Annotated in this window: 56 protein-coding genes and 3 pseudogenes (1 of these 59 only partly in view); 30 read left to right on the plus strand and 29 right to left on the minus strand. The window is 69.4% G+C overall.

Annotated features, from left to right (window positions below; translation table 11 throughout):
- Positions 1 to 113: pseudogene (locus NCC78_RS32315) on the plus strand (zinc ribbon domain-containing protein); the annotation flags it as partial.
- Between the two features lie 265 nt (positions 114 to 378).
- Here the strand turns inward: NCC78_RS32315 and NCC78_RS00785 are convergent.
- Positions 379 to 1824, minus strand: a complete 1446-nt coding sequence (locus tag NCC78_RS00785) for a protein kinase domain-containing protein (protein ID WP_250791102.1) — start codon at positions 1822 to 1824, stop codon at positions 379 to 381.
- Between NCC78_RS00785 and NCC78_RS00790 the strand changes: the two genes are divergently transcribed.
- The 3 genes from NCC78_RS00790 to NCC78_RS00800 all read left to right on the plus strand — a co-directional run bounded on the left by NCC78_RS00790 (position 1823) and on the right by NCC78_RS00800 (position 4565).
- On the plus strand, positions 1823 to 2056 hold the full coding sequence (locus NCC78_RS00790) for a hypothetical protein (protein WP_250791103.1): 234 nt from the start codon (positions 1823 to 1825) through the stop codon (positions 2054 to 2056). The genes NCC78_RS00785 and NCC78_RS00790 overlap by 2 nt on opposite strands.
- Before the next feature lie 37 nt (positions 2057 to 2093).
- The gene (locus NCC78_RS00795) at positions 2094 to 2720 is read left to right on the plus strand and encodes a hypothetical protein (RefSeq protein WP_250791104.1); all 627 of its coding nucleotides are present in this window, start codon (positions 2094 to 2096) and stop codon (positions 2718 to 2720) included.
- Positions 2721 to 3335: 615 nt separating this feature from the next.
- Entirely contained in the window at positions 3336 to 4565 is a 1230-nt protein-coding gene (locus NCC78_RS00800; protein WP_250791105.1) for a trypsin-like serine peptidase, read from the plus strand.
- Positions 4566 to 4651: 86 nt separating this feature from the next.
- Here the strand turns inward: NCC78_RS00800 and rox are convergent, their stop codons facing one another.
- The gene (gene rox, locus NCC78_RS00805) at positions 4652 to 6079 is read right to left on the minus strand and encodes a rifampin monooxygenase (RefSeq protein WP_250791106.1); all 1428 of its coding nucleotides are present in this window, start codon (positions 6077 to 6079) and stop codon (positions 4652 to 4654) included.
- Positions 6080 to 6270: 191 nt separating this feature from the next.
- Between rox and NCC78_RS00810 the strand changes: the two genes are divergently transcribed.
- Positions 6271 to 7050: a hypothetical protein gene (locus tag NCC78_RS00810; protein ID WP_250791107.1), complete on the plus strand. Its 780-nt coding sequence runs from the start codon at positions 6271 to 6273 to the stop codon at positions 7048 to 7050.
- On the opposite strand, the gene map is transcribed toward NCC78_RS00810, so the two are convergent.
- Positions 6999 to 7817 (minus strand): type I methionyl aminopeptidase, encoded by an 819-nt coding sequence (map, locus tag NCC78_RS00815; protein ID WP_250791108.1) that lies wholly within the window; start codon positions 7815 to 7817, stop codon positions 6999 to 7001. The genes NCC78_RS00810 and map overlap by 52 nt on opposite strands.
- Before the next feature lie 76 nt (positions 7818 to 7893).
- On the opposite strand from map, the gene NCC78_RS00820 reads away from it, so the two are divergent.
- Entirely contained in the window at positions 7894 to 8187 is a 294-nt protein-coding gene (locus NCC78_RS00820) for a helix-turn-helix domain-containing protein (protein WP_250791109.1), read from the plus strand.
- A 215-nt stretch (positions 8188 to 8402) separates the two neighbouring features.
- Here NCC78_RS00820 and katG read toward each other — a convergent pair whose 3' ends face one another.
- The 3 genes from katG to NCC78_RS00835 form a co-directional block, all read right to left on the minus strand.
- Positions 8403 to 10679: a catalase/peroxidase HPI gene (katG, locus tag NCC78_RS00825; protein ID WP_250791110.1), complete on the minus strand. Its 2277-nt coding sequence runs from the start codon at positions 10677 to 10679 to the stop codon at positions 8403 to 8405.
- A 23-nt stretch (positions 10680 to 10702) separates the two neighbouring features.
- Positions 10703 to 11131, minus strand: a complete 429-nt coding sequence (locus tag NCC78_RS00830; protein ID WP_250791180.1) for a Fur family transcriptional regulator — start codon at positions 11129 to 11131, stop codon at positions 10703 to 10705.
- Between the two features lie 181 nt (positions 11132 to 11312).
- Complete coding sequence (locus tag NCC78_RS00835; RefSeq protein WP_250791111.1) at positions 11313 to 12050, minus strand: SDR family oxidoreductase; 738 nt, start codon at positions 12048 to 12050, stop codon at positions 11313 to 11315.
- A 176-nt stretch (positions 12051 to 12226) separates the two neighbouring features.
- Here NCC78_RS00835 and NCC78_RS00840 point away from each other — a divergent pair, with 176 nt between their 5' ends.
- Both NCC78_RS00840 and NCC78_RS00845 read left to right on the plus strand, forming a co-directional pair.
- On the plus strand, positions 12227 to 12835 hold the full coding sequence (locus NCC78_RS00840; protein ID WP_250791112.1) for a TetR/AcrR family transcriptional regulator: 609 nt from the start codon (positions 12227 to 12229) through the stop codon (positions 12833 to 12835).
- Between the two features lie 283 nt (positions 12836 to 13118).
- A complete protein-coding gene (locus NCC78_RS00845; protein WP_250791113.1) occupies positions 13119 to 15389 on the plus strand; it encodes a hypothetical protein in 2271 nt (756 codons plus the stop codon).
- A 154-nt stretch (positions 15390 to 15543) separates the two neighbouring features.
- On the opposite strand, the gene NCC78_RS00850 is transcribed toward NCC78_RS00845, so the two are convergent.
- The 4 genes from NCC78_RS00850 to NCC78_RS00865 all read right to left on the minus strand — a co-directional run bounded on the left by NCC78_RS00850 (position 15544) and on the right by NCC78_RS00865 (position 19713).
- Entirely contained in the window at positions 15544 to 16824 is a 1281-nt protein-coding gene (locus NCC78_RS00850) for an FUSC family protein (RefSeq protein ID WP_250791114.1), read from the minus strand.
- A gap of 229 nt (positions 16825 to 17053) precedes the next feature.
- The gene (locus NCC78_RS00855) at positions 17054 to 17998 is read right to left on the minus strand and encodes a hypothetical protein (RefSeq protein ID WP_250791115.1); all 945 of its coding nucleotides are present in this window, start codon (positions 17996 to 17998) and stop codon (positions 17054 to 17056) included.
- Complete coding sequence (locus NCC78_RS00860) at positions 17995 to 18486, minus strand: hypothetical protein (protein ID WP_250791116.1); 492 nt, start codon at positions 18484 to 18486, stop codon at positions 17995 to 17997. Before NCC78_RS00860 ends, NCC78_RS00855 begins: the two co-directional genes overlap by 4 nt.
- Before the next feature lie 3 nt (positions 18487 to 18489).
- A complete protein-coding gene (locus tag NCC78_RS00865; protein ID WP_250791117.1) occupies positions 18490 to 19713 on the minus strand; it encodes a macrolide family glycosyltransferase in 1224 nt (407 codons plus the stop codon).
- A 358-nt stretch (positions 19714 to 20071) separates the two neighbouring features.
- Between NCC78_RS00865 and NCC78_RS00870 the strand changes: the two genes are divergently transcribed.
- The 7 genes from NCC78_RS00870 to NCC78_RS00900 all read left to right on the plus strand — a co-directional run bounded on the left by NCC78_RS00870 (position 20072) and on the right by NCC78_RS00900 (position 25404).
- Positions 20072 to 20479, plus strand: coding sequence for a YciI family protein (locus tag NCC78_RS00870; protein ID WP_250791118.1), 408 nt, complete (start codon positions 20072 to 20074; stop codon positions 20477 to 20479).
- Positions 20480 to 20483: 4 nt separating this feature from the next.
- Positions 20484 to 21629, plus strand: coding sequence for an RNA polymerase sigma factor (locus tag NCC78_RS00875; RefSeq protein WP_250791119.1), 1146 nt, complete (start codon positions 20484 to 20486; stop codon positions 21627 to 21629).
- A 218-nt stretch (positions 21630 to 21847) separates the two neighbouring features.
- Positions 21848 to 22492 (plus strand): DNA alkylation repair protein, encoded by a 645-nt coding sequence (locus NCC78_RS00880; protein ID WP_308220843.1) that lies wholly within the window; start codon positions 21848 to 21850, stop codon positions 22490 to 22492.
- Between the two features lie 40 nt (positions 22493 to 22532).
- Complete coding sequence (locus NCC78_RS00885) at positions 22533 to 23096, plus strand: AMP-binding protein (RefSeq protein ID WP_250791121.1); 564 nt, start codon at positions 22533 to 22535, stop codon at positions 23094 to 23096.
- Positions 23093 to 23446 carry a DoxX family protein gene (locus NCC78_RS00890; RefSeq protein ID WP_250791122.1) on the plus strand — a complete coding sequence of 118 codons (354 nt, stop codon included), beginning with the start codon at positions 23093 to 23095 and terminating at the stop codon, positions 23444 to 23446. Before NCC78_RS00885 ends, NCC78_RS00890 begins: the two co-directional genes overlap by 4 nt.
- Positions 23443 to 24981: a bifunctional 3-(3-hydroxy-phenyl)propionate/3-hydroxycinnamic acid hydroxylase MhpA gene (gene mhpA / locus NCC78_RS00895; RefSeq protein WP_284706193.1), complete on the plus strand. Its 1539-nt coding sequence runs from the start codon at positions 23443 to 23445 to the stop codon at positions 24979 to 24981. Before NCC78_RS00890 ends, mhpA begins: the two co-directional genes overlap by 4 nt.
- A gap of 120 nt (positions 24982 to 25101) precedes the next feature.
- Positions 25102 to 25404, plus strand: coding sequence for a muconolactone Delta-isomerase family protein (locus tag NCC78_RS00900; protein WP_250791124.1), 303 nt, complete (start codon positions 25102 to 25104; stop codon positions 25402 to 25404).
- A gap of 103 nt (positions 25405 to 25507) precedes the next feature.
- On the opposite strand, the gene NCC78_RS00905 is transcribed toward NCC78_RS00900, so the two are convergent.
- Positions 25508 to 25861, minus strand: a complete 354-nt coding sequence (locus tag NCC78_RS00905) for a YybH family protein (protein WP_250791125.1) — start codon at positions 25859 to 25861, stop codon at positions 25508 to 25510.
- Between the two features lie 622 nt (positions 25862 to 26483).
- Here NCC78_RS00905 and wrbA point away from each other — a divergent pair.
- The gene (gene wrbA / locus NCC78_RS00910; RefSeq protein WP_250791126.1) at positions 26484 to 27083 is read left to right on the plus strand and encodes an NAD(P)H:quinone oxidoreductase type IV; all 600 of its coding nucleotides are present in this window, start codon (positions 26484 to 26486) and stop codon (positions 27081 to 27083) included.
- Positions 27084 to 27753: 670 nt separating this feature from the next.
- On the opposite strand, the gene NCC78_RS00915 is transcribed toward wrbA, so the two are convergent.
- The gene (locus tag NCC78_RS00915) at positions 27754 to 28317 is read right to left on the minus strand and encodes a PadR family transcriptional regulator (RefSeq protein ID WP_250791127.1); all 564 of its coding nucleotides are present in this window, start codon (positions 28315 to 28317) and stop codon (positions 27754 to 27756) included.
- Between the two features lie 77 nt (positions 28318 to 28394).
- Between NCC78_RS00915 and NCC78_RS00920 the strand changes: the two genes are divergently transcribed.
- The 10 genes from NCC78_RS00920 (at position 28395) to NCC78_RS00960 (ending at position 36949) form a co-directional block, all read left to right on the plus strand.
- Positions 28395 to 28811, plus strand: coding sequence for a nuclear transport factor 2 family protein (locus tag NCC78_RS00920; RefSeq protein ID WP_250791128.1), 417 nt, complete (start codon positions 28395 to 28397; stop codon positions 28809 to 28811).
- A 16-nt stretch (positions 28812 to 28827) separates the two neighbouring features.
- The gene (locus NCC78_RS00925; RefSeq protein ID WP_250791129.1) at positions 28828 to 29853 is read left to right on the plus strand and encodes an LLM class F420-dependent oxidoreductase; all 1026 of its coding nucleotides are present in this window, start codon (positions 28828 to 28830) and stop codon (positions 29851 to 29853) included.
- A gap of 121 nt (positions 29854 to 29974) precedes the next feature.
- Entirely contained in the window at positions 29975 to 30127 is a 153-nt protein-coding gene (locus NCC78_RS00930) for a hypothetical protein (protein ID WP_250791130.1), read from the plus strand.
- Positions 30124 to 31590 (plus strand): carboxyl transferase domain-containing protein, encoded by a 1467-nt coding sequence (locus tag NCC78_RS00935; RefSeq protein ID WP_250791131.1) that lies wholly within the window; start codon positions 30124 to 30126, stop codon positions 31588 to 31590. The genes NCC78_RS00930 and NCC78_RS00935 overlap by 4 nt, the downstream gene beginning before the upstream one ends.
- 190 nt (positions 31591 to 31780) lie before the next feature.
- Positions 31781 to 32152 (plus strand): ArsR/SmtB family transcription factor, encoded by a 372-nt coding sequence (locus NCC78_RS00940; RefSeq protein WP_250791181.1) that lies wholly within the window; start codon positions 31781 to 31783, stop codon positions 32150 to 32152.
- 453 nt (positions 32153 to 32605) lie between these two features.
- On the plus strand, positions 32606 to 33889 hold the full coding sequence (locus NCC78_RS00945; protein ID WP_250791132.1) for a vWA domain-containing protein: 1284 nt from the start codon (positions 32606 to 32608) through the stop codon (positions 33887 to 33889).
- A gap of 560 nt (positions 33890 to 34449) precedes the next feature.
- On the plus strand, positions 34450 to 35454 hold the full coding sequence (locus NCC78_RS00950) for a hypothetical protein (RefSeq protein WP_250791133.1): 1005 nt from the start codon (positions 34450 to 34452) through the stop codon (positions 35452 to 35454).
- Positions 35455 to 35629: 175 nt separating this feature from the next.
- Complete coding sequence (locus NCC78_RS31910; RefSeq protein ID WP_284706194.1) at positions 35630 to 35761, plus strand: hypothetical protein; 132 nt, start codon at positions 35630 to 35632, stop codon at positions 35759 to 35761.
- 345 nt (positions 35762 to 36106) lie between these two features.
- A complete protein-coding gene (locus NCC78_RS00955; protein ID WP_250791134.1) occupies positions 36107 to 36346 on the plus strand; it encodes a zinc-binding dehydrogenase in 240 nt (79 codons plus the stop codon).
- A gap of 147 nt (positions 36347 to 36493) precedes the next feature.
- A complete protein-coding gene (locus NCC78_RS00960; RefSeq protein ID WP_250791135.1) occupies positions 36494 to 36949 on the plus strand; it encodes an ATP-binding protein in 456 nt (151 codons plus the stop codon).
- Positions 36950 to 37404: 455 nt separating this feature from the next.
- Here NCC78_RS00960 and NCC78_RS00965 read toward each other — a convergent pair whose 3' ends face one another.
- From NCC78_RS00965 to NCC78_RS00990, 6 genes are read right to left on the minus strand one after another with little or no spacing between them, the layout of a single operon-like run.
- Positions 37405 to 38565, minus strand: coding sequence for a DmpA family aminopeptidase (locus NCC78_RS00965; protein WP_250791136.1), 1161 nt, complete (start codon positions 38563 to 38565; stop codon positions 37405 to 37407).
- Positions 38562 to 39386, minus strand: coding sequence for an ABC transporter ATP-binding protein (locus tag NCC78_RS00970; protein ID WP_250791137.1), 825 nt, complete (start codon positions 39384 to 39386; stop codon positions 38562 to 38564). The genes NCC78_RS00965 and NCC78_RS00970 overlap by 4 nt, the downstream gene beginning before the upstream one ends.
- On the minus strand, positions 39383 to 40375 hold the full coding sequence (locus tag NCC78_RS00975) for an ABC transporter ATP-binding protein (RefSeq protein WP_250791138.1): 993 nt from the start codon (positions 40373 to 40375) through the stop codon (positions 39383 to 39385). The genes NCC78_RS00970 and NCC78_RS00975 overlap by 4 nt, the downstream gene beginning before the upstream one ends.
- A complete protein-coding gene (locus NCC78_RS00980) occupies positions 40372 to 41247 on the minus strand; it encodes an ABC transporter permease (RefSeq protein WP_250791139.1) in 876 nt (291 codons plus the stop codon). Before NCC78_RS00980 ends, NCC78_RS00975 begins: the two co-directional genes overlap by 4 nt.
- Positions 41244 to 42242 carry an ABC transporter permease gene (locus NCC78_RS00985; protein WP_250791140.1) on the minus strand — a complete coding sequence of 333 codons (999 nt, stop codon included), beginning with the start codon at positions 42240 to 42242 and terminating at the stop codon, positions 41244 to 41246. The genes NCC78_RS00980 and NCC78_RS00985 overlap by 4 nt, the downstream gene beginning before the upstream one ends.
- Positions 42212 to 43852: an ABC transporter substrate-binding protein gene (locus NCC78_RS00990; RefSeq protein WP_250791141.1), complete on the minus strand. Its 1641-nt coding sequence runs from the start codon at positions 43850 to 43852 to the stop codon at positions 42212 to 42214. Before NCC78_RS00990 ends, NCC78_RS00985 begins: the two co-directional genes overlap by 31 nt.
- A gap of 154 nt (positions 43853 to 44006) precedes the next feature.
- Between NCC78_RS00990 and NCC78_RS00995 the strand changes: the two genes are divergently transcribed.
- Positions 44007 to 44621, plus strand: a complete 615-nt coding sequence (locus NCC78_RS00995; protein WP_250791142.1) for a TetR/AcrR family transcriptional regulator — start codon at positions 44007 to 44009, stop codon at positions 44619 to 44621.
- Here the strand turns inward: NCC78_RS00995 and NCC78_RS32320 are convergent.
- Positions 44563 to 45466 (minus strand): annotated as a pseudogene (locus tag NCC78_RS32320) (IS701 family transposase). The gene NCC78_RS00995 and the pseudogene NCC78_RS32320 overlap by 59 nt on opposite strands.
- Before the next feature lie 194 nt (positions 45467 to 45660).
- On the opposite strand from NCC78_RS32320, the pseudogene NCC78_RS01010 reads away from it, so the two are divergent.
- Together NCC78_RS01010 and NCC78_RS01015 are read left to right on the plus strand one after the other, a co-directional pair.
- Positions 45661 to 46313, plus strand: a pseudogene (locus NCC78_RS01010) (IS701 family transposase).
- A gap of 26 nt (positions 46314 to 46339) precedes the next feature.
- A complete protein-coding gene (locus tag NCC78_RS01015; RefSeq protein ID WP_250791145.1) occupies positions 46340 to 46483 on the plus strand; it encodes a hypothetical protein in 144 nt (47 codons plus the stop codon).
- 83 nt (positions 46484 to 46566) lie between these two features.
- On the opposite strand, the gene NCC78_RS01020 is transcribed toward NCC78_RS01015, so the two are convergent.
- From NCC78_RS01020 to NCC78_RS01050, 7 genes are all read right to left on the minus strand, one after another.
- Positions 46567 to 47358, minus strand: a complete 792-nt coding sequence (locus tag NCC78_RS01020; protein WP_250791146.1) for a metallophosphoesterase — start codon at positions 47356 to 47358, stop codon at positions 46567 to 46569.
- Positions 47355 to 47879, minus strand: coding sequence for a DinB family protein (locus NCC78_RS01025; protein ID WP_250791147.1), 525 nt, complete (start codon positions 47877 to 47879; stop codon positions 47355 to 47357). Before NCC78_RS01025 ends, NCC78_RS01020 begins: the two co-directional genes overlap by 4 nt.
- 62 nt (positions 47880 to 47941) lie before the next feature.
- Positions 47942 to 49012, minus strand: a complete 1071-nt coding sequence (locus NCC78_RS01030; protein ID WP_250791148.1) for an ArsR/SmtB family transcription factor — start codon at positions 49010 to 49012, stop codon at positions 47942 to 47944.
- Entirely contained in the window at positions 48967 to 49566 is a 600-nt protein-coding gene (locus NCC78_RS01035) for a chitosanase (protein ID WP_284706196.1), read from the minus strand. Before NCC78_RS01035 ends, NCC78_RS01030 begins: the two co-directional genes overlap by 46 nt.
- Before the next feature lie 15 nt (positions 49567 to 49581).
- Positions 49582 to 50175: a hypothetical protein gene (locus tag NCC78_RS01040; protein WP_250791149.1), complete on the minus strand. Its 594-nt coding sequence runs from the start codon at positions 50173 to 50175 to the stop codon at positions 49582 to 49584.
- 331 nt (positions 50176 to 50506) lie between these two features.
- Entirely contained in the window at positions 50507 to 50899 is a 393-nt protein-coding gene (locus NCC78_RS01045; protein ID WP_250791150.1) for a YybH family protein, read from the minus strand.
- A 292-nt stretch (positions 50900 to 51191) separates the two neighbouring features.
- Entirely contained in the window at positions 51192 to 52160 is a 969-nt protein-coding gene (locus tag NCC78_RS01050) for an NADP-dependent oxidoreductase (RefSeq protein ID WP_250791151.1), read from the minus strand.
- Between the two features lie 60 nt (positions 52161 to 52220).
- Here NCC78_RS01050 and NCC78_RS01055 point away from each other — a divergent pair, with 60 nt between their 5' ends.
- On the plus strand, positions 52221 to 52619 hold the full coding sequence (locus tag NCC78_RS01055; RefSeq protein ID WP_250791152.1) for a winged helix-turn-helix transcriptional regulator: 399 nt from the start codon (positions 52221 to 52223) through the stop codon (positions 52617 to 52619).
- 286 nt (positions 52620 to 52905) lie between these two features.
- Here NCC78_RS01055 and NCC78_RS01060 read toward each other — a convergent pair whose 3' ends face one another.
- The 3 genes from NCC78_RS01060 to NCC78_RS01070 form a co-directional block, all read right to left on the minus strand.
- The gene (locus NCC78_RS01060; protein WP_284706195.1) at positions 52906 to 53652 is read right to left on the minus strand and encodes an SDR family NAD(P)-dependent oxidoreductase; all 747 of its coding nucleotides are present in this window, start codon (positions 53650 to 53652) and stop codon (positions 52906 to 52908) included.
- 365 nt (positions 53653 to 54017) lie between these two features.
- The gene (locus tag NCC78_RS01065) at positions 54018 to 54404 is read right to left on the minus strand and encodes a RidA family protein (protein ID WP_250791154.1); all 387 of its coding nucleotides are present in this window, start codon (positions 54402 to 54404) and stop codon (positions 54018 to 54020) included.
- Positions 54391 to 55413 carry the 3' portion of a leucyl aminopeptidase gene (locus tag NCC78_RS01070; RefSeq protein WP_250791155.1) on the minus strand. The gene runs 489 nt beyond the window's last position, so only the last 1023 of its 1512 coding nucleotides appear in the window; its start codon lies off the right edge, out of view — the gene reads right to left on this strand; it ends in the stop codon at positions 54391 to 54393. Before NCC78_RS01070 ends, NCC78_RS01065 begins: the two co-directional genes overlap by 14 nt.

Raw genomic sequence — 55413 nt, forward strand, 5'->3', positions numbered from 1 at the left:
AACGCGGCACCTCGTCCACCTGCCCCGCCTGCGCAAAGCGGGTGCCGAAACCTCGGGGGCGGACCCTGTCCTGCCCGCACTGCGCATTCTCCGGCCACCGTGACCTGGTCGCGGCGGCCAGCATCGCCACCCGCACCCCCGGTGGCGGATCCACCACCCCGGCAGCTGTTGTGCTGCCGGAGGTGATCACGCACCGTCGAGCCGGCCGGCACCTCCCCGGTGCCGGACGGTCCCGGCGTGACCCCCGCCGCCCACCCGGGCGGCGCGAGGATCAGTTGGCCCGCGCAGGCCCGCCCCACCAACCGGTGGGGAGTCGCTCGCCACAAGGCGAGGATCCACAACACCCACCGCACCCGGTGAACGTTAATGGACACCGCACTAGACCCGCGGCACTGCGCTCCCTCCGGCCGCCGATTCCTCCGCCGTTGGTTCCTCCGTTGGGTCCGCTGCTGGTTCGTCGGTTGGGTCCGCCGTTGGTTCCTCCGTCGGCTCCACGCTCGGCGCTGCCGTCGTTCCGCCCGTCGGCGCTGCCGTCGGTCCCTGGGTGGCGCTGTCGGACGTGGTGGGGCGGGGTGCACCCACACTGCTCCCGCCTGAAGGCGTAGATCCGCCCGCCGTCCTGTCGCCTGCTGGACGGGTCGCCGTCTGGCCAGGGGATCCGGGCGCTCGAACCGGCATACCGGCAGAACTGCGGGTGGCCGGTTCGCCGCCCCCGGCGCCAGGGCTGGGTCCCCCCTGCGGTGGCGGCACCGATGTCGGCACCGCGGGGGGCACCGACGGTCGCCCGGTCGGGCCCGGCATCATCCCGGTGGGGTCAGCGAGCACCAGGACGGCAGCCACGGCGGCCAGCGATCCGAGAAGCACCGCGAGCGTGGTGTTTCCACGACTGACGGCCCGGCTCGACGCGCCGCCGAGGGCCGGCTGCAGGGCGGCCAGGTGCACGGTTTGCGGCTCGGTCGAGGCCGCCCCGGTAGCTGCCCTCACCTGCCGGTCGGCCGAATCCGCGAGGGCCTGCGCCCCGGTGGCCATGGCCGCCGCCGTCGGGAACCGGTGAGTCGGCTCCTTGGCCATCGCGGTGGCCACCAGCTGCCGAACCTCCGCCGGGACGTCCTCGGGCAGCGGCGGCGGTTCCTCTTCCAGGTGCCGCAGCGCCACCGCGACGGCGTTGTCACCCTGGTACGGGGGCTTACCGGCGAGGCAGTGGTAGACGACGGCACCCAGCGCGTAGATGTCGATCGCAGGTGTGGTCTCGTTCTTGGACACCTGCTCGGGCGCCATGTACCGGGCGGTGCCAACGACCTGGTTCGCTCCGGTCAGGCTCGCCGCTTCCTGCGTGACGGCAACGCCGAAGTCAACGAGTACGACGTGCCCGTCGGGCTCGATGATCAGATTGCTGGGCTTGACGTCACGGTGGACGAGGCCGGCGTCGTGCGCGGCCTGCAGGGCGCGGGCGGTCTGCGCGGCGACCGACATCGTCTCGGCCGTGTCCAGCCGGCCGGCCTCGGCGATCCGCTCCGCCAAGGGCTGTCCCTGCACACACTCCATCACGATGTAGGCGAGGACCGGCGCTCCGGGCCGGGACATTTCGCCGTAGTCGTAGACCTGGGCGACACCCGGGTGACGCAGGGCCGCCATCGCGCGTGCCTCGCGGCGGAACCGTTCGCCGAAGCCGGCGTCGGTGACCAGGCCGGGATGCAGCATCTTGACCGCCACGCAGCGGTCCAGGGTCTCGTCAACGGCCCGCCACACCTCGCCCATACCGCCGCTGGCGATCCTTTCGACCAGGCGGTAACGGTCTCCGACGAGCTGCCCCACACTCGGCATGAGCTTCCGGTACCCCGGACTCGCCGATCTCAAGCACCGCAGCACCGCCCACAACCGCCGCGCCGGCGACACGGTGCTGCTGCGCCCCAACCAGAGCGACGACGTGGTGGTGCTGGCCACCGACCGGCCGGTCATCGCGAGCCGGGGCGCGGTCATGGTGGGGGCGGCCGAGTGCCCGTGCGGCTGCCCCGGCATGCCCGACGACCAGCCGGCGCGGATCAGCCTGTGCTGACCACGGCCGGTGGCGCGTCAGACCTACCCTGTGCGGTATGGCACAGGCCGTACTCGCGATGGTGGCGGCCGTGGTCGGAGCGGCGATCACCGCATTCGCCACGATCTACGGGCCGCTCAAGAGCATGCGGCGCCTCAACGTGGCTGAAACCGAGCGGGCGCGGCTAGTGCGGCGCGACGAGGCGGTGGAGTGCTTCATCGCGCTCCGTTCGACCACCCGACGGTGGCTGGACGAACTTGAGAGGATCCACGAGGAACTGCAGAGCGGCAGACGCCTCACGGTGGAGGATTTTGACAACCGCTCGGTGTCCTTGAAGAGCGACTGCCTCGGTCTGCGTGACGAGTTGGCCAAGTACTGGAAGCCGGTTGATTCCAACGAGGGCTCCCACCGTTTGACCATCAACTTCCTGCTACTCGCGACCAAACGGCTACGTCAGGTCGTGCTTGGCGCTGGCTCCGGGGATGGCGATGCCAGCCTGAATCGGATCGGCGAGCACCTCATGCTGATTCGCCTCAATCGCGTGCAGCTGAACGAGTTCCTGTTCCGCCGCATTGAAGAGTTGCACGGGGCGCCCACCGGCGAGTACCACGACCAGGCGTACCTGAGGGAAATCCGCATGGCTGTGAGGCAGTACGAGTCGCTGAACTGGAAGGGCGACGCCTGAGAGGGCGATCGGCCGCGACCCGGACATGGACATGGCCTGGGTCAAGGCGGAGGCGAGACGGGCACCGGTGCCGACTGTCGCCGACGGCCGGGTGGGCTCGCCCGGTTGGCGGTACGGATGGCTGCACCGGTTGAAGGGAAGCAGCGTCGGCTAGCTGCGGTAGTCCTTGGGCTTGGTCACTGTCTGTCCGTACCTCAGCCCGAACGAGTGCTGCTGGCCGTGGTCGTTGAGACCGACGAGCTTCATGCCGTGTACCCGGTGTTGCACGGCGGTCAATCTAACTTGCAAGCTGCTTCCGTTCGGCCAGGTGTGCCGGACAACGTCACCGACTCTCAGGCTCTCGGCCGGAACATCCTGGTCCATGACTGCATCCTGCCGTCGTCACGGCTTCCGGGCTAGCCGGTTACGAGCTGGAAGCGGAGCAATGGGCAGAGATCAGCCGGGGTTCGGAGGCTGTTGGTCAGCACGGCCGTCGCCACAACTTGACTGCTCCGGGTAGCTGCCGGGCGCCTGGACAACCAGGTCGCCATACATTGATAAGCTTGCATGTTTCGATTGCTTTCGTGTATGAAGGCTGAAGGCACGCCTGGTGCTGGTTCCTGGGGAGGAGCGACGATGAAACATGCCCTACGCCGCCTACGAACGGCGGCGGTCGCGCTCGGCGCCTGCACACTTGGGCTGAGCCTGCTGTCGGTACCCGCCGCCGAGGCGTACTCGGTGCGACCTCTCGCACCACACTCCGAGCGGGCACCTGAATCGGATCAGTTCTCGGCCGAGGGCGTCACCACGGTCGGTGAACTGCGCACCGTGGAGGGTTCGCTGTCCTACGCTCGGGAGGGCCGGACACAGGTCATTCGGCATCCCGGCGCGTCGTACGTCAAGGTGCACTTCAGCTCACTGCGACTGGCCCACGGCGACTACGTGACGGTGTCGAGCCCCGACGGCCGGGAGAGCTACCGGTACGACCGCTACCTGAACCGGGCGACCGGCTCGGACTACACCACCGACGGGCAGCCGGGCTTCTGGGCGATGTCGGTGGAGGGCGACACCGCGGTGGTGACGCTGCACAGCAGCCGCTCCTCCCGTGGCGGCGCCGCAACCATCGACCGGTTTTGGCGCGGCTACGACCGCACGGAGATCACGCAGTACAACCTCTCCACGCAGTCGGTCTGCAGCACCGACGCTCGCCGCGACGTGGTCTGCTACCAGAACAGTCACCCCAGCGAGTACGCCCGCGGCAGGGCGGTGGCGCGGCTGCTGATCAGCGGCGGTGGGATGTGCACCACCTGGCGGGTCGGCAACACCAACCGCATGCTGACCAACAAGCACTGCTTCTCGACGCAGTCCGCCGTCAGCGGCAGCGAGATGCAGTTCAACTACCAGTGCGCCACCTGCGGCGGCGCGAACCCCGGCCCCGGCACCAAGGTGAGCGGCGCCACCCTCTACAAGGTGAGCAGCGGTGGGTCCGGCGAACTGGACTACACCCTGTATTCGGTGAACAACTTCACCAGCATCCAGAGCTTCGGCACGCTGTACCTGGCGACGACCGCCACCAGCACCGGCACGCGGATGTACATCCCGGGGCACGGCGACGGCAGGCCGAAGCGACTGTCGATCTACGAGGACACCCAGAACGGTGCGACGTGCACCGTACGGAACGCGAACTACAACACCTGGAACATCAGCTACAGCTGTGACACCTCCGGCGGCAACTCGGGCTCGCCGGTGCTGAACGCCAGCCACCGGGTGATCGCCCTGCACCACCTCGGCGGTTGCCCGTCGAACCAGGGCGCAAAGGCACACCTGATCTACAACCAGATCGCCAGCCTGATCGACAACGGCTGACGACGGCTGACAACGACGGGTCCGGGGACTCGGCCGGTGCGGTACGCACCGGCCGAGTCACACCCCTTCCAGCCACATTTGCGAACTCAGCCGTCGGCGGCGCCGAACCACCGGGGCAGCTGGTTGAGCAGATCCTGCTGATCGTCACCGACCCACGCCACGTGACCGTCCGGCCGCAGCAGCAGGGCGGGCACGTCCAGTTCCTCGCTGACGTCGACGACGTGGTCGACCCGATCAGCCCAGCCCGCCACCGAGAGGCGGCCGGTCTGGTCGAGCAGCAGTCCGCGGCCGCCGCGCATCAGCTCGTAGAGGCGCCCCCGTTTCAGCCCCACGTCGCGCATGTGCCGGCCGAGCAGTTCGTGGCCCTCGCCGAAGTCGTAGCGGACCCCGATCGCGGTGATCTTCTCGATGAGGTACCGGTTCACGTCCTCGAAGTCCATCAGTTCCGCCACCAGCCGGCGCACTGACTGGGGACCCGGCTCGGGGGACAGCAGCTGCATCTGCGCGCGGGTGTTGTCCAGCACGTCGGCGGCCACCGGGTGCCGTTCGGTGTGGTAGCTGTCCAGCAGTCCCTCCGGTGCCCAGCCGTTGACCTCGGCGGCCAGCTTCCAGCCGAGGTTGAACGCGTCCTGGATGCCGAGGTTGAGTCCCTGCCCGCCGGTGGGCGAGTGGATGTGCGCCGCGTCGCCGGCCAGCAGTACCCGGCCGGTCCGGTACCGCTCGGCCAGTCGGGTGGCGTCGCCGAAGCGGGAGAGCCAGCGCGGTGAGTGCACGCCGAAGTCGGTGCCGGCGTACACCCGCAGCTGCTGTTTGAACTCCTCGAGGGTCGGCGGGACCGAGCGGTCCTCGGCCACTCCCTCGGCGGGCACGACGACGCGGTACACCCCGTCGGCGAGGGGGCCGACGCCGAACCGAAGTTGGGTCCTGCGGACTTCGGCCACCACGGCGCCCACCGTCTCCGGCGGCACGGCCACCTCCATCTCGCCCAGCAGCGTCTCGACGGTGGTGGGCTCGCCGAGGAAGCCGACGCCGAGCAGCTTGCGCACCGTGCTGCGGCCGCCGTCGCAGCCGACGAGGTAGCGCGTGCGCAGCTTCGTGCCGTCGGCAAGCTCGACGGTCACCCCGTGGTCGTCCTGACTTAGCCCGACCAGCTCGCTGCCGCGCCGGATCTCGACGCCGACCTCGATGGCGCGCTCGGCCAGCAGGCGGTCGGTGGTGGTCTGCGGGATGCCCAGGACGTAGGGATGCGCGGTGTCCAGCCGGTCGGGCGAGGGCTTGCTGATGCCGGCGAAGAAACCACCGACCGGGTACTGCTGGCCGAGCGCGAGGAACCGCTCCAGCAGACCGCGCTGGTCCATCACCTCGATGCTGCGCGCGTGCAGGCCGAGCGCGCGGACATACCTGGTCGGCTCCGTCTCCTTCTCCAGCACGAGCGCGTGCACGCCGTGCAGTCGCAACTCGCTGGCCAGCATCAAGCCGGTCGGTCCGCCGCCGGCAACGATCACGTCAATCATGAGAACCCCCCATTGCATTTCGGCCAGCGGCTCCGCGCAGCCCGGCGGAGCGCACACCCGCAACCTCCGCGCCGAGTGCCCGCAACCGCACCGCGAGTCCCACCGGCGGTTCAACGTCCCCGGGGACCCACACGTCGACGAAAGCACACGTACTTCGTGAATCCCTGATTTCCGCAGGTTTCTGGCTTCGGTTGGAGATTCTGCGGCACGAGGCGGGTCTTGCCGCAAGGCCCCCGGTGCGTTATACGTTGAGAGTGGCAGGGAGTGCGCACTCTCCTTGCCCTTTGCGTCCGCTGTGGACGGTCAAGGTCGTCTCGAAGCGGTGGCGCGCCACGCACGGCGATGCCGGCGGAAACGGCCCGGGCGGGGAACCGGCGAAGCACGTCCGGCAGGGCAACCGCAAGCCGTACGTCTTCCGCGGCCTGATCCACTGCGCCGGTGACGCCTACTCACGCTGCCGCTTCCTTCAGAAGTACGCCCTCGCCAACCAGGTCGAACACCCGGGCAACGTCTGTCTGCGCGAGGACGCCCTCACCGATCCGCTCGACACCTGGCTGGCCTCCGCCTTCGCACCCCACCGCATCGAACCGGTGATCACCGCGATGGTCGACGCCCAGCCCTTGGAGCAGCCACCCGCAGCGGCCACGGCAGCCCGAACGATCATCACCCGATGCGACATCAAGCCGCAGCGCAACCGCGCCCATGACGCCGGAGCGGACCCGGCGGTGGTCACCGGCTGCATCGCCCGGACAGAACGCGCCCGCGCCGAGGCCGACCTCCCCCACCAGCGGGCAACAGCCCTCGCCGGGATGAGCCGAGCAGAGAACACGAGCCCGATCGAGGCACGCTGCTCGCCCCAGATGCGAAAGATCGAATGGTCAGCGGAATGCCTGCGTCACGCCCCAAGGCGGGCAGTGGGTCAGGAGGCTGTGGCGGGCTTCTTGGTGGGGTCGGTCGAGGTGGCGCCGTGAGTGGGGCGGCGGGTCAGGACCTGGGGGCCGGAAGCCGTGATGGCGACTGTGTGTTCGGAGTGGGCGGTGCGGGAGCCGTCGGCGGAGCGGATCGTCCAGCCGTCGTTGTCGAACGTGATTTTGTCGGTGGAGCGGCAGAACCAGGGCTCGATGGCGATGGTGAGGCCGGGGTCGAGTTTCATGCCGCGGCGGGCACGGCCGTTGTTGGGGACGTGCGGGGCCTCGTGCATGGTGCGGCCGATGCCGTGGCCGCCGAACTCGGCGTTGACGCCGTAGCCGTAGGAGTGGGCGACCTCGCCGATCGCGGCGGAGATGTCGCCGAGGCGGCCGCCGGGCTGGGCGGCGGTGATGCCGGCCTCCAGGGCGACCTCGGTGGCCTCGATCAGCCTCAGGTCGGCCGGGTCGGGGGTGCCGACGATGACGGAGAGCGCGGAGTCGGCGACCCAGCCGTCGATGCCGGCCGCCATGTCGATGCTGAGCAGGTCACCGTCGCGCAAAACATAGTCGTGCGGCAGGCCGTGCAGCACCGCGTCGTTGACCGACAGGCACAGCACGTTGCGGAACGGGCCGCGGCCGAACGAAGGGGCGTAGTCCCAGTAGCAGGAATCGGCGCCGCGTTCGGTGATCCGGCGGCGGGCGTGGTGTTCGAGGTCCATCAGGTTGACGCCGACTGCGGCGACACCGCTCAGCTCGGCGAGCAGCTCGCCGACGAACTGGCCGGTCACCGCCATCCGGCCGATCTCCTCGGCGGACTTGAGCTCGATCACGACAGCCTCCCTCTCCGGATGCGGTATTTTTATACCACGCCAGGTCGGGGATGCTCCGGAGGGATATCCTGCTGGCATGGTTCGCCAACCACTCACCGCCGAACAGATCGCAGCGGGCCAGCGCCTCGGAGCCGCCCTGCGGGCCGCGCGGGCCGGCCGCAGCCTCGTCGAGGTGGCCCTGGCAGCCGGCATCTCCCCCGAGACGCTGCGCAAGATCGAGGCGGGCCGCCTTCCCGCACCGGCGTTCGGCACCGTGGTCTGCCTCAGCCAGGCCCTCGACGTCCCCCTCAGCGACCTGGCCAACGTCTGGCTGGCCGACATGCCCACCCGCCAGGCGTCCCAGAGACCAGCCGCCCAAGTACTTCTCTAGGAGATCCGTTTCAGGGTTCCGTGAGGGCTTGCCGGGTGTAATGGCTGGTCTTGGTGCCCGAGGACTGACGTCGGCCACACATCCATGATCGCCATTCAGGCCAACTACGACTGGCACCCGGCTAGCTGTGCCCGGCCCGGATGGGCGAATCCGATGGCGGACGAGCCCCGGTCGATCGCTGGTGGATCGACCGGGGCTCGCCGGTTGGAGCCGGGTCAGACCAGGTCGAACCGGTCGAGTTCCATGACCTTGGTCCAGGCTGCGACGAAGTCGGAGACGAACTTGTCGCGGGCATCCTGGCTGGCGTAGACCTCCGCGAGGGCCCGTAGCTGGGAGTTGGAGCCGAAGATGAGGTCGACGGCAGTGGCGGTCCACCTCACCTCATCGGTGGCCAGGTCCCGGATCTCGTACACGTGCTCGTCTGACTCCGACGCCTTCCACCGGGTGCCCGGGGAGAGCAGGTTGGCGAAGAAGTCGTTGGTGAGCACGCCGGGCCGGTCGGTGAGGACGCCGTGCTGCGTGCCGCCGACGTTGGCCCCGAGGGAGCGCAGGCCGCCGATGAGGACGGTCATCTCGGGCGCGGTCAGGTTGAGCATGTAGGCACGGTCGAGAAGCAGCACCTCCGGCTGGGTCTTCTCGCCGGGGCGCAGGTAGTTGCGGAACCCGTCGGCGCGCGGCTCGAGGACCCGGAAGGACTCGACGTCGGTCTGCTCCGCAGTGGCGTCGGTGCGGCCCGGGCGGAACGGCACGGTCACCGCGACGCCGGCGTCGTTCGCCGCCTTCTCGACGGCGGCCGAGCCGGCCAGCACGATCAGGTCCGCGAGCGAGATCTTCGCGCCGCCGGCGGAGTTGAACTCCCGCTGGATGCCCTCGAGGGTCTCCAGGACCGTCGCGAGCTGCTCGGGCTGGTTGACCTCCCAGCTGCGCTGCGGCTCGAGGCGGATCCGGGCGCCGTTGGCGCCGCCGCGCTTGTCGGTGGACCGGAAGCTGGCGGCGGAGGCCCAGGCGGTGGAGACCAGCTGGGCGGTCGTGAGGCCGGATTCCAGGACCTTCGCCTTGAGGGCGGCGACGTCGGCGTCACCCACGAGCTCGTGGTCGACGGCCGGCACCGGGTCCTGCCACAGCTGGGGCTGCGGGACCCACGGGCCGAGGAAGCGGCTGACCGGACCCATGTCGCGGTGCAGCAGCTTGTACCACGCCTTGGCGAACGCCAGCGCGAACTCGTCGGGGTTCTCCAGGAAGCGGCGCGAGATCTTCTCGTACGCCGGGTCGACGCGCAGCGCCAGGTCGGTCGTGAGCATCGTCGGCTTGTGCTTCTTCGACGGGTCGTGGGCGTCCGGGATGATCGCCTCGGCGTCCTTGGCGACCCACTGCTTCGCACCGCCGGGGCTCGTGGTGAGTTCCCACTCGTGGGCGAAGAGGATCTCGAAGAAGCGGTTGCTCCACTGCGTCGGCCGGTCGGTCCACGTCACCTCGAGACCGCTGGTGATCGTGTCCCCGCCCTTGCCGCTGCCGTAGGTGCTCAGCCAGCCCAGGCCCTGCGCCTCCAGCGGGGCGGCCTCGGGCTCGGGGCCCACGTGGTCGTCGGCGACGCCGGCGCCGTGGGTCTTGCCGAAGGTGTGGCCACCGGCGATGAGGGCGACGGTCTCCTCGTCGTTCATCGCCATCCGGGCGAAGGTCTCGCGGATGAAGTGCGCCGCCGCGGCCGGGTCCGCGTTTCCGCGAGGGCCCTCCGGGTTGACGTAGATGAGACCCATCTCGGTCGCCCCGACGTCGGCCGCCATCTGCTTCTCGGAGACGTAGCGCTCGTCGCCGAGCCAGGCGTCCTCCGGACCCCAGAAGATCTCCTCGGGCTCCCAGACGTCCTCGCGGCCGAAGCCGAAGCCGAAGGTCTTGAAGCCCATCGACTCCAGGGAGACGTTGCCGGCGAGCACGAGCAGGTCGGCCCACGAGATCTTCTGGCCGTACTTCTGCTTGACCGGCCACAGCAGCCGGCGGGCCTTGTCAAGGTTGGCGTTGTCCGGCCAGCTGTTGAGCGGGGCGAACCGCTGACCACCGTCGCCGGCGCCGCCGCGACCGTCGTGGATGCGGTAGGTGCCCGCGGCGTGCCAGCTCATCCGGATCATCAGGCCGCCGTAGTGGCCGAAGTCGGCCGGCCACCAGTCCTGCGAGGTGGTGAGGACCTTGATGATGTCCTGCTTGAGGGCCTCGACGTCGAGCTTGGCGAACTCCCTGGCGTAGCTGAAGCTCTCCCCCAGCGGGTTGCCCTTGGACGAATGGGCATGCAGCACCGAGAGGTCGAGCTGGTTGGGCCACCAGTCCCGGTTGGTGCGCGGACGACCTCCGGTCTTCGGCGTCGGCGAGTCGATCGCCGGGTTCTCGCTCTCGCTGCCGTGCGCGGTCACGGAGTCGTGCGCGACCGGGCAGCCGGCCGCCGCCTTCTTGTCCACGCCCTGCGCGCTGGAGGGAGTGTTGTCCTGGGTGTCGCTCATTTACTTCCTTCCGAACTGGTGGATCACTGGGAGGTGCGTTCGGTCGCACAGTCGGGGCAGGTGCCCCAATAGACGACCTCCGCCTCGTCGACCACGAAACCGTGGTCGTCCGAGGCGGTGAGACAGGGAGCGTGGCCGACAGCGCAATCGACGTCGGCGATCGCGCCGCAGGAGCGGCACACGACATGGTGGTGGTTGTCCCCCACCCGCGACTCGTAGCGGGCGGTCGCACCGGCAGGCTGGATGCGCCGCACCAGACCGGCGTCGGTGAGCGCACGAAGCACGTCGTACACCGCCTGGTGGGAGACCGTGGGCTGATCCGCCCGCACCAGCGCGATCACCGTGTCGGTGTCGACGTGCGGATGGTCGCGCAGAGCTGCGAGCACCGCCAACCGGGGCCGGGTCACGCGCAACGAGACCGCCCGCAGCTGGGTCTCGAAGTCGGACGACATGTAATGAACATAGTCCGATTTTCTGGAATGAATCAAGTTTTTCGTCGTCTCAACCCGCACACTTTCCACGCAGACCCGACCACCCGGGCCAACGTCCGCCCGTCTCCCCGTCGACGGCACCGTTCACGTCCTGCCTGAATCGGCCCCCGCGCTGAGCCGCGGACGGGGAGTGCGTGGCGGGTCAGAACATGCCGCCGCCAGCTCCGATCGTCTGGCCGGTGATCCAACCGCCCTGCTCGGAGACCAGGAAGCGGACGATGTCGGCGATGTCCTCCGGCTGGCCGACCCGGCCGAGCGGCGTCTTCGCGACCTCGGCGTCGATGACGGCCTGCCCTGCCTTGATTAGCGCCGGGGTCAGCACCGCGCCGGGCAGCACACTGTTGACCGTGATGCCACGGGCGCCCACCTCGTTGGCCAGCACCCGCACCAGGTGGTCGACGGCGGCCTTGCTCGCCGCGTAGACGCCCGTTCCGGGGCGCGGCATCAGGGTCAGCCCGGCGGAGATCGCGACAATCCGCCCGCCGTCGGGTAGCCGGATCGCGGCCTCGCGCAGCGCGATGAACCCCGACCGCACGTTCGTGGCGAAGATCGCGTCGAACTGCTCGTCGGACGTGTCGGCGATCGTGCCGTGGGTCGTGTTGGAGGCGTTGAGCACCACGGTGTCGAGGTGGCCGAACTCCCTCTCCGCGACGTCGAACAACCCGCGCAGCTGCGCGGCGTCGGCGATGTCGGCCGGCGCGGCGACCGCGATGCCGCCGACCGCCTGGATGCCGCGTACGACGTCCTCGGCGTCCTGTCGAGACGACGGGTAGTAGTTGACGACCACGCTGGCCCCGTCGCCGGCGAGGCGTTCGGCGATCGCCCTGCCGATACCCTGCGACGCTCCCGTTACCAGCGCGACCCTGCCTTGCAGTGTCATCTGAAAGACCTTCCCTCGTGCAACCGGGATCTTTTCGGAGTAGGTTCTGACAGTTGTCAGACTAGCTCGGGTCTGACAAGCGTCAAGCAGACGTGATGGGCCACACCGCGATGTCCGCAGACCCCAACTAAACGGGTGAAAGGAGTCAAATGGAACCGCGACGGAAGAACGCTCCCGTGCAGCTCGACGAGCACGAGATCCTTCACCGAGGACTCGACACATTCGCCGAACTCGGCTACGACGCCACCACCGTGCGGGAGCTGGCACGCCGGCTCGGCGTCAGCCACAACTTCATCAATGACCGCTACGGGTCGAAGGCGAGCTTCTGGCGCGCCGTGGTGGATTTCGCGCTCTCCGACGTTCAAGCCGAGCGCGACGCGCTGCTGTCCCGGTACCGCGACGACGACGAACGGCTGAGAGAAGCCGTCGGCCACCTCTACCGCATGGCGGCCAACGAGTCGCAGCTGAGCCGGTTGATCGCCGACGAATCCACTCGCGATTCCGACCGCCTGGACTACCTGTACCAGCGGTTCATCCGGCCGTTCTGGGACAGCATCACACCGACGGTCACGGCTCTCGTCGAGATCGGGCGCATCCCGCGCGTGGCCCCACACATCCTCTACTTCGCGATCGTCGGCCCGGCGCTGGCCCTGACGCAGAACCCGGTCGCCGACCGGCTCGACCCCACCGCCGCACCGACCGCCTCGCGCGACCGGGACCACACAGCGGACGCGCTGTCGGCCTTGGTCCTGCACGGACTGCTACCGCCGGCTCCGGGGACATGATCCGGTCAACCCAGGCTGCCGTACGAGGTGATCATCTCCCTGTCGCCGGTCGCCCGGGTGCCTCTGGCGTGGTGGCTGCGCGGCGCGGGCGAGGCAGGCGCCGGGGTTGCCCGTCGCTGATCGCGCGGGTTCGGCGGGCATGGTGGTCGTGCCGGCGGCACTGGTCCCGCGTCCGGAGGGTTAGAGCCGGCCGGGGTGGGGTAGACCCGCCTTCCACTCGGCTGGCGGGACCATCCTCAGCCCGCCACCTGCGGTGGGGCTGCCGAGATGTCTCGGAGGGTCGATGTCAGATGAACCAGCGGGAGTGAGCGGGCCGGCGACGCCGAACGACGTGGTGGAGTTGCGGGTGCACGGAATCGCCGCCGCAGATGCCGCCGAGGTGTTGGACCGACCAAATGTGCAGCAGGTCGCCGGGGATCGCAGCGCGGGCTTCCACCGGCCACGACCCGGCTGCTCGAAGGTCAACGGCCCGGGCGGGACGACCCTGGAGGCGTACCGATGGAGTGACCTGCCCTCCGGCACCGCGGTTCGGACCCTCTCTCTGCTGTTCCTGCTGCCGTTCATGCTGCTCAACGTGGCGATCTGGATGCGCCCGGGAAACCCGGCCTCCGACGCGGTGGTCAGATCTCTGTGCCGGGTGCTGGGCCTCACCCTGACCGCGCTCTACGTGCTTGCCGCCGTCGGCGTCGCGCTGGACCTCGTCGCCTGGCAGTGCATGTCCTCCTCGGCCTGTCTGTCTGGTCGTAGCTGGCTGTCCTGGCTGGGTGAACGCCCCACCGGGTTGCGGCTGGCGGTGCTCGCGCTGGTGCCGGCCGCCGCCATCGGCCTGATCTGGTGGGCCAGCACGCGCCCGGGACGCTCGTTCAAGGCGTTCCGCCCGCCGGACAGTACGGTTTCCGGGCATCCGCTCACCACCGTCGGCCAGTGGGGCGCCGAGCCACTGGTGGGACGGCTGCGCTCGATCCACGTCGCTGCGGCGTTCGCGACACTGGGCGGCAGCCTGCTCGCCGCCCGGGCCGCACAGGGCGCCTCAGCCATCACCATCGTGTTGGCGGCGGCAACGGGAGGCGTCCTGGCCACCTGTGTGGCCCTGCTCTGCACCCCCCCGCTGATCGACCGGGCCCCCGCGAACCGGCGGCTCGACGGTGCCGCCCGCCTGCTGCGGACGATCGCCGTCGGTCTCACCATCGCGGTCTGCGCCCACGTCCTGGCCAGCCCCGCGCGCTGGCAGGAGGGGGGTGGCCTGCCCGGCTACGGCTCGACCCTCACCTGGCTGTTCGTCGCTCATGCCGGGCTGCTGGCCGCCCTGGCCGCCGCGCTGCTATGGCGCCCGGAGCGACAGCCGGGTCACCCGCCGCTACTCGGGCTGGGCGCGCTGGCGACCGCGAGCGCGGCCGCAGGTCTCGCGGTGGCGTTCTCCGCCGAACTCGTGCACCGGCTGGCCGACTACCTGGACCGCACCGCGTCGACCCCACAAGACCTGCTCCCCCGCCCGGCAGCTGCGTATACCTGGGCGATCTACGGCTTTTTCCGGGCGGCGCTGATCACGCTGGTTTTCGTCGGCCTGGTGACCCTGATCTCCCGACGCGACCGCTCCCGCGCGGCGGCCGCGATCGTCGCACGCGACTTCCCGGACCCGCCGACGGAGGCCGCGCCCCGGTTGCGGCAGGTGCAGCAGGCGATCGTCCGGGCCCGGTTCACCGAATGGCTGCTACCGCTGGCCGTGGTCTACGCCGGCCTCGCCGGACTCAGCGCGGCAACCACAGCACTGGAACTACTCGGGCTGTATCCAGGCGACGCAATCGAGCGGTATGCGGGGGTGCCGGCCGACCTGGTCAACTTCGGCATCGGGATGGGCGGCTACCTGATCGCGGCGACCATGCTCAGTCTGGTCATCGGCGGAATCTTCGCCTACCGGACCGCCGGCTTCCGGCGCCACGTGGGCGTGCTCTGGGACCTGGCCACCTTCTGGCCTCGCGCCGCCCACCCCTTCGCGCCGCCCTGCTACGCCGAACGGGCCGTGCCGGAGCTGGTACGACGCATCACGTATCTGGTCGAGAGCGGCAACGCCGTCCTGATCGCCGGGTTCAGCCACGGCTCCGTACTGGTCACCGCAGCGGTCCTTCAACTGCCGCCCCAGGTCAGCAGCCGGGTCGCCCTACTCACCTATGGCTCACCACTGCGCCGTCTCTACGCTCGGCTCTACCCCGCCTACATCGACGACGACATGCTGCACGATCTGGGTGGTCGAGTCGGCTGGCGATGGTTGAACCTGTGGCGCGACACCGACGCGATCGGCGGATGGATCTTCTCCGCGCACCGGCCAGACGAGCCGCTCACCGTCACCGGCCCGGCGGCAACGGTGGACCGCCGCCTCCGAGACCCAAGCGACGTGGTCGTCCCACCCAGCGACAGCGTCCCACCACCGATTAAGGGACACAGGCCCCGTGAGTCCGACGAGTCGTACATCGAGGCGGCGCGCGATCTGGTCGAGCGCCTCCGCAAGCCGGTGGCCCCAGGGCCTCATCCGGCCGACCCGCTGGCCGGACAATGAATTCGACGCCCCGGCCTTCCCGATCAGGCCCGGCTCCCTGACGCCGTTGGTCCCGCTGGCCCGCCCGCCCTGCCCCGGTAGGTGGCCGGTCGGCAGGAAGCCAGGGCGCCGCCGCAAGACGCCCAGCCGTGCCCGGAACTCGCAACGACGGCGATCAAAGCCGCCGGGCCGACGCATCCGGCGCCAGGCGCGGATGATCGACGCTTGTGCCGGTAGTCTCGCTCTGCCGGGCGTGTGGCGACGGATCCGGCAGCCTGCCGAAGGCGCGGCGGACCTGCCTGTTGGCTTCAGCCTGGGAGAGGCCGGACACGACGAGCAGGTCGCTGGCCGTGGTGCGAATCTGGGCCAGGACGACGGTCCCGGAGAAACCAATGTCATCCCCGTAGGCTGCGCCGGCATGTTGAACGGCTTGCAGGGCTTTCGCCCGCGCGTTGTGCGGCTCCCGCCGAGCCGAAAACTCGTCCCGAAGTATCCGCACCGCCCCAGCAAGGGCGAGAACTGCGTTGATCATCGCTGCCGAGACTGGCTCCTTGTCCTCAATGACAGTGACAGCTCGACGAATCAGTGTCTCGCTGCTGCCCATCGCTCTCTCCAACGGCTCGGCGGTTCGGGCGTAGTGACTGAGCACACCGTGCCGGTGCCGCCATGACAACGGAGACAGCCGCGTGACCTCCCGTGCGCCCGCCACCGCCTCCCGCAGTACCCGAAGTTCCTCCTGGTTACCGCGCAGTCGGTCCCGGGCGCGGATCGCCCGTTCGATATCGCGCTCGCACAACGCCTCTGCCGTTTCCGTCAGTTGTTCGACCAGCGTTCGCAGCGCCGGTCCGGCAGCACGCCTGACCACTCTGAGCGGGTTGACCGGCAAGAGGATCGCCGTGGCCAGTGCGACACCACCGCCGAGCAGCGCGTCGACGAACCGGGAAAGCACCACGTCCGGGACCTGCGGGCTCAATGTGGTGATCAGCACTGCGGTGCTCGCCGTCTGGATCACCACCGCCACCCGACTGCTGAGTGCGAAGGCTACGAGGATCGACATGACGACGACCAGACCGAGCTGCCAGGGCCCAGTGCCTATGAACGACAGCAGCGCATCACCAACAAGCACCCCCAGCGCCACACCCACGACCAGCTCGACGATCCGCCGTACCCGCTGCCCTACGGACACGGCCAAGGTCCCGACCGCGGCAAGCGGAGCGAACACGGGGCTGGGATTGCCGGTCAGTTCGTACGACAGCAGCCAAGCGGTTGCCGCAGCGATGCCCGCCTGTAGGGCCACGATGCCTCCGCCGTACACCCGGACCGCCCGCTCTCGCACCTTGAGCCGTTGGACGAGCCGGTCCTCGGCGGCACCCCGTCCACCCGCCCGCACAAACCGTTTCCAGCGCGAGCCGGGACTCCCCTTCAGGTCTCGGCGCCGTGGCACCTGTTGATGCATGCTGCGCTCTACCCCGTGAATGCCCGCGTTACACGACCAATGGCGATCTGCGAGCGGAATAACCGCGACTGTACAAATAACGGCTGATCAACCGATCATGGGAGCGACGCCAGATGACGACCGAGACCCCGGCGACCTGGGTGTTCCCTATCCGGCCCACGGTGCCGGCGTACTGCCCTTGTACCCCGACCGGATGAAAGCCCTTCCTCAGGTCACCGGCCTCGTCCGTTCAGGGCAGCGGGCCGTCGGTTTTCGCAGTCGCACTGAGGCGATCCCGGATCAGCGCGATCACGGTGTCGGCCGTCCGGTCGAGGTGACTGCGGCCATCGGGTAACCGGGCCTCTGGGCTGATGTAGCTGCGCGGACCGACGTGGGTGGCCGGGTCGAGCCAGTGCACCGTGATCTTCCCTTCGCGGTCAGCCCGGTTCCAACCGCTCCATCGAAACAGCCGCCACCGCTGCGGGAACATCCAGGTGCCGACTCGCTCAATTCGGTCGCCGGCACTGGTGAGCCGGTCGAGGTGCTGGGCGTGGCTGATGTCGTTGGCACCGTTGTGGAACCCGCCGAGAGTGATCAGCCAGAGCGGGGAGCGCAGCTGGGACCACAGTTCGTCCACCGCGCCGGTGGCGACCTGGGCGCCGCCGCTGTAACTGAGCATCACCACGGGGATGCCACTGTCACGCCGATAACCGGCGAGCCGGAGCTGAGTGGCGATCTGCGAGCCGACGGCGCGGTTGTACAGGGGACGGTACCGGCGGTCGGCGGCGACGAAGGTCTGCATCACGTTGTGCAGGAACAGCACCAGGCCGATGTGGCGGCGCAGCCATATCCACACCGGCCGGTCGGCGAGCGGAAGGGCCAGCGGGGAGTAGGGCTGCACCTGGCCCAGCACCCTGAGCTCCGGCGCTCCGTGAATCAGAGACTTGACCAGTCGGCCGCCGTCGCGGGTGTCGTGGAAGCGGCGCTTCCCGATACCGTCCAGATAGACCAGGTAGGCGTCCGGGGGGCGGTCCGGGTCCGCGCCCCGGGCGGGGGGCATGCCCTTGGGGCGTGCGGTGGTGGGAGTCCGCCAGCCTGCGGCATAGACCAGCACCTCGTAGCGGGCGAGCAGAGCTTCGGCGAGCAGGACCGGTCCGATCCCGCCGAGCAGCAGCAGGAGCACGAGCTCGGTCATGTGAGTGGCTCCGGTGCTCTTGTCATGTTGAGTCGCACGACCAGGCGGCGGACGCCCTCGACGGCGACGCCGAGCCCGACTCCCGCGACGGCTACGCAGCCGGCGGCATCCCACCAGCCGAGCCCGGCCACCGTGGCGAGCGAGGCGGCGAGGCCGGCCCCCACTCCGAGCATGAGCACGAAGTGCAGCAGCGGCCCGAGCAGCGGGAACGCGAGGACTGCGGCAAGCAGCAGCGGAGCGGCCAGGCCTGGTGTCCAGACCAACGCGGCCCCGTCGGACGGTGCGGCGGGCAGCACCAGCTCGGCAAGGGTCCACGCGGACAGCGGCCAGAGCGCGAATACCGCGCCGTCGACCACGGCGCCGGCGAGCAGCAACCCGACGACCCTGACGTGCGACACGCCGGACAGGCGTGCCACCACGGGCAGGAGACGCCCGGCGGCCTCGGACAGCCCGGCGAACAGCAGCATGATGGCGACGACAGGGGACATCGGTCAGCCCTGCGGTGGCACATCGGCGGAGACCGGCCGAGTGAACGGGCCGGTCTGCTGCACATAGCGCTCGAGTTCGTCGGCGGCGCGCGAATAGCCGCCTGCCTGACGCTGGGCGACCTGCAGGGTGCTCGCGGCGGCCCGGAATCGGGGCTCGTCGAGCAGGCGCTGTGCGAGGGCGCGCAGGACCTCCACCTTGACGTCCTCGGTGCGGATCGCGAGACCGGCTTCGAGCTCGACGATGCGGGAAGCCACCAACGACTGGTCAGCACCCTGCGGGACCACCAGCATCGGGACGCCGGCGTACAGGGCCTCGTTGACGCTGTTCACCCCGCCGTGGGTGATGAACAGCGCTGCACGGGACAGCACCTCCGGCTGTGGTACGGAGCGGCGGGCGATCACGTTGGCCGGCAGCGGACCGAGCGCGGCGGGGTCGGTGGGTCCGGTGGAGACGATCACGGTGCCACCCAGCGGGGCGAGCGCGTTGGCAAAGTCGCACAGCAGCCGCGGGTCGGCGCCGAACACCGTGCCCAGCGAGGCGTACAGCACCGGGTCGCGCAGCTGATCCACCGGGAACGACGAGTCGGCTCGGCGGGCACCGACGCTCGGTCCGACGAACCGGTAGGACTCGTCGAAGCTGTCGGCCTGGGGGTGGAACGCCCGCGAGGTGTAGACCAGGTTGAGCGGCTGGCGGATGTTCGCCAGGTCGATCAGGGGCACCGCACTCGTGTCGTACCGGCGGCGCAGCTCCCAGCGCGACCTCAGGTACCCGCCGGCGTGGCGGGGCAGGGCCGCCGCCGCGGCGAACAGCTCCCAGGAGCCGTGGGTGGGGCTGGGCACGTGCCGGTTGAACGCGAACGTGGTGAACGACGACGCTGCCGGCACGTCGAGTTCCCGAGCGACCACCGGCCCCCACAGGCAGAGGGCGTCGTGCACGACCAGATCGGGCCGGGCGCCGCGCAGATCGTTGAGGACGGCGGGCAGCACGCGTACGGCGGTGCGCGCAAGCTGCTCCATCACCGTGACGGGCGTCGGCGGGCCGGCGAGCGGTACGTCATCCCCGGAGTAGCGGAGCACTCGCGCGCCGGTGGCCCCGATCTCCTCTGCGTAGGCGGGCATCGTGTGGTAGGTGACGGAGTGGCCACGACGGACAAGCTCGGCCACGACCGGCAGCGTCGGGTTGATGTGCCCGTGCATGGCGATGTTGAGGAATGCGATTGCGCTCATCGGCCGACCCCGGACAAGGAAGGAGTCAGTGCCCGGCAACGAGTAACGATCATGGTCCGCCTTTCTCGGTAACAGCGTAGACGCTGCCGGATGGCACAGGGCGGCGGACCAGGCACTCGCCTTGTCTCGCGGGCAGGTTCGAGCTGGTCGAGCCGCGCCGCACCGCGACCGGGTTCAAAACCGGCCTCTTCTCGCCCTCGCACCACGGCGTGGACCTGGACGCCACGAGACGGTTCACCCAGGGCTCGGCTACGAGAGCCAACAAAATCCGGACGGTGATGTCGAGAACCCGTGGCCGGCTCCGTCCCCGAGGTGAACGTGACCAGAATGGGTCGCACACGCATCGAGGAGAAGCACGATGGCCAAGTACCTGCTGCTCAAGCACTACCGCGGCGCTCCGGCTGCGGTGAACGACGTGCCCATGGACCAGTGGACGCCGGAGGAGATCTCGGCGCACGTGCAGTACATGCACGACTTCGCGGCCCGGCTCGAGGGGACCGGCGAGTTCGTCGACGGTCAGGCGCTCGCCCCCGAGGGGACGTTCGTCCGGTACGACGGTGAGGGTCGCCCGCCGGTCACCGACGGCCCGTTCGCCGAGACCAAGGACCTCATCGCCGGCTGGATGGTGATCGACGTCGACAGCTACGAGCGCGCCGTCGAGTTGGCCGGGGAGCTGTCGGCCGCCCCCGGGGCGGGCGGCAAGCCGATCCACGAGTGGCTCGAGGTGCGCCCCTTCCTGACCGCGCCGCCCACCATCACGGAGTGACCTGATGGACGAGGCCCTGCTCCGGAGCCTCACGCCGACCGTGCTCGGCGTCCTCGTCCGCCGCGGAGCCGACTTCGCGGCGGCCGAGGACGCCGTGCAGGACGCGCTGGTCGAGGCGGTCCGCGCCTGGCCGACCGACCCGCCGCGGGATGCGAAGGGCTGGCTGGTCACCGTGGCCTGGCGCCGGTTCCTCGACGCGACCCGGGCCGACGCCGCCCGCCGCCGACGTGAGAACCTCGTCGACGAGCAGGCGGCGCCCGGGCCTGCGCCCACGGTCGACGACACGCTCCAGCTCTACTTCCTGTGCGCCCACCCGTCGCTGACACCGTCGTCCGCGGTCGCGCTCACGCTGCGCGCCGTCGGCGGGCTGACCACCCGCCAGATCGCCCACGCCTACCTGGTGCCCGAGGCGACCATGGCGCAGCGCATCAGCCGGGCCAAGCGCACCGTCTCCGGTGTGCGCTTCGACCAGCCCGGCGACGTCGCCACCGTGCTGCGCGTGCTCTACCTGGTCTTCAACGAGGGCTATTCCGGCGACGTCGACCTCGCTGCCGAGGCCATCCGGCTCACCAGGCAACTCGCGGCCGCGATCGACCAGCCCGAGGTGGCGGGGCTGCTCGCCCTCATGCTGCTGCACCACGCCCGGCGCGCCGCCCGGACCGCGCCCGACGGCAGCCTGGTGCCGCTCGCCGAGCAGGACCGCCGCCGATGGGACACCACGTCGATCGCCGAGGGCGTGCAGATCCTGCAGGCGGCCCTGGCCCGCGACCGGCTGGGCGAGTTCCAGGCCCAGGCCGCCATCGCGGCACTGCACGCCGACGCGCCCACCGCCGAGGAGACCGACTGGGTGCAGATCGTCGAGTGGTACGACGAACTCACGCGCCTGACCGACAGCCCGGTCGTCCGGCTCAACCGGGCGGTGGCCGTCGGCGAGGCCGACGGACCGCGCGCCGGGCTGGCGGCGCTCGCGGCGCTGGACGACGCACTGCCCCGCCACACGGCCGTGGCGGCGTACCTGCACGAACGCGACGGCGCCCTGTCCACGGCGGCACGGCTGTACGCCGAGGCGGCCCAGAAGGCACCCAACCTCGCAGAGCGCGACCACCTGACACGCCAAGCCGCCCGCCTCAACGCCCGCCGGTACCGCTGACTGCTCTCGCAGCCGGGCCGGTCTGCAGGCTGGCTCCCAGGTGGTGCCGGAGAACTGCTGCAATTGTGTGAGGACGGGGGTTTCGTGCCGGTGGCTGCCGCCGGAAGCGGCGTGTACGACCGGAGGCCGACTTCCGTCGTAGGCTGCAGCTCGCACGTGATGGACAGGAGGCTGAGGTGGCCGGGACGACGCTGACCGAGACGACGGTGGCCGAGTTGATGGCCGAGCTGGCCGAGCTCGAGGACCCGAGGGCACGCGAGGTGAACGAGAAACACGGTGATGATCACGGTGTGAACCTCGGCAAGCTGCGCGCGCTCGCGAAGCGGTTGAAGACGCAGCAGGAACTCGCGTGCCAGCTCTGGGAGACAGATGACAGCGCGGCGAGACTGCTGGCGATCCTGATCTGCCGCCCGAAGGCGTTCGAGCGTGAGGAATTGGACGTCATGTTGCGCGAGGCGCGCACCCCCAAGGTGCACGACTGGCTCGTGAACTACGTGGTGAAGAGGAATCCGCACTCCGAAGAGCTGCGCCTGGCCTGGTCCGCCGATCCGGATCCGGTGGTCGCGAGTGCCGGCTGGGCGTTGACCACCGAACGCGTGGCGAAGAAGCCCGAGGGCCTCGACCTCGCAGGACTGCTCGACGTCGTCGAGGCGGAGATGAAAGACGCCCCGGATCGCCTGCAGTGGGCGATGAACCACTGCCTGGCTCAGATCGGCATCGAGCACGCCGAGCACCGCGCCCGTGCAATCGACATTGGCGAGCGCTTGGAGGTCCTCAAAAACTACCCGACTCCCCCGAACTGCACGTCTCCGTTCGCGCCCATCTGGATCACCGAGATGGTGCGCCGGCAACACGATCAGTAGGAAGACTCGCGCTCACGCTCTTCAGAGGGCAGGCCGCGGTGTGGGCCGGACCGCTCGGCTACCGCGACCCCGCGCTGTACGGCGCGTTCTGGAAGATCGTCGAGCACTACCGGATCGCCGCCATGAGCGCGGTGCCCACCGTGTACGCCACGCTGGCGCAGTACCGGTCGACGCCGACATCAGCAGCCTGCGGTTTCCGATGGTGGGGGCCTCGCCGCTGCCCGCCACGGTCCGCGACGACTTCCGGGCCCACACCGGGACAGCCCTGATCGAGGGCTACGGGCTGACCGAGGCCACCTGCGCCAGCGCGCGCAGCTTCCCCGACGTGTCGCGGCCGGGCTCGGTCGGGCAGCGCCTGCCCTACCAGCGGATTCCCGTCACCGCCGTCGGCAAGCTCCACAAGCCCGCACTGCGCACGGACGCCATCCGGCGGGAAGTCCGCGCCGCGCTCGACAAGGTCCCGGAGGTCCTCCACATCAAGACCACGACCGAGGGTAGCTCCATCGTGGCTACCGTCACCGTTTCTCCATCCGCCGACCAGGCGGCCATCAAGGCCGTCCTGGGCCGTTATGCCATTGAATGGCGATTGGTTGTTGTGTCATGACGCTCGCTGCTGCCATCCTCGCGGTGCTGCTCGCCCTGATCTTCCTCGCCCTGGGCACGGCCAAGATCCTGGCTCTCAACCCCATGCGTGCGCTGGCCGCGGAGGCCGGTTTCTCCGTCGCCGCCTATCGCCGCATCGGCCTGCTCGAGGTCGCCGCGGTGGTGGGACTGCTCATCGGCCTGGTCCAGCCGCTGATCGGCGTCCTCGCCGGGGCCGGGCTGCTGCTCCTGCTCGGCGGAGCCGTCGTCGTACACCTGCGCAAGGGAGACGGCCCGCGCAAGTACGCCCCGGCGCTCGTCTGCGGGCTCCTGGTCGCCACCTACCTCGTTCTTCAGCTGGCGGCACGATGACAGTGGTTCCGGTAGTGATCGTGGGCGCGGGCCCCACCGGGCTCACCGCCGCGACGCTGCTCGCCCAGTACGGCGTCGAGTGCCTGATCCTCGAACAGTGGGGATCGGTCTATCCCCTGCCTCGCGCCGTCGCCCTCGACGACGAGGTGCACCGCATCCTGGCGCGCCTCGGGCTCCGGGACGAGTTCGCCGCAATCTCCAGGCCGCACCGGGGCCTGCGACTGGTCGACCGGACCATGCGGGTGCTGGCCGAGTTCCAGCGCGACGTGGCGCCGGGCAGACACGGCTACCCCCAGGGGAGCATGTTCGACCAGCCGGAGCTTGAGGCGATCCTCCGCCGGAACCTCAAGAACTACGGCAGCGCCACCCTGCGCGGCAGCACCGAGGTCACCGCGCTGACCCAGAACGCTGACGGCGTACGGCTGGACGTCACCGACACGGCAACCGGCGGGCACGACGTCGTCCGCGCGTCGTACGTCTTGGGTTGCGACGGCGCCAACAGCCTGACGAGGGCCTCGATCGACGCCAGCATGCAGGACCTGGGGTTCACGCAACGCTGGCTCGTCATCGACGTGGTCACCGAGGTCGACCTCGACCAGTGGGAAGGCGTACACCAGCTCTGCGACCCGACCCGCGCCGGCACCTACATGCGCGTCGGAAAGACCCGCTACCGCTGGGAATTCCGGCTCGCGCCCGGCGAGACCGCCGACGACTTCCGCGACATGACCCGGCTGCATCCGCTGATCGCGCCCTGGACGGGCAACACCCCCGCCGGGAAGTTGCAGGTCGTCCGTGCGGCCGAGTACACCTTCCGCGCCCAGGTCGCCGACCGGTGGCGCGACCGGCGGGTGTTCCTGCTCGGCGACGCAGCGCACCTCACCCCACCGTTCATCGGCCAGGGCATGGGAGCCGGGCTGCGCGACGCGATGAACCTCGCCTGGAAACTCGCCGGCGTGCTCCACGGGACCCTGCCCGAGGCCGTGCTCGACACCTACGAGATCGAACGCAAGCAGCACGCTCGCGCCATGATCAAGCTGGCGAAGATCATCGGCGCCGCGATGACGGCCGGCGGTAGAGCGGGCGACGTGATCCGCCGCGCGGTGGCGCCGCGCCTGCACCTCGTACCCCGTCTCAAGGACCTGGCCACGGACAGTGAGACACCCGCGCTACGCCGGTCCGCCCTGGTGCTGCGGCCACGTCTGCGCCGCGCCCTCGCGGGCCGACTGTGCCCGAACGCCATCCTCGACGGCGAGCGCCGCCTCGACGACGTGGCCGCGGGGCGCTTCGCGATCGTCGCGTCCTCCGAGCCGCCCGCCACCCTACAAGCAGACATCCAACGGCGCGGAGCAGCTTTCATCGCCGCGCGGCCCGGCAGCGAACTTCACCGCTGGCTGAGAGACGGCCGCGCCCACACCGCAGTCATCCGCCCGGACGGCACCGTCCTCGGTGCCGTCCGGGACCTGTCCGCGGCCTGCGCCATCCTGCCCGGCTTCGATGGGAACCTCTCCCGCCCCACGACCAACACCGGCGGGTAGCCGTCAGACATCCTCTCCGGAGGATCGCAGCACGATGGGTCGTCTAACCTGTAATTGACTGATCGTCTTCTCGCTCCACCGAGCGCTGCACCACGCTCCCGCCTCGAACGGAGTACGGCCATGAAGGAGTTCCTGGTAGAGCTCACTACCAGCGTCCCTGCGGGCACCGAACCGGCCGAGGTCGACCGACGCCGCGCCGCCGAAGCGGCGCGTGCTGCGGAGCTTGCGGCGGCGGGGCACTTGGTGCGGTTGTGGCGACCGGTCGGCGAGCTGCGCAGCGTCGGTCTGTGGCGCGCTACCAGCGAGGGCGAATTGCACGAGAAGGCACTCGGCACTTTGCCGCTTCGTCCGTGGATGACCGCGGTTGTCACCGCACTGGAGCCACACCCCAACGATCCGGGCAGGGCTGACCGGACCGCGTGAAAGGGCTTTCCCGGCACCGGCGCTCTCGTCATTGCCGGCGCCTGGCAGTCAGTCGAGGTTGGTCGCTATGGCATCAACGGGCGCCGCAGCAGCGACCCCTCGGTCAGTGCTCGATGCTGATCCTCGAGACGTGATACTGGCGGATCCGCCAGGTGCCCGCGCTGAGCTGGAGAACCAGCGACAGGTGCACCGGGGCTTCCCAGCCGGTGGGGTCCCGGAAGGTGACATGCGCGAACCCCCCGGCTGCCTCCTGGCCGATCATGTACGTGTGCAGCAGGGCCACGTCGGCGCTGCGGTTGTCGGGCACTGCCTCGTAGTAGGCGCGAACCGCGTCCCGGCCGGTCAGGACCCGAGGCCCGAAGCCCTGGAACAGGGCATCCGGGGTGAACAGATCGGCCATGGCCTCCACGCGGTGGCCGTCGAACGCGGCCTTCCACCGGCGCAGCATCTCGTCCATCGGGTTACTTGTAATTGAGGCTCCTCATGTCGGTCTTTGCCAGTATCGGCGCTGACGACGAGATCCGTGCGGCCTCGGATGACATCCGGGGACAACTCCATACCTGTCAGGGTTGGTGAGGGACCAGGTTGCGGTGGCGGGCAGCGCCCGCAGCACCGCCAGGCAGACCTCTTGGGCGACGTCGCCGGCGGTGGCGTACGCGCCGTCGATGCGGCCCAGGCGGCCCGGCAGTAGCGGAGGCCGGGGCGTAGGTCGGTGAGCAGCGCCGAGGTCGCCGCCCGATCGCCTGCGGCGCCAGACGGACGAGCTCTGGCTCGATCACTGTGGTCATACGTTCGCGAGGCATCCTCGATACCGGCTGGTTGCCAGCACGCTGGCCAGCCTGGCCGGGTTTGCATAGCTCGCCGCCCTTAACGTTGATCTGCCAAAGCGCAGTTGCCGCAGCCTGCGCGCAGGCTCCGGTGAGCGGGTGACAGCCATCCGGCAGAGGGTCGTGCGCCGTCATTTTCAGCCAAGGGTGGATGCGATGAAATAGGCGCTAAGCGCCGCGAAAGGCACATACGCTGGGACCTGCTGAGCGACCACCTGCCCCGGGAGGGCAGCCACACCAGGAGAAGCTGCCATGACCAGCGTCAAGCTGTCCGTCATCTACTACTCGGCTACCGGCACCGTCCATGCGATGGCCGAGCGCCTGGCCGAAGCTGGGCAGAAGGCCGGCGCTGAAGTCCGCCTTCGGCAGTGTCCCGAGCTCGCTCCCGACGAGGCCATCGCCTCCAACGCGGCATGGAGCCAACACTTCGACCGGACCAAGGACGAGCCGAAGGCCACCGCCGATGACGTCGTCTGGGCTGATGCCGTGCTGTTCGGCACCCCTGTCCGCTATGGCAACGTCTCCAGCCAGCTCAAACAATTCCTGGACACCCTCGGCCCGCAGTGGGTGCAGGGCCTGCTGGCCGACAAGGTGTACGCGGGCTTCACGGCCGCGCAGACGCCCCACGGCGGCCAGGAGGCGACGTTGCTGGCGCTCTACAACACCATCTATCACTTCGGCGGCATCATCGTGCCGCCCGGTTACACCGACCCGTTGAAGTTCGCCGACGGAAACCCCTACGGGGTCTCCCACGGCACGGGCGCCAACAACACCGACCCGCTGACCGAGGTGCAGTTCGCTGCCCTGGATCACCTGGCGCAGCGAGTCGTCCGCTACGCCGGCAAACGCTGACACCTGAAATCGGGACCGACCCGTGAGGCGGAGGTGAACGCTCCGCCTCACGGTCGGGCCCTCCTTTATGCCGGGCGGCGCCGTGCGCCGTCGCCAGCCGCAGCAGCACCCTGGGCCGTCGCCGACGCGGTCCGGCGCCCCAAGCCGAACGGGCACGAGCCGCAGCAGACCTGCAATCGACACAGCGAACTGAGCCGCGCCGGATGAGCCGTACTCAGATCGCCGACCTCGTCCGAGCACTCGGCGACATCGCCATCGTGCTGCGCGACGCCGACCCGGACGACAAAGCCGAGGTCTACCGGCAGCCAGGCCTCCGACTCACCAACAGACCGGAACGCAACGGTGCACGCTGCAGTGGACCTCAGCGCGCACCGTGGGGTTATGGGTCGTGTCCGAGGGGCGACGTTGACCACGAACCCATGATCGTCGTTAGTGGCGAACTACAACTGGCGGCCCGATAACGGCAGCAGTCGAGTCCTCATGGCCCGTCGGCGTCCACCTACTGTGGTGCGACGGCGGCTTCGCCGACCGCCCTGCTCGCCGGCGCCGTCGCTGACCTCGCCGGCGTCCGCATGGCCAGCTGGGTCGTCGCCGCCCTCGCCACCGCCTCCGGCATCATCGCCCCTGGCCGGATGTACGACGACCGATCCAGCCCACCCAGATAGCGGGGTCAGCCCGGCAGCGGCGCCCGGGCACGCAGAAGCGCCGTGACCTGCTCGCACCACTCGCGGTTCTCCTGCTCGAACCGGCGGCCGCGCAGACACGTCAGGTACGGCCCGATCCGGTCGCCTTCGCGCAGGAACGTCTCCTCGTCCAGCTCGCCACGCAACCGCCGGAGCATCCGGTCGAAGATCTCCACCTTCGCCGCGGCCGCGACCGCCCGCTCCTCGAGCTGGGCGATGACCGGGGTCGGGTCCAGCCGGTCGACGGCCTGGACCATGACGAGCAGGTCCTCCCGGATGGACGACGGCTTCGACGGCGTCGCGGTGAACGCGGCCAGCTCCGCGAGGCCGGCGTCGGTGACCGTGAACAGTCGCTTGTTGGGCCGGTCGTGCTGGATGACCTGCCGGCCGGCGATCAGCCCCTCGCGCTCCAGCTTGGCCAGCTCGGCGTAGAGCTGCTGCGGCACCGCGTACCAGAAGTTCGACAGCGACACGTCGAAGGCCTTTGCCAGCTGATACCCGCTGTACTCGCCGTCGAGCAGTGCCGCCAGCACCGCGTGGCGCAGCGCCATCGGCGCAACCTCCCGCTTCCCTCGTCCCATAGTCAGTGATATGACTACTCCTATCGTTGACTATAGGGGAGGCAGCCGTGACGACCGTCGAGCGGTTCCGTGCCGCCGTCGAGGCCCGGGACCTGGCCGCGTTCGACGGGCTGTTCAGCCCGGACGTGCGCTTCTACAGCCCGGTGAAGTTCACACCGATCGAGGGGGCGCAGGCCGTTAACGGGCTCCTCCGCGTACTTCTACGCACCTTCGAGGATTTTCGGTACGTCGGGCAGCTGACCGGCGAGGCCGAGATCGGCTCGACCAGTCGGCCGGTCGAGTCGCACATCCTCATCTTCCGCGCGACCGTGCGTGGCAAGCAGATCCACGGCCTCGACCTGCTCCAGCTCGGCGACGACGGTCTGATCGAGGAGTTCACGGTCATGGTCCGCCCCCTGTCCGCCGTCACCACGTTGAGCGAGTCGGTCGTCGCAGGCCTTGCCGCCGACGGCATCGCCCCGTGATCCTGGAGGACGCGAGATGAAACTCGGGTACACCACCGGCTACTGGTCCGCCGGCCCACCCACCGGCGTCACGGAGGCCATCGCGGAGGCCGACCGCCTCGGCTTCGACTCGGTCTGGGCCGCCGAGGCGTACGGGTCGGACTGCCTGACCCCGCTCGCCTGGTGGGGCGCCAGCACCTCCCGGGTGCGGCTGGGCACCAACATCATGCAGATCTCGGCCCGTACGCCGACCGCCGCCGCGATGGCGGCGCTCACCCTCGACCACCTGTCCGGCGGTCGGTTCATCCTCGGGCTCGGGGCCTCCGGCCCGCAGGTCGTGGAGGGATGGTACGGCCAGCCGTACCCGCGGCCGCTGGCCCGCACCCGGGAGTACATCGAAATCGTCCGCGCCGTCCTCGCCCGCACCGGCCCGGTCCAGTACGACGGCGCGTTCTACCAGCTGCCGCAGCGCGGCGGCACCGGCCTGGGCAAGCCGCTGAAGTCCACCGTCCACCCGCTGCGCACCGACATCCCGATTCTCCTCGCCGCCGAAGGGCCGAAGAACGTGGCGCTGGCCGCCGAGATCGCCGACGGCTGGCTGCCGCTGTTCTTCTCCCCCAAGGCGGACGGCTTCTACCGCGCCGCGCTAGCCGAAGGCTTCGCCCGACCGGGCGCCCGCCGTGGCCCGGACGAGTTCGAGATCGCCGCGACCGTGCCGATCGTCGTCGACGACGACGTGGAGCGGGCGGCCGATCGGATCCGGCCGTTCGTCGCGCTGTACGTCGGCGGCATGGGTGCCAAGTCGGCCAACTTCCACCGGGACGTCATCGCCCGCCTCGGATACGAGCGGGAGTGCGACGTCATCACCGAGGCGTACCTGGCGGGCAACAAGCAGGAGGCGATCGCCGCCGTGCCGACCGCACTGGTGGAGGACATCGCGCTGATCGGGCCGACCGCAAAGATCAAGGACGAGCTGCAGCGGTGGCGCGAGAGCGTGATCACCACTCTGCTGGTTTCGGGCGGCCCACAGCAGCTGCGCCAGATCGCCGAGCTGGTCGACTGACGACACGCGTCGACCTTGATGGAAGGCACCTCCCCTGCGCGGGACCCCCTCGCCGAGGACCAATCTTCCGAGGTCATCTTCTTCCTCCATTGCCCGGGCCCACGACGACTATGGTGTGATCATGGCTGGCGACGAGGTTGACGAGGCCGCCTCGGGAGCACTTTGCCCGACGCTGAGGAGCCAGCGCACCGGTGAGGAGTCATTCTTCGACCGCGGTCCGGGCTATGCACGGCTCTCCGACGGCCGCCCGTACGCGGAGGTCGACCGGGTGTGAGGAGATCGGCACGGGACCTGATCGAACTGGTCATCGACCCCGGCACGTGGGTGTCGTGGGATGAGGCGGTTGCCGATCCGGCCCCGCTCGACGCCGACTATGCGGCTGCCCTGGCCTCCGCGCGCCGGACTACAGGCGTCGACGAGGCGGTCATCACCGGCGCGGGCCGGCTCGGCGGGCGGCGGGTCGCCGTCATCGCCGGCGAGTTCGCATTTCTCGGCGGCTCGATTGGCGTCGCGGCGGCCGAGCGGCTCACCCGGGCCGTCGAGCGGGCGACCGCCGAGCGGATTCCGTTGCTTGCCGCGCCCGCGAGCGGCGGCACCCGGATGCAGGAAGGCTCGATCGCGTTCGTGCAGATGGTGAAGATCAGCCAGGCGATCACCGCGCACAAGGTCGCGGGGCTGCCATACCTCGTATATCTGCGGCACCCGACAACCGGCGGCGTGTACGCGTCGTGGGGGTCCCTCGGGCACCTGACAGTCGCCGAGCCGGGCGCGCTGATCGGCTTCCTCGGGCCGAAGGTGCACGAGGCGCTGACCGGCTCGCCGTTCCCGGCCGGCGTGCAGGTCGCCGAGAACCTCCACAAACACGGTCTGATCGACGCGGTCGTTGCGCCGGAGCAGGTGGCGCCGCTGGCCGAGCGAGCGCTGGCCACTCTCAGCGCGCCGCGCCGCCTCCCCCGTACGCCGAGCCCGATGGAGGACCCGCCCGGCGAGCACACCGCCTGGGACGCCGTCCGGCGATCCCGCCGGGCGGACCGTCCCGGAATCCGCGGACTGCTGAGACACGCCGGCCGGGATGTCGTGCCGTTGCACGGTACGCAGAGCGGGGAAACCGGAGCCGGTGTGATCGTGGCGCTGGCTCGCTTCGGGGAAGCCGCCGCCGTGGTTGTCGGACACGACCGGCGCGACAGCCCGCCTGACCCCGCGGGCCTGCGGGCCGTCCGGCGGGGGTTCAAGCTCGCCGCAGAGTTGGGCCTGCCCGTCGTCACCGTTGTCGACACGCCGGGCGCCGCCCTGTCGCCACAGGCCGAGGAGGGTGGCCTGGCCGGGGAGATCGCCCATTGCCTTGCCGATCTCGTCACCCTGCCGGTGCCGACCCTGTGCGTGTTGTTGGGTCAGGGCAGCGGCGGCGCCGCCTTGGCCCTGCTGCCGGCCGACCGTGTCATCGCCGCAGCGCACGGCTGGCTCTCGCCGCTGCCGCCGGAGGGCGCGTCGGCGATCCTCCATCGCACCGTCGAGCGGGCGCCGCAGGTCTCCGCCGCGCAGGGCATCCGCGCGCAGGACCTGTGGGCAAGGGGCATTGTGGACCGGATCGTGGCCGAGCGACCCGACGCCGCCGACGAGCCCGCGGCGTTCCTCGACCGGCTGGGGGCGGTACTGGCGCACGAGCTGGCCACCCTGCTCGACGTCGACCCGGCGGACCGCCTCCAGACCCGCCGGATCCGTTACCGTCAACTCTGACCGCAAGCTCTCGCCGAATGGAACCCGTTCATTCAGCTGCCCGGCCGCCGGTCACCCGTCGGCCCCGGGGGTCGACACTCGCTCATCCGGCCGCTGACACGGCCGGGACAGGTCAACACGGTTTCCTGCCCGCAAACCGATGGCGACCGGGTCCTGGTTCGACCGGCCTATCGACGGTGTTGGTGCGACGATGAACGGCGTGGGACCTGCGAAAACTGCTCTGCCTGCTATCTCGCCGCTCGCTGGCGAGCCGATCAAGCGTGCCGACGCCGAGCGGCTCGCGGGAGTGCTGAAGGCATTCGCCGATCCGGCCCGACTGCGACTGCTCAGTCTGATCCAGTCCGCTCCGGAGGGCGAGGCGTCCGTGAGTGACCTCACCGCGCCGCTTGGTCTCTCCCAGCCGACCGTGAGTCATCACCTGCGGATCCTCACCGAGGCCGGCCTGCTCGAGCGCGAGAAGCGCGGCGTCTGGGCGTACTACCGCCTGGTGCCGTCGGCGATCGCGGCGATAGCCGACCTGTTGACGCCGCCCCGCAAGCGGGCGACGAAGAGAGCCCGCTGAGCGGCACCGTCGAGGACCGCGCCGCGTAGAACGCTGGCAGGATGCCGCTTGACCAGCCCGGATGTAATTCTCGGCAGCAATCATCGCTGGGGCGGTACGCGGCCAGGTGCCGAGTTTCTGGGTGGTGTCCTCGCCGAGCACCGTCGTCGCTCGGGCCGCCGACGCCGACAGTTCGGCGTGTTGCGCTGCGGTGACTGACAGGCGGCCGAGGGGTGCGTGTCAGGTGGTTCCTACGGCGGCGACGGCGCGGCTGGAAGCATCCTCACTCCGGCCGGGTTTGTCGCCCGCCGGATCGGCACTGGCGGTTGTCACGCTCACGCCGCCGATCGTTCGCTACCCGCAGCGCCGTGGCTAGCAGCGGCCGCCGGAGTGTCGCACCGCGATGATTCACTACCGTCCCGAGGCAGGCCCTGCTCGCGTACCCACCCCTGCGTGCCACATCAAGGAGACACCATGCACATCTCCGCACATCTGGATGTCGACGTGCTGGCACTCGAGACCGACGATCAACTGTCCGTGCTCGTCGAACTGACCGCACCCACGGCGTCGGCCCGCGACGCCGCCCGCCCGGCATCCACGCTGCAGGTGGTCCTCGACCGCAGCGGCTCGATGCACGGTGGCCGCCTCGACGGCGCGAAGACTGCACTGCTCGGCCTGATCGACAAACTGAATCCCGGCGACAACTTCGGGCTGGTCGCCTTCGACGACCGGGTCGAGCTAACGGTCGCAGCCGGCCCCCTGTCGGACAAGCAGGCGGTGAAACGTGCGATCGCCAAGCTCGACGCGCGCGGCAGCACCGACCTGTCCGCCGGCTACCTGCGCGGACTGCAGGAAGCCGCCCGCATCGCCGGACCCTCCGGAGCGACCGTACTGCTCATCTCCGACGGGCACGCCAACGCCGGCGTCACCGACCCGGACACGCTGGGCGGTATCGCCGCCAAGGCCCACGCCGACAACATCACCACCTCGACGCTGGGCTACGGACTCGGCTACGACGAACGGCTCATGTCGGCCATCGCCCGCGCCGGCTCCGGCAACGAACTCTTCGCCGAGGAAGCCGACACTGCCGGCGCGCTCATCGCCGGCGAGGTCGACGGCCTGCTGTCCCAGACCGTTCAGGCAGCGTCGCTGCTGATCCAGCCCTCACCGCACGTACGCGCGGTCCACATCGTCAACGACATGCCCGCGACCACCACCGGTGACGGCGTTCTCGCCGAACTCGGCAACTTCTACGCCGACGAGACCCGCAAACTGCTGCTGACCTTCGACATCCCCGCCATCGCCGCCCTCGGGCTGGCTCAGGTCGCCACCTGCCAGTTCACCTGGGTCGAGCTGCCCACGCTGGCCCAGCACACGCTCACCGTGCCGCTGCATGTCAACGTCGTCCCCGGTGACCAGGCCGCGGGACGGGTACCTGATTCGACCGTCCGCACCGAACTGGTCTACCTGCGGGTACAGCAGGCCAAACGTCGCGCCTCCGACCACCTCAGCGCCGGTGCCTCCGACGCAGCGCTCGCCGAGATCCGTCACGCGCAGGACGCCCTCTCCGACGCCCTCCCCGTAGCGCCGGCCCACCTGCACGACGACATGGCCGAAGAGGCGACCGCCCTGGCCTACCTCGTCGACCAGACCGAGCAGGGAATGATCGCCCGAGCGGCGAAATACTCCTCGATGGACGCCGCCTACAAGTCACACAAGCGCGGCCGAACCCGCCCACCATCAAGCGGGCCGAACTGACCGCAGGCCAGCCGCGCGCGTCGGCGTTGAGCTCACCACCGAAGGCAACCAATGTCGATGCCAGCGAGAGTGGGTGTTTACGATCGTTCGAGGGCGGGGTGGATCTGGGTGAGCAGGCCGCGCACCGCGGCTATCAACCGACGGCCGTGATGGCCACGATGTCGTCGCTGCGCCAGTCCGCGCGCCCCGCGCGGTCACGGCGTGGCGGGCTGCGCCTTGTGAGGTGCCGGCGGCGCGCAGCATTTCCCGCTACTGGCCAGCTGCGGCAGACCCCTTCCAGATTAGGCCGCCAGCCTGCTACCGCGCCTCCTGGCACCTACCCGGACCGGACTTGCGGCAGCCGGCGACGAGGTTACAACCTGCGATAACGACGACACTCACTTCCAGGTCCGCTGGGCCGTACGAAAAGGCCGAGCTTAGACTGCCGCCGCTCATGATCCATCATCCGCCGGATGCGTTAGAACCTGGTGGCGGGCACGGCACTCTCACAAGTGGCAGTGGACCAGGTTCAGAACAGCTGCGAACCGGCCGAGAGCCGGGAGCTAAGCAAGGAGAACGGCATGGACGGCGAGCTCATGTATGAAATTGCGCGCTACAGCCCCCGAGGCGAGGAAGAGCGCTTGCTTGAGCGGGCACAGGTGCTCCGGAGGGGGGAGATGCTGTGGCGACGCAGCGCCGACGGGCTGGAGGTCCCCTGTCCTGGCAGTGATGTGGCCGCACTCATCAGCGCCGACCCAACCCTCAGTGAGGTCCACCCGAATGAGGTCACCCGGGTCCAGGCAAACCAGGAGTCGCTACGAAACGTGCCGCTGGCGCTTTCTGCCCCCGGTGGCGGGGAAGCCGTCGATCGGAGCCTGTGGTCCGACGGCATGTGGGAGAAGCACATCGAAGAGGCCGAGAGCGCACAGGAGAGAGGGATGCACCGTGTGCTGTACGTCAACGGCGCTCGCTGGCCTGTCTTCTCCACCTCAGACGGTGAGCGGTTCTTGCCCGAGGACCCCGACTCGTGGGGAACGGAGCCGCTTCTGGCCCCCAGGTGGGGCGAGTTGAGGTTCACCGAAACGGCCAGTAGAACCTCCGGCACCGATCGGACGGCGATCGGGCTTGCTACTTCCGGTGTCGTGGCCTGCACCACCCGGTTTGACGAATCGCCACGCGAGGACGTCATTCTCGCGCGACGCGGTGACGACGCCGCAGCGTTCGTCGACTGGCTTCTGGACGGCTCACTATCAACAGAATTCTTTGACAGCCCTCTTGGGAAGGAACTGCTGGCGCAACTGTTCGTCGAAGCGAGCACAGGCGGCCACAACGGCGAGGCCGTTCCTGGAAGCCGGCTGATGGAGGTTGACCAGGAGAACCCGATCTTCGGCTGCTACGACAGCAGCGAGTGGACGCTACAACTGGAGCTGGAACCGCCGATGGTGGATGCCATCCTCGACGTGCTCGCTGATCGCAGCCCCCGGATCGCCGAGATCGTGGAGGCTGCCCGCAATCCCGGATCACCCGCCGGCCTCGCCAGGAAAGCCTGGCTGAAGCAGTGGGAGCAAGATCGCGAAGCGGCATAGCAGCATTGCACTTGCCGAAACCTCGTCCGCGCAGGTCACACAGCTGGCTCGTACTCGTGGAGGACGCCGCCGAGGCGGTCGCGTCTTCAGATGTCGAGGCGGGCCAGCTTGGCCGGATTGGCGACCTGCGCGGGCAACGGGTACAACCTGCGGGCGTTCGCGATGCCCTGGCGCGGTGTCTGTTGTAGAACTGATCGAACTCGCGCCGGGCCTGGAGCAGGCGCCGATCGTTCCAGATCAGAATGCGGAATTGCACCCGCCGCCTGCACCGCTGACTCGGCCTTTGGGCGACGGCATCGCTCAGTGAGCGGGCCCCTCCGGTGTGCGGATAAGGGGCCACGTCCATGCCGCCCGTCGCGGCGACATCGCCGGGGCCCGTATTGATCGGCGGAACACCAGGCCCGGATCAACGTTCGAGCGTGCTGGGGCAGCGTACATCGCTCATGGTCAGCCCAAGGGACAGCACGCGCCCAGTACGTCGACCGCGGCGGCCGCGTTCCCCGCCTGCCGTTGGCCGGTGTTGCCCAGCGCAGCTCGGCGGGCTCCTGTTCAACGTTGCTCACCGCTCACCGCCTCCCATTCACGGCACAGCTGAGCGAAGGCCGCCAGATCGGGCTCGACGGCCCGGCGGCAGGTTGGATAGGTGTAGATCATGTGCCGGAGGAGGTCGGCGGGCACCTCTGGGTGGACGGCGACGTTCAGCCCGTACAGCACGCGCCTCCGCCGGTCCCGCCGCGGTCGCGACGCAGCCCGGCTTCAGCTCACCGCGGAGGCGGGCGCCGAGCGCCTGCGCGTCCTGGTTGCGAAGACCCATCCGCTGCGCGAGGCCGCGACCGCCCACCACGAGATCATGACCGGCCCCACCACCGGCAAGATCGTCCTGGTTCCCTGACTGCTGCCGCCCCAACCCCGGCGGCGAGGTTCGGATTTGGCTCGGCCGGCGAGAAGGACAGTGGCTCCGGTGAGAAGGTCAGTGGGTCGGGAATGCCGTTGGCCCCAGGTGCCGTGCCGGAGGCGGGCTGTGACTGGTAAGCAAGGTGTGGCGATCCTGATCGGGCTGCAGGGATCCGGGAAATCCACGTTCTGCCGCCGTACATTGGCGGCCGATCATGTGGTGGTCAGCAAGGACGCGTTCCGGCATGCGCGCAATCGCCAGCGCCGCCAGATGGATCTGGTCAACGGCGCATTGGCGGCCGGCAAGTCGGTCGCCGTGGACAACACCAATCCCTCACCCCGAGAGTGGCAACCGCTGATCGAAGCCGCCCGCGCCCATGGCGCGGTTACGGTCGGTTACTGGTTCCCACCTGACCTGCCGGGCGCGCTCGAGCGCAACGCCGCGCGCGAGGAGCGGGCGCGGGTACCGGACGTCGGGCTGTACGCCACGCTCAAGCGGTTGCAGCGCCCCCGAGGCGCCGACGGATTCGATCGGCTGTACGAGGTTCGGATCGACGGCAGAGGCGGGTTCCGGGTCGAGCCGATGCCCCCGGAAGGCTGAGGCCACCCGTCTCGCTTCCTGGTGGCTCTCGCGCTCGCGTGCGGCTGGGCTGGCTCTCCTGGCGTACGCGCGTGGTGTGCCGGGTGACGGCGGCCACCTGGTCGGCGAGCGCGACGTGCCCGCCGGCCAGTGCTCGTGGGTGGCCGCCAGGAGCGGGACCAGCGCGGCGGCGTCGCTGCTGCGAGCGCCTGGCGCAGCTGATCGAGGCTGGGTTGCCCGTGGGGGCCGAGATCTGGTCAAGGCACACCCTGACCGCTTCGGCCTGTTCGCTTCACTGCCCCTGCCGGACGTCGAGGATCTATCGAAGAGGTGAGGTTTGCCTTCGACGTCCTGCGAGCGGACGGCATCGCTGTGGAGACCAACGATCAAGGGGTTGCTCGCGGGTCCGCTGGATGATCTCCTCGTCGGTCACGGCGGCATGGATCGCAGCTGCCAGCACCGCCTGCGACATCAGCTCACAGTACGCCGCGGGTGGACAGGAGTTCGGCCACACGATTGTGCGGCAGCGCCGGTATGCGGTTGCCGTCCCGGCCGGTCATCTCGGTGTTACCGACCATTGCGTTGATTACCGCCTCTTCCACCGCCTGCACTGTCGCCTCATAGAAGCGGTCCGTGTAGCCCCACGGCACGAAATGCAGCGTGGCCATCTTCTCCCGGTCGGGGTCGGGGTAGTGGCTGGCGAGGGCCCCGGGGTTGGCGGTGGAAAAGGCGAGGAACAAGTCGCCGGAGAAGTGCGACCCCGTCGTGCCGGTGCGGGCCAGGCCAAGCGGTACCCGCCGGGTCAGCGCGGCACACTGCCCGGGCAGCAGGGGCGCGTCGGTGGCGACGACGGCGATGATCGACCCGGCGCCGGCGGGTGGCGCCCAACGAGTGGGGTCGCCCAGCGGATCCTCGTCCCGCAGCGCCTGACCGAGCGGTACGCCGGCGATGGTCAACTCGTGCCGGGCACCGAAGTTGGCCTGCACCAGAACGCCGACGGTGTATTCAAGGCCGCCGAAGGTGATCATCCGCGACGCTGTGCCGGTGCCACCCTTGTATCCGTAGCAGTTCATGCCGGTACCGCCACCCACCGAACCCTCCGCCACCGCTCCGCCGGCGGCGACGTCGAGAGCGGCGACCGCGGTGGCCGGCGTGACATGGTCACCGTTTATATCGTTCAGGTAGCCGTCGTAGGTCTCGGCGACCACCGGCATCAGCCAGGCTCGGGCGAGATCGGGCCGGTCCCGCACCAGCCAGTCGATCACGCCTCGATGACAGGCGCCGATCGCGTGGGAGTTGGTCAGCAGGATCGGCAGATTCAGGGAGCCGGTCTCCTGGATCCATGCGGTGCCTGTCATCTCGCCGTTGCCGTTGAACGCATATACCCCGGCGGCGCAGGCGTCACCGACTCCGGCACGGCCTCGGGGAAGGATCGCGGTCACGCCGGTACGCACCGGCCCGGACCCGACCCGCAGTGGGCCCTCGCCGTGGATGAGCGTCTGCATGCCCACCTCTACGCCGGCGACGTCGGTGATGGCGTTATGGGGCCCGGGTGTGCCGGCGAACGGTATGCCGACGGCCCTGGCGCGCAGGTGTCCAGCCGAGGTGAGCGCCGGGGAATCGGTGCCGGCAGTCATACGGTCTCCTTGTCAGAGGTGGTGTCGTGAAGGTCGCGGCGGGCGCGGGAAACGGCCGCGGGATCCCAACCGCGTCGGGGCACGGAGGCGAGCAACAACCGGGTGTACGCGTGCTGCGGACGGGCGAGCACCTCATGTGTTGCCCCCTGCTCCACGATCCGCCCGCTGTGCATGACCGCAACCTGCTCGGTGACGTAGCGGACGACGGCCAGGTCGTGTGAGACGAAGAGGTAGCCGATGCCGGTCTGCCGGCGTAGGTCGATGAGCAGGTTGAGAATCTGCGCCTGGATCGAGACATCCAACGCGGCGACCGCCTCGTCGAGGATCAGCAGCCGAGGTCGGGCGGCCAGTGTCCGGGCGATGGCCACTCGCTGACGCTGACCGCCGGACAGTTGTCGCGGCAGCGCGGCGGCCTCGCGCTGTCCCAGCCCGACCTGGTCGAGCAGCTCCGCCACCCGGTGCCGGCGGCTGTGCCGGCTGCCCGGCTCGTGCAGCGCGACGATCTCACCGAGAGCCTCGGTCGTGGTCAGCCGCGGGTCCAATGACAGGTACGGGTCCTGGAACACCATCTGTATCTGCCGGGCTCGGTTGAGCCGCTGCCCCCGTCCTCGCGCGGGTCCAGCGCGGTCCGCCCCGTCGACCATGACGGTTCCGGCATCGGCGCGTTCCAGGCCGGCGATGATCCGGGCGGTCGTCGTCTTGCCCGAACCTGACTCCCCGACCAGTCCCAACGCCCCGCCGTCCTCGACGGTGAAGGTGACGTCGTCGACCGCCAGCAGCGGGCCGTAGCGTTTCGACAGTCCGGCTACCTGCAGGCTCACGCGTCTCTCCCGATCAGCTCGTCGGCCCGGTGGCAGGCCACCGAGGCGCCGTCGCGCACCCGGGTGACCGGCGTGGCAGCGGCGCAGTCATCGACCACGATCGGGCAGCGCGGCGCAAAGGCGCAGCCCGCCGGGTTTTCCGCCAGGCTCAGCGGACGGCCCGCCACTGGCACCAGCGGGGCAACATCCGACGAGGCAGCGTCGCCACCAGCCGGCAGTTTCGGAGTCGCGGTCAGCAGGCCCCGGGTGTACGGGTGCTGAGGTGCGTCGAACAGTCGCTGCGCGGGCTGCTCTTCGACGATGCGCCCGGCGTACATGACGGCGATGCGGTCGCAGATGGTCGCCGCCAGCTCCAGGTCGTGAGTGACGAAGAGCATCGCCATGGCGCGCTCGGCCTGCGCGGAAAGCAGGGTCGCCAGGATCTCTGCCTGCGTGGTCACGTCAAGCGCGGTGGTGGGTTCGTCGGCGAGCAGCAGCACCGGCTCGACGGCCAACGCGGAGGCGATCATGACCCGCTGCAGCATGCCGCCGGAGAACTGATGGGGATACTTGCGCACCGCTACCCCGGGTTGGGCGATGCCGACCTCAGTGAGCAGCTCGACGGCTCGCGTCAACGCCTTCGCCTTCGACCATCCACGGTTGGCCCGCAGCGCCTCGGTGAGAAAGTCCCCGACACGGCGTAGCGGGTTGATCGAGGCGCGAGGGTCCTGGAAGACCATCGCCACCTGCTCGGCGCGCAACCGTCGCAGTGCCTGCCCGGTCAATCCGACGACCTCGGTGCCGGCGACTCGGACCGACCCGGTCACCTGCGCCGACGGCGGGAACAATCCGAGAGCGGCGCGAGCGGTGACGCTCTTGCCAGAGCCGGATTCGCCGACCAGCCCGACCACCTCGCCTGCACCCACCTGCAGGGTCACATCGGCGACAAGGGGGCGGCGCGCGACAGCGGGCAGTTCGACGGTGAGGTTGTTGATGGCAAGGGCGGTCATGGCACGTCCCGTCGGGCGACCCGATCGGCGATCGCCTCGCCGAGGGTGGTGAACGCGACGACGACCAGCACGATGCAGACGCCGGGCACGAGGGAGGGCTGCCAGACGCCTTCGAGGACGGCTTGCTGATTCTCCCGGATCATGGTGCCCCAGTCCGGGGTTGGCGGCTGAACACCGAAGCCGAGATACGACAACGCGGCCAGGTCCAGCAAGGCGTAGCCGAAGTTGAGCGTCGACTGGGCCAGCAGCAACGGCACGATATTGGGCACGAGGTGCCGAGCCACGATGGTGAGCGAGGAGAAGCCCTGCACCCGGTAGGCAGCGATGTAGGGTTTCGCCGCTTCCTGCAGCGCCGCCGACCGGCTCAGCCGGGCAATGTACGGGGTGTAGGCGATGACCATGGCCACCACGGGGGCGGTCAACCCCGGCCCGATCATCGCGACCGCGAGGATGGCCAGCAGCAGGCCCGGGAAGGCGAAGACGACCTCCGTCGAGCGGGAGATCAACCAGTCCACGACGCCGCCCCGCCACGCTGCCCAGACGCCGAACGCGGTGCCGAGCAGGGTGGATCCGGCCACCACCGCCAGCGGCCCGAGCAAGCTGCCGCGCGCGCCGTAGATCAGCCGCGACAACGTGTCCCGGCCGGATTGGTCCGCGCCCAACAGGTGCTCACCGCTGATGGGCGCGAGAGTGTCGGACAGCGAGACGTCGTTGGGCCCGACCGGTGAGACGACATCGGCGAAGACCGCTGCGAGGACGAAGACAGTCAGGACGGCGAGCGCGACGATGTTCAGCCAGCCACCGAGCGCGCCGGTTCGCAGCCGGCCCACACGCCGTCGGATCAGCCCGGGCGTGGCGGAGGCCGCCGTCATCGGGCCACTCCGGCACGGAGGCTGACCCGTGGGTCGATCAGCGGGTATAGCAGGTCGACCAGCAGATTCGTCACCACGAACGCCAGCACTCCGATCATCGTGATCGCCTGCACCACCGGGAAATCCTTGGCTTGCACGGCGGTGACCAGTAACGACCCGAGGCCCGACAGGCCGAAGGCCACCTCGATCACGAACGTGGCCACGAACAGCCCGGCCACGATCAGGCCGCTGAGGGTGGTGATCGGCCCGAGGCTGTTGCGCAGCGCGTGGCGGCGCACCACCGAGCCGAACGGCAAGCCTCGCGACCGCGCCACCTCCACGTGCTCGCGTGACAGTTCGGCGAGCATCGCCGAACGGGTGACTCGCGCAAGCAGGCCCACCACGGATACGGCGACCGCCACCGCAGGCAGGGTCAGGTGCCAGAGCCGGTCGAGCAGGCCCTCGCCGTTGCCGAAAACCGGGAACCAGCCGAGCCCGACGGCGAAAACCGCGCTGAGTGGAATGACCGCGACGAAGCCTGGGGTGGCCGCCGCGACAGTGCTGATCAGCATGATCGATCGATCCAGCTTGCCGGGGCGCAGCGCGGCCACCACCCCGAGCAGCAGCCCGACCAGCACGATCATCAGACTGGCGTAGCCGACCAGCAGCAGCGTGGTCGGTAGTCGCGACGCCAGCAGCCCGCCGACATCCTGGCGGAACTGCAGCGAGCGGCCGAAGTCGCCGGTGAAGACTCCAGTGATCCACCGCCAGTACTGCACCAGCAGTGGGTCGTCCAGGTGGTATTGGGCGCGCACGGCGGCCAGCGCCTCCGGCGACACCGGCCGACCGCGGAGCAGGAACTCCTCGGGCCTGCCCGGTGCCAGGTGCGTGGCGGAGAAAATCAGGAAGGAGGTGACCCCTACGGTGAGCAGGAGCCCGCCGACCCGTCCAGCGACGAACCGGGGGATGCTGGCCGCCGCGCCCATTACTTGGTGCCGCCGATCTGCGCCGCCCACGGGTAGTACAGGTAGGCGTTCGTCGCCGGCGCGCCGCTGATGCGGTTGTTCATGAACACAGAGTTCGGCCCGTTGACGATCGGCAGCCACACCATGTCGTCGACGGTGATTTTCTGCAGCTGAACCACCAGTTCGGCGCGCTTGACGGGGTCGCTCTCGCTCAGCGCCCGCGCGTACAGCTCGTCGTACTGCGGGTTGCTGTACTTGCCGTAGTTGGCGAAGCTCTTGGACTCCCAGTTCTGGTAAATCTGCAGGGCGTCGGCGATGTCGGCGTACCAGCTGGTGAAAAAGAGGTCGATGTCCTTGCGGGCCTCGGCGCCGCCGAACAAACTCCCGTACTGGTCTGGCGCGATCGTCTTCAGCTCCACTTTGAGGCCGATCCGCTCCCCCGCCGCCTTCATCTCATTAGCCAATGGGGCGAAGACCGGGCTGGAGCTGATCGCGACCACGATCGGCTCAGCTGGCGCACCGACCTCGGCGACCAGTTGCTTGGCCTGGTCGAGGTTCTGCTTCGGCTCGGGCAGGGCGTCGTACGCGGTCCGGTACACGTCCGGAGCGCCACCCCAGGTCAGTTTGGCGGCGACGGCGCGCGACGCCTCTGCTCGTCCCTTGTACGCCGCCTTGATGAGGCCTTCCCGGTCGATGGCCAGCCACAACGCCTTGCGGATCCTGACGTCCTTCAGCGGCCCGGTGAAGTCGTTGACGATGAAGTTGACCGTAGAGGTGGTCGGGCCGAAGTACAGCTTGCCGATGCCGGAGTCCAGCAGCTTCTGCCGACCCTCGACCGGCGGTCCGTAGGTGCCGTCCACCTCACCGGTCGTGAGCGCGTTGAGCTGCGTAGTGGGGTCGGAGACGATGACCAGCTCGAAAGACTTCGCCTTTGCCTTGCGCGTCGGATCCCAGTAGTTCTCGGCCCGGGTGAGCGTGATCGACTGACCCTTGGTCCACTTGCTGAGCTGGAATGGGCCGGTGCAGCCGACGCCGCCGTCCGGGCCTCCGTAGTTCTTGCCCTTGGCCGTGACGTAGGCCTTGCTCTCCACAATGCCGGGCACCACGGCCATCATCTGGTTGAACAGCGCGTCAGGCGCGGACAGCTTCACGGTGACCTCCGCCGTACCGGTCGCGGCCACATCCTTGACTCTGGCGAACGCGGTAGCCCAGTACGAGCCGGCGCCCGGATCCATGTGCCGCTTGAGGCTGAACACCACGTCATCGGCGGTCATCGGCGTGCCGTCATGGAACGTCACGCCCTGACGCAGGCTGTAGACGTAGGTCAGCGGATCGGGGTTCGTGACCTTCTCGGCGAGGTTCGGCTGCACGGTGAAGTCCGCGTCGATACGGAGCAGACTCTCGCAGACGTTCGACAGCACCGAGTTGGGTGGGTAGTCGTAGCTGTAGATCCAGTCGATCGAGGAAGGCTCGGACCCAAGGAGCCACCGCACCGACTCGATCTCGCGATCTCCCGACGGAGTCATGCTGACCATGTCGGCGGCTGCCGGCGGCTTGCCGGTGGGTCCCGTCCGGTTAGAGCAGGCGGTTGCGGCCATTACGGGCAGCGCGACCAGCACGGCCAGCGCTGGCGCGAGGAGACGGCGCTGAGCAAGATTCACGGGCACTCCCGAGTGATGAGCTTAGTTATTCGTACGGAACAGCAAAGAACTTCGGTGGCGTGCTGTCAAGAGCGGGCCAGGTATCCTTCGGCCGTCAGGGCAGCGCGGATGACGTGCTGGACGATAGGTTCGCTGGCGATGAGAGAGGCACACCATGGCGCGGCCCAAGAACCAAGAGGAGCGGCGGCACCATCTGGTGCAGGCGGCCCGGCGGGCGATCGTCGCCCACGGTCTTGGCTCGGTGCGGGTGCGGGATATCGCCGACGCCGCCGGTATGGCCACCGGTTCGGTGACCTACTACTTCCGTGAGGTCGAGCAACTGTTCCAGGAGGTGTACGCCGAGGCGATTGATCGATTCGACGCCCGTCGCACCGCAGCCGCCGACAGCGTCAACGACCCACGCGAACGACTTTTGGTGACCATCCGTAGCGGGTTGCCCACGGGGCCGGACGACGAACTGTGTTGCCTGCTCTACGAGTTCTCACCGCAAGCCCGTCGTCGGCGCGTGGACGCCGCACTGCGCCGCACGCTATACGACCGTCAGGTGAGCCTTTACCGATCGATCCTCGACACCGGCGCCGGTCTCGGGCACTTCCAGCTCACCGCCCCTTCCACCCAGATCGCGAGCAACCTGGTCGCGCTGGAGGACGCCTACGGCTACCACGTGATCGCTCGTACCTCCATCACCCGCGACCGGGCCGAAGCGAACATCATCGGATACGCGTCGACCGCCACCGGCTGCGACCTGACTGCCGCAACAAGGGTCTAGTACGGCAGCCGCCGTTCGGGATCATGGCTGGAGTTCGAGGTCGAGGCGTCGTGTGGGGTCGGCGTCGGTGGTGACATCGTCGAGCCAGGCAATCGTAGAAGCGTGGCCCTTTCGACCCGGCTCCTGCGCTGCCACGCGGACGCGGGTAGTTCGGCGGCGATGCGGTCGGCGCGGAGGCGGACCTGCCGCCGTCGAGGGGCACCATGTGGCTGCGGGAGGCGGCCAGGACGTAACCCACGCGGTGTTGGCGCAGGTGGGCGCGGAAGACGCTGCTGTTGCCGTAGACCTCATCAGCGGCTGCCCACCCTGCCGACACGCCGGCGTCGACGGCCGCGGTGATCATGTCGGCGGCCAGCTCGGACTTCGTGGCGAAACTCGAGCTCGTCCGGGACACCGGCGTCCTGGCAGCGGTCCCGGTCATCAGTCCACGACACCGGCAGGTGGACCCTGCGGTCGATCAGCGTGTGCCCATGCCGGCTGGCGTAGCCGCAGAACACCCCGACCCGCGCGTTCTCGATCCTGCCGGCGGTGCCGGTGTACTGGCGTTGCACCCCGACCGAGTGCACGCCCTTCTTCAGGCCGCCAGCCTCGTCGACGACCAGGACCGCCTCCGGGTCACCGAGCCGGTCGGCGACCACCTGCCGCAGGTCGTCGCGGACGACATCGGCATCCCACACCGCCCGGTAGAGCAGGCGCTGCATCGCATCCGGCCGGGCATGCCCAGCCTGCTCCGCCAGCTGCCGACACGTCTTGACCTCGATCTCGGCCAGCAGCCCGGTCACGAACGCCGCCGCCGTCCGCCGCGGCTCGACCCGCCCGAACCGGCCCGCGAACGAAGCCAGCACCCCGGGGACGACGATGACGACGACCGCGACAAATCCGGCGACGACGACGGACCCCGGCTTGGCCGTCGCCTACCACGGGTGGACCGTGGCGGGCGGCGGCACGAAGACGTCCTTCAGACGGTCGCGACCCGCTCCTTCGGGACCGGCGGCCCTTCCTGGTCGAACTGGGTGCGGTACAACTCCTGGTACCGGCGGTGTGGGACGCCGACGCCGTCCGCGACGACCTGCGGCAACTGATCGCCGACCGGTTCGGTGACCCGGACGCGGTCCTGGTGGTCGACGAGACCGGTGATCTGAAGAAGGGCATACATTCTGTCGGGTGCAGCGCCAGTACACCGGCACCGCCGCGATCGAGAACAGCCAGGTCAGGGTGTTCCTGGGCTACGCCGGCCGGGACGGACACACCCTGATCGACCGACGGGTGTATCTGCCGGCGTCGTGGGCCGACGACCGTCAGCGGTGCCAGGCAGCCGGCGTGCCCGACGAGATCGGGTTCGCCACCCGCTGCGAGTTGGCCACGGACATGATCACCGCCGCCCTTGACGCTGGCGTTCCGGCGGGGCGGGCCGCCGCGGACGAGGCCTACGGCAACAGCGCCACGTTCCGCGCCCACCTGCGCGAACACGGGCTCGGCTACGTCCTCGCGGTGTCCCGCAGCCACCTGGTCCCGCTTGACGGCAAGACCCGGGTTCGTGCCGATCGGATCGCCGCCGACCTACCGGCATCGGCCTGGCAACGCCGCAACGCTGGTGCCGGATCCAAGGGCCCACGCTTGTACGACTGGGCCCGGCTGGACGACGTATGCACCAACGCTGACCCCGACGACGGCGGCCGACACAGCCCCTGATCCACCGCAACACCACCGCCCGTGAAATGGCCTTCTACCGCTGCTGGACACCCAAGCCGGCCACCCTCGCCCAACTCGTCCGCGTCGCCGACATCCGTTGGACAGTCGACGAGAGCTTCCAGGGCGCAAAGGGTCAGGTCGGCCTGGACCAGCACCAGGTCCGCCGCTAGCCCGAGCCCGACGATCCCACTACACACGCCGCCTCAACCTCGAACTCCAGCCATGATCTCGAACGGCGACGGCCGTACTAGGGTCACCGGAGTTGAGTGAGCAGGATCCGGCCGCCCTCATAGACGCCGCCGTCGATGGCGATGACTCTGTCGTCGGCGTACGGCAGCGCAGCTGTGACGTCCTGCGGCGCCACGCCGAAGTGCTTGGTAAGGGTGCTGTGGCCGTGGACGAGCACGTTGCCCCCGAGCGTGCGCAGCATCATCGATACGCGATCGTCAGGTTTCGCCAGCTCGGCGTCACGGAAGGCACCCCGATCGCTCAGCCGCCCACAGAAATCCAGCCATGCCGCGGGGTCGCTGGAGGTTAAGGCCATGGTGACTGCCGCGTTCACGGTGGCCACACTGGATCCAAGTTCCAGGTATCGGGCGGTGTCGGAGTGCACGAGCAGGAACCCGTCGACAACCGCGACCGCAGGCAGATGCGTCATCCACTCAATATGCTGCGGCGTCAGCCGGCGCAGGTCCTTCTCACGTCCGCCGAACCGCGCCCAGCCACCTCGAAACCCGCCGGGCTCGTCCCACCCGGCAACGGGCATGGTCCCGAACCGGTGCGCGGCGAGTAACTGCACCTCGTGGTTGCCCAACAGCGCCCCGACGTGGCCGCCCACGGCAGTTGCGGAGACTGCGAGCCGCTGGATGTCGTTGATGACGCCGATACCGTCCGGACCGCGATCGACGTAGTCGCCGAGCAGCCACAACCGCGCGCCACCCCCGGACCAATGCCCAGTACGGTCGACGAGCCCGGCCTCGCGAAGCGACTCCCAGAACTCGGACCGGTGACCATGGATGTCCGCCACCACGTACAGCGGCGTCATGCCGCTGCCGCCAGCTCACCCAAGTGAATGGCCGCATGCCAGTACGGCTCATGGCCTGGGACGGTCATGACGTACTGCGCCAGCTCACTCATCGACCGTGATCTGCCGCCCGGCAGATCGACCGGCGCCGACCACCGCTCCTCGTCGTATCGGCTCAGGTCGTCGATCAGCGCGCCCCGCACCACCTGAAACCGGTGCACGACCAGTTCCACGGGCAACTCCCGCCCAGCCATCACGCCGGAACGGTTGAGCCGCGTGCCGACCTGAGGCTCCTCCCAGCGCGCGTCCAGGCTCCAGTGCGCACGCCCTTGGCGCGCCTCGGCCAATACGGCGAGGTTGATCTCGTCCCACATCAGCACGTGTGCGACCAGATCACGCAGCGATTCGCAGAAGTCACCGAGAGGACCACCACGCACCCGATACCCTGCGGACAGCTCCTCCTCTGTCCGATCCGCGATCCGGTCCATCAGCACGTCCCGGTCGGCGGCCAACCGCCGCATCGTCTCGTCGAGCGTCAACATGGCGGCCACGGTAGGAGGTACCGCTGGCCGGCAGCCAATGCCTGCCAGTCTTCGGCAGGGAATCACCGGCGGAGCACGTCGAGCAGGTCGGCTCCGATCGTCTGGATGGCAGACGCCTCGAGGGAGTACCGGACAAAATGCCCAACCCGTTCCGCGCGAACCAGTCCAGCGACGCGCAGGGCGGACAGGTGCTTGGTCACTGCGGTCTCGTCGAGGCGCCAGAGCCGGGCGATCTCCCGCGCTGACCTGGGCTCGACCGCGATCGCGCGGCACACCTCCAGGCGCGCCGGATGAGCGAGCACGTCGAGCCGCCGCAGGGTCAGTCGCCGGTCGGCCGCACGTTCCGGCGGCGGGAACGGGTAGTGCACCACCACCGGACGGCCCGCCTCGTCGGCGACGTACACATGTGGAGTGCCGAAGACGGTGGGGACCAGCACCAGCCCACGTTCGGACACCGCCAGCGACTTGCTCTGCACCTTGTCTATGGCGACGCGGCCGTCCTCACCGACGGCCATCGCAGGAGACAAGCCAGACAATGCGGCGCGGAGGCCGCCACGCGCACTCGTGCGCGACCGCGACCGCACCTCACCACGTAAGGCGGGCTCAATTTGGCGCCACTCATCCGCGAAGAAGGCCGACCAGCAGTTCTCCAGAAGGCCGACCACGGCGGCCTGCGCCGCGCCAGGCTTCTCCAGGAACAGTCGCACCGCCCGCACCGCCCCCGCTCCCCGCGCCCGCGTCAGAGCCACCAATTCGGCACACACGCGATGGTCGGCCAAGTCGCCGGATCGACCGCCCACCCGCAGCAGCGGTCGAAGCATTGCAGCGGCGAACTGTGCGGGAGGCATCCTCCGGAGCGCCGTCACCGCCTGCTCCCAGCCGGAGGCTAGCGGCAGTGTCGGATCCGCGAGCACGGTCGCGCGGACCGCCCGTACCGCGAACGACCATGCGTCCAACTCTGCGGCCAGGTCGTCTGGCAACTCACCGAGGACTCGCGCCGCCCACTCCGCACGCTCCGGGTGATGCTCGGCACCAACCAGCACATGCCATGCCCAGGCCAGCTCCACCATCGGCGAGACCGCGAACGTCACCGCTGCGGCCCGATCTGCAGGAAGCTGAAACGTGATCGGCACGACCACACCCTATTGGTCGCTAAGACGGCGAACGCCAACGGCGTGATCAGGTCGAAGTTGCCGTTGTTGAGAAAACCCCGCTGGGCCGTGTCCACGCGGGACGTGTCCGAGTGGGCCGCCTCCTTTCTCATCTCGATGACCCGCTCGTCGAGGAAGGCGTAGAGCCAGGCCCGCTCGTCGCCGCCCTGAGCCGGAGGCTTCGCCCGGGCGAGAGCGCGGTTGCGGATTGCCCGCATGCCCGCGTACCCGTGCATCAGCGCGGCGTCGTAGTAGGCGAACTGACCGAGCGCGCGGACCTGATGGGACTTGCCGTCGCGTACCGACGGGTTGAAGTAGACGCTGTCCCGCTCGGCCTCCTGGGCGGCCCGGAACAAGGTGTCGGTGACCGCGGCCCGCCAGTCGCGGGGGAAGTTGGGATCGAGGCCGGCGTGCGAGTCGCTGCCGTTGACGGCGGGCAGCGCCGGCAGGTACGCGGCCAGCACGTTGCCGGGCTTGGCGCGCGTGTACGCCTCGACAAGTTGCAGCATGTGGCCGGTGCCGGAGCAGAAGCCGATGCGGGACTTTAAGGCTCAGGACGCAGGCATGACGCCGAGGGCGGCCAGCAGCATGGGCACGGCCAGCAGGATCACACCCAACGCCACTGGTGCGCCGAGCGCGCCGAGGACGACGACGCCCTTCCGGAGTCCGAAGCGCCGCGAGTATGAGATCGCCAAAATGCCGTAGCCGGCCGCAACCAACAGGAAAAAGAGCACGTAAGCGACTCCGGCCAGGTCGATCTGGTCGGCGCTGCCCGCCAGGCCCGAGGCCATGCCGATCGCTTGCACCACGCTGCCCAAGGCGTACACGGCGAGCATCGCAAACGCTCCCCACAACAACACGCCCAGAAACACCGGAGGAAGAAATCTCGGGCGGCTGGCGACCGACAACAGTGCCACAGCCGCGCCCACCGCCTTGAGCCCGACGACAAGCCAGTTCATCACGGCGATCCCGGTGGAATACTCGGCATAGGGACCGTCGGCGAAGTGGTCGGTCAGCTCGAAGACGATGTTGACGACCGCGAACCCGATGCAGCACAGGGCCATCAGACGACCTGTCGCGGTGATGCCGATGCCGGGTCGCGCAGGGGCCTGGGGACGATCGGTTGCGAAAGCAGTGGCTGCCATCCCGGTAGTCAACAGCAGTCCTGCAGCCAGGTCCTCCCTCCCAAGGGGGAAGTCGACAACATGGATTAGCGCTGAAGTGCGAGTCGCGGTGGCGACCGGACCCGTGAGCGGTGCCCACGCTTCGTCCCGAAGTACTGACCATCACGGGTGGCCGCCCCAGCGGCCCGGGAGCAGCCCAGCGGAGCGGCAGCGGGAAATGCAGGGCGAGGGGTTTGGCGGCGCGTGCGGACCGTTGCGAGCGTTGGGGGCCGCCTTGACGAGCTGGCACGGGCGCGATCGGGCACGGAAGTCCCCGGAGGGCGGGAAACGATGGCTGTTCCGGATCATCCGCTCAGCCTTCACCGAGACGGGCGGTGGTCGGCTGCGCCGGCCAGAAAGGCCATTCCTCGAACGATCTGCAGCGCCCGTCCTCGGCGAAGCGCATGATCCACAGGTCGCGGTACTCATGGTCGACCGGGTTGCCGTACTGGACCTCCACCCGCGCCACCGCAGTGTCGCCCTCGATCGCAACGATCTCGCTGATCATCTCAAATACCTCGTCGGGGCCGGCGCGCTCGTCTTCCCACATCCGGGCTATGGCCGGCAGGCCGATGACCGGTGAATGGTAAGGCCCCTGCAGATAGCTCGCCTCTGCGGTGAAGATCGTGGCGAGCGCCTCCGTCCCCGGCGTCCGCCACGCATGCTCGTAGGCCGCGAGCCAGCCAGTCACCTGCTTCCTGTCCATAGGTATCCACCCTGCCACTTGAACAGGCGCTGCCGGGGCGCCCGAGGCGTCAGCCGAACCGGTGGGAGCAAGAGGCGGTAGGCGGAGGTCCGCACGAGCGACGCCCCACCTGCTCCCCCGAACCGGCTCGCACCGGGCCGCCGACTGCCGACCGATCGTGAGCTGCCGGCCCAGTGCCTCGGCCGGCACCAGTGCAGGCTCCCGCCGGTCGACTGGGGAGCGCGCTCATGAACGCCACGCATTGTCAGCGGCAGGAGAGCGCGTGTTGGGGCGGTTGATCCAGTGCGGCAGATTAGGGAACGATCACTACGCCGCCCCGCACGCCGCCTTGGGCCAGCCGGTTGTGGGCCGTTGCCGCGTCGGCGAAGGAGTAAACACCGGCGACCCGTAGCGGGAGGTCACCGCTTTCTACCAATTTCACAAGTTCGCCTAGCCGGCTGCTGTCCGGCAGTACGTCCAGTGCGAACGTCCGGATTCCCCGCACCGGCTCCGGGCGCAGCGGGGGTGAGGCGGCCACGTAGCCGCCTTCGTCCCTGACCAGTTCCATCAGTGACGGGCCGATCAGTGCCAGGTCGACAACCGCGTCGAAGCTGCCCGGCGCTGCCGCGATCGGATCGTCCGAGCGTGGCACGAACGCCGCGCCCTGCGACTCGACGAACTCGCGGTCGTCAGCCCCCGCTATTCCTGTGGCGTGCAGGCCGGCGACTCGGGCCAGTGCCAGGGTGAATCCGCCGACCTGGCCCGCGGCGCCGGTGACGAGCACGGACGAGCCCGTCGGGAGCGCGAGCAGGTCGAGGGCCTGGGCGGCGGCGAGGCCGTTGGTCGGCAGGGTCGCGGCCTCGCTGGCGGGAATCCCGGTGGGCGCGGCGGTCAGCCATGCGGCCTCGAGGACCACATACTCCGCGTGGGCACCGACCGTGGTGCGCAGCCAGGGCGAGAAGCCGATGACATCGTCATCCGCAGTGAGATCTCCGACGGACGGACCCACCGCATCGACCGTGCCTACCACGTCCCAGCCGGGTACGTACGGCAGCCCGGCCGGCAGTGGTGCCGGGAATCGACCGGCGCGAATCATGAGGTCAACCGGGTGCACGACGGACGCGGCGACCCGTACTCGCACCTGCCCCGGCCCCGGCTCCGGCACCGGCAAGCCCGCCGCCACGCGTAAAACCTCCGGACCTCCGAACTGTGCATAGCTGACTGCGCGCATCGCCGTGCCTTTCCGCTGAATGTCATGGTCACCATGACGGTAGGTATCCATGGGCACTGTGAGAAAGTAGGTACCTGGAAGTGCCTAGGGCACTGGCGGAGGTGGTGGAACATGGCGACGACGACCGCTGGGCAACGACGAGAGCAGGCCAAACGCGACTATGACGCCTTCCTGGCGGGCTGCCCGACCCGGGAACTGCTGAGCACGCTCACCGACAAATGGGCGGCGCTGGTGATCGCGGCGCTCGCCAGCGGCCCGCAGCGGCACAGCGAGCTCGCCCGCCGCATCGCCGGCGTCAGCCAGAAGATGCTCACCCAGACCCTGCGCACACTGGAACGCGACGGTCTGCTCACCCGCACCGTAACCGCGTCGGTACCGGCCCGCGTCGACTACGCGCTCACCCCGCTCGGCCACGACCTGTTCCCGGTGATGGTCGCGATCAAGACCTGGGCAGAGACACACATGGATCGCGTCTTTCAGGCCCGCGCACAGTTCGACGCGCGATCATGAAGCGCGGGCGTGGCGGGGCGCGGTGAACACGATGGTTTTGGCGGCCTCGATCTGGCGTATGGAGATGTCCCACCAGTAGCCATCCACGCCATCGCGCTGACCCGCATACGAAGTTGTCCTCGAACCCGGGCCTACGTTCAGCGACGCACCGCGGAGGGGCCGCGGAGGGAAAGACCCCACGAGAGATCCACCGCTGTCTCAAGCGGTACATCGCCCGCGAGCTCCACCGCCAGCGGTCCGCTCCGCGATGCGGCGTCGCGAAGCAGACCGGACGGTCGGAAATCACTCAGACGGCGGTACGTCCCCCGTCGACCGGCAGGACCGCGCCGTGGATGAAGCTCGCCCGGTCGCTGGCCAGGAAGGTGATCGCGGCGGCGATTTCCTCAGCAGAGCCGGGCCGTCCAGCCGGTCCGCCCTTGGCCAGTTGGTCGAGTGCGTCGCCCATGGACGCGGTGCCCTCAGTACGGGTCGGTCCGGGGCCGACCGCGTTGACCCGTACGCCACTGGGCCCGTACTCGGCAGCCCAGGACTTCGTCAGCAGCGCCAACGCGGCCTTGCTCGACCCGTACAAAGCCAGCCCCGCAGCGCCGAACTCGGCGAGCATCGTGGTCACATTGACGATCGCGCCCCGGCCGCGCCTGGCCATGTCGGGTGCGAGCTCCGCGACCAGGAAGTATGGCGCCTTGACATTGAGGGCGTACACCGAGTCGAACGTCTCCTCGCTGGTCTGCTCGGTAGGACCGAACGGGAAGATTCCAGCGCTGTTGATCAGTACGTCCACCTGCCCGAGCTGCTCCTTGCCACGAACGGCCAGCGAGCGCGCGGCGGCCTCGTCATGAAGATCGGTGGCCACGAACCAGGCCTGACCCCCGGCCGAACGAATTTCCTGCACCACGTCGTTGCCCCGGTTCTCGTCCCGACCGGACAAGACCACGTGCGCACCAAGCCGGGCCAACTCGGTAGCCACGGCCTTCCCGATGCCACTGGTTCCACCGGTCACCAAAGCCTTGGTACCCGAGAGTCCTGACGTCATGATCTGCTCACCGTCCTGCTACGCGAACATCGACTTCAGTCGAGAAGGTCCCTGCGGCACGCCCTGACCGGTTGGCGCAAGGGACGGAACAGCCGACAGACCCGTTTGGGCGACTACGCCGACTTATATGGCCATGAAAAGGAGTATGGCGTACCAGTTAGCAGCAGGGGCGCGAACTGCCACACGAGAGGCAACCGAGTGGGCTCGGGTTACGGCAAAGCTCTGCGCTTAGAACGTCCGTTGGTCAGCTCTCGCGCCACGGCCAGCATGTCGGCGTCCGTCATGCCACCGGCCGCCAGCACCACGTCCGGCCGGGTTGCCGGTGAACGGGGTGACGGTGAAGGCGCCCACCTGATACAGGGCCCTCATCGGCCGTGGACTCGCCAGGCGACGGCGTCGGCGGCCACCCTGAAGCCGTGGTGCAACCCGGCCACCTGCAGCACCGCCCGCGCTGGGCGATGGTCACCGAACGCCGCGGCAAAGACGGCGTCAACGGATGCCCAGTCGGAGATGTCGGTCAGGTACAGGTTGACCTTGGCGACGGAGTCAGCCCTGCCGCCACCGGCTGCCACGATGGACAGCACATTGGACAGCACCCGACGCGCCTGCTCCGCGGCGGAGGAATCAGCGGAAACGCCGACCGGAAGCTGCGCGGACACCCAGACGATGCCGTCCGGCGTGACGGTAGCCTGTGCGTAGTGGCCGAACGGCTCGGGCGCCGCCGCCGTCGCGGCTGATTCAAGAAACATCATGGCCGCCGATCGCGATGTCCTCAGCGAGCCGCACCAGGGTCCGGACCGCGCACCCGGTGCCGCCGTTGGGCGTGTACCCGTAGGGCTCGCCCTCGTGAAATGCGGGTCCGGCGATGTCCAGGTGCGCCCAGGGGGTGCCGGCCGGCACGAACTCCTGGAGGAACAGGCCGGCCACCAAGCCGCCGCCCATCCGCTCGCCGTAGTTGGCGATGTCGGCCACCCGGGAGTTCAGGCTGCTGCGCAGCTCGGCCGGCAGCGGCATCGGCCAGGCCAGCTCGCCGGCCCGGCCGGCGGCGGCCAGGACCCGGTCACAGAAGGCGTCGTCGTTCGACATCACCCCGAAGAGATGGTTACCCAGGCCGAACCGCATGGCCGCGGTCAGGGTGGCCACGTCCACGATCGCGTCGGGTCGCTCCTCGCCCGCGCGCACCAGCGCGTCGGCGAGCACCAGGCGTCCCTCGGCGTCGGTGTTGAGCACCTCGACTGTCCGGCCGCCGTACATCCGCAGCACGTCGCCGGGACGGACGGCGGAGCCGGACGGCATGTTCTCGGCCAGCGCAAGCCAGCCGGTGACGTTGACCCGGAGGCCGAGCCGGGCGGCGGCCAGCACTGCGGTGAACACGGCCGCCGCGCCGGACATGTCGCGCTTCATGATCTCGTTGGCGCCGACCGGCTTCAGCGAGATGCCGCCCGAGTCGTAGGTGATGCCCTTGCCGACGAAGGCGAGACTCGCCTTCGCCTCCGGGTGGGTGTGGGCGATCCGCACCAGCCGCGGCGGTCGGGCCGAGCCCTGCCCGACGCCAAGGATGCCACCGAAGGCACCCGCAACGAGCGCCCCCTCGTCGAGCACCTCGACCGCCAGCCCGTACTCCCGGCCGGCCGTGACCACGGCGGCGGCAAAGCTCTCCGGGTACAGGTCGTTGGCCGGCGTATTGACCAGGTCGCGGGCCCGGTTCAGCTCCTGGCCGAGCACGTCGGCGCGTCGCACGGCGGCCTCGGCGTCCGTCCG

The sequence above is a fragment of the Micromonospora phytophila genome, from assembly GCF_023656545.1.
GTDB classification, from domain to species: Bacteria; Actinomycetota; Actinomycetes; order Mycobacteriales; family Micromonosporaceae; genus Micromonospora; species Micromonospora phytophila.

Excerpts from the sequence above, each read along its gene's own strand:
- NCC78_RS00790 (WP_250791103.1), top strand. The coding sequence starts at position 1,823 with ATGAGCTTCCGGTACCCCGGACTCGCCGATCTCAAGCACCGCAGCACC.
- NCC78_RS00785 (WP_250791102.1), bottom strand. The coding sequence starts at position 1,824 with ATGCCGAGTGTGGGGCAGCTCGTCGGAGACCGTTACCGCCTGGTCGAA.
- NCC78_RS00795 (WP_250791104.1), top strand. The coding sequence starts at position 2,094 with ATGGCACAGGCCGTACTCGCGATGGTGGCGGCCGTGGTCGGAGCGGCG.
- NCC78_RS00800 (WP_250791105.1), top strand. The coding sequence starts at position 3,336 with ATGAAACATGCCCTACGCCGCCTACGAACGGCGGCGGTCGCGCTCGGC.
- rox (WP_250791106.1), bottom strand. The coding sequence starts at position 6,079 with ATGATTGACGTGATCGTTGCCGGCGGCGGACCGACCGGCTTGATGCTG.
- NCC78_RS00820 (WP_250791109.1), top strand. The coding sequence starts at position 7,894 with ATGGTTCGCCAACCACTCACCGCCGAACAGATCGCAGCGGGCCAGCGC.
- katG (WP_250791110.1), bottom strand. The coding sequence starts at position 10,679 with ATGAGCGACACCCAGGACAACACTCCCTCCAGCGCGCAGGGCGTGGAC.
- NCC78_RS00830 (WP_250791180.1), bottom strand. The coding sequence starts at position 11,131 with ATGTCGTCCGACTTCGAGACCCAGCTGCGGGCGGTCTCGTTGCGCGTG.
- NCC78_RS00835 (WP_250791111.1), bottom strand. The coding sequence starts at position 12,050 with ATGACACTGCAAGGCAGGGTCGCGCTGGTAACGGGAGCGTCGCAGGGT.
- NCC78_RS00845 (WP_250791113.1), top strand. The coding sequence starts at position 13,119 with ATGTCAGATGAACCAGCGGGAGTGAGCGGGCCGGCGACGCCGAACGAC.
- NCC78_RS00850 (WP_250791114.1), bottom strand. The coding sequence starts at position 16,824 with ATGCATCAACAGGTGCCACGGCGCCGAGACCTGAAGGGGAGTCCCGGC.
- NCC78_RS00855 (WP_250791115.1), bottom strand. The coding sequence starts at position 17,998 with ATGACCGAGCTCGTGCTCCTGCTGCTGCTCGGCGGGATCGGACCGGTC.
- NCC78_RS00860 (WP_250791116.1), bottom strand. The coding sequence starts at position 18,486 with ATGTCCCCTGTCGTCGCCATCATGCTGCTGTTCGCCGGGCTGTCCGAG.
- NCC78_RS00865 (WP_250791117.1), bottom strand. The coding sequence starts at position 19,713 with ATGAGCGCAATCGCATTCCTCAACATCGCCATGCACGGGCACATCAAC.
- NCC78_RS00870 (WP_250791118.1), top strand. The coding sequence starts at position 20,072 with ATGGCCAAGTACCTGCTGCTCAAGCACTACCGCGGCGCTCCGGCTGCG.
- NCC78_RS00875 (WP_250791119.1), top strand. The coding sequence starts at position 20,484 with ATGGACGAGGCCCTGCTCCGGAGCCTCACGCCGACCGTGCTCGGCGTC.
- NCC78_RS00880 (WP_308220843.1), top strand. The coding sequence starts at position 21,848 with ATGGCCGAGCTGGCCGAGCTCGAGGACCCGAGGGCACGCGAGGTGAAC.
- NCC78_RS00890 (WP_250791122.1), top strand. The coding sequence starts at position 23,093 with ATGACGCTCGCTGCTGCCATCCTCGCGGTGCTGCTCGCCCTGATCTTC.
- mhpA (WP_284706193.1), top strand. The coding sequence starts at position 23,443 with ATGACAGTGGTTCCGGTAGTGATCGTGGGCGCGGGCCCCACCGGGCTC.
- NCC78_RS00900 (WP_250791124.1), top strand. The coding sequence starts at position 25,102 with ATGAAGGAGTTCCTGGTAGAGCTCACTACCAGCGTCCCTGCGGGCACC.
- NCC78_RS00905 (WP_250791125.1), bottom strand. The coding sequence starts at position 25,861 with ATGGACGAGATGCTGCGCCGGTGGAAGGCCGCGTTCGACGGCCACCGC.
- wrbA (WP_250791126.1), top strand. The coding sequence starts at position 26,484 with ATGACCAGCGTCAAGCTGTCCGTCATCTACTACTCGGCTACCGGCACC.
- NCC78_RS00915 (WP_250791127.1), bottom strand. The coding sequence starts at position 28,317 with ATGGCGCTGCGCCACGCGGTGCTGGCGGCACTGCTCGACGGCGAGTAC.
- NCC78_RS00925 (WP_250791129.1), top strand. The coding sequence starts at position 28,828 with ATGAAACTCGGGTACACCACCGGCTACTGGTCCGCCGGCCCACCCACC.
- NCC78_RS00930 (WP_250791130.1), top strand. The coding sequence starts at position 29,975 with ATGGCTGGCGACGAGGTTGACGAGGCCGCCTCGGGAGCACTTTGCCCG.
- NCC78_RS00940 (WP_250791181.1), top strand. The coding sequence starts at position 31,781 with ATGAACGGCGTGGGACCTGCGAAAACTGCTCTGCCTGCTATCTCGCCG.
- NCC78_RS00945 (WP_250791132.1), top strand. The coding sequence starts at position 32,606 with ATGCACATCTCCGCACATCTGGATGTCGACGTGCTGGCACTCGAGACC.
- NCC78_RS00950 (WP_250791133.1), top strand. The coding sequence starts at position 34,450 with ATGGACGGCGAGCTCATGTATGAAATTGCGCGCTACAGCCCCCGAGGC.
- NCC78_RS00955 (WP_250791134.1), top strand. The coding sequence starts at position 36,107 with ATGTGCCGGAGGAGGTCGGCGGGCACCTCTGGGTGGACGGCGACGTTC.
- NCC78_RS00965 (WP_250791136.1), bottom strand. The coding sequence starts at position 38,565 with ATGACTGCCGGCACCGATTCCCCGGCGCTCACCTCGGCTGGACACCTG.
- NCC78_RS00975 (WP_250791138.1), bottom strand. The coding sequence starts at position 40,375 with ATGACCGCCCTTGCCATCAACAACCTCACCGTCGAACTGCCCGCTGTC.
- NCC78_RS00980 (WP_250791139.1), bottom strand. The coding sequence starts at position 41,247 with ATGACGGCGGCCTCCGCCACGCCCGGGCTGATCCGACGGCGTGTGGGC.
- NCC78_RS00995 (WP_250791142.1), top strand. The coding sequence starts at position 44,007 with ATGGCGCGGCCCAAGAACCAAGAGGAGCGGCGGCACCATCTGGTGCAG.
- NCC78_RS01015 (WP_250791145.1), top strand. The coding sequence starts at position 46,340 with ATGGCCTTCTACCGCTGCTGGACACCCAAGCCGGCCACCCTCGCCCAA.
- NCC78_RS01020 (WP_250791146.1), bottom strand. The coding sequence starts at position 47,358 with ATGACGCCGCTGTACGTGGTGGCGGACATCCATGGTCACCGGTCCGAG.
- NCC78_RS01025 (WP_250791147.1), bottom strand. The coding sequence starts at position 47,879 with ATGTTGACGCTCGACGAGACGATGCGGCGGTTGGCCGCCGACCGGGAC.
- NCC78_RS01040 (WP_250791149.1), bottom strand. The coding sequence starts at position 50,175 with ATGGCAGCCACTGCTTTCGCAACCGATCGTCCCCAGGCCCCTGCGCGA.
- NCC78_RS01045 (WP_250791150.1), bottom strand. The coding sequence starts at position 50,899 with ATGGACAGGAAGCAGGTGACTGGCTGGCTCGCGGCCTACGAGCATGCG.
- NCC78_RS01050 (WP_250791151.1), bottom strand. The coding sequence starts at position 52,160 with ATGGATACCTACCGTCATGGTGACCATGACATTCAGCGGAAAGGCACG.
- NCC78_RS01055 (WP_250791152.1), top strand. The coding sequence starts at position 52,221 with ATGGCGACGACGACCGCTGGGCAACGACGAGAGCAGGCCAAACGCGAC.
- NCC78_RS01060 (WP_284706195.1), bottom strand. The coding sequence starts at position 53,652 with ATGACGTCAGGACTCTCGGGTACCAAGGCTTTGGTGACCGGTGGAACC.
- NCC78_RS01065 (WP_250791154.1), bottom strand. The coding sequence starts at position 54,404 with ATGATGTTTCTTGAATCAGCCGCGACGGCGGCGGCGCCCGAGCCGTTC.